The organism is Enterococcus gallinarum (genome assembly GCF_021496385.1).
Lineage (GTDB): Bacteria > Bacillota > Bacilli > Lactobacillales > Enterococcaceae > Enterococcus_D > Enterococcus_D gallinarum.
This window is the reverse complement of sequence record NZ_CP050816.1, coordinates 57672-115342: the sequence shown is the minus strand read 5'-3', so window position 1 is coordinate 115342 and position 57671 is coordinate 57672. Positions and strand designations below refer to the sequence as shown.

At 42.8% G+C, this 57671-nt stretch carries 49 protein-coding genes, 1 tRNA gene, 3 rRNA genes and 1 other RNA gene (2 of these 54 cut by a window edge); 42 read left to right on the top strand and 12 right to left on the bottom strand.

The window, feature by feature from the left end; translation table 11 throughout:
• The 8 genes from HED61_RS00530 to HED61_RS00495 all read left to right on the top strand — a co-directional run.
• Positions 1 to 663 carry the 3' portion of a carbohydrate ABC transporter permease gene (locus tag HED61_RS00530; protein ID WP_003128733.1) on the top strand. It extends 219 nt beyond the left edge of the window, so the window shows 663 of its 882 coding nt (coding positions 220–882); its start codon lies off the left edge, out of view; its stop codon occupies positions 661 to 663.
• 10 nt (positions 664 to 673) lie between these two features.
• Positions 674 to 1507: a carbohydrate ABC transporter permease gene (locus HED61_RS00525; protein ID WP_003128734.1), complete on the top strand. Its 834-nt coding sequence runs from the start codon at positions 674 to 676 to the stop codon at positions 1505 to 1507.
• A gap of 20 nt (positions 1508 to 1527) precedes the next feature.
• A complete protein-coding gene (locus HED61_RS00520; protein WP_219645439.1) occupies positions 1528 to 3318 on the top strand; it encodes a glycoside hydrolase family 2 protein in 1791 nt (596 codons plus the stop codon).
• Between the two features lie 32 nt (positions 3319 to 3350).
• A complete protein-coding gene (locus tag HED61_RS00515) occupies positions 3351 to 4745 on the top strand; it encodes a glycoside hydrolase family 43 protein (RefSeq protein ID WP_219645438.1) in 1395 nt (464 codons plus the stop codon).
• 319 nt (positions 4746 to 5064) lie between these two features.
• Positions 5065 to 5991: an alpha/beta fold hydrolase gene (locus HED61_RS00510; protein ID WP_219645437.1), complete on the top strand. Its 927-nt coding sequence runs from the start codon at positions 5065 to 5067 to the stop codon at positions 5989 to 5991.
• A gap of 125 nt (positions 5992 to 6116) precedes the next feature.
• A complete protein-coding gene (gene serC / locus HED61_RS00505; protein ID WP_195972096.1) occupies positions 6117 to 7190 on the top strand; it encodes a 3-phosphoserine/phosphohydroxythreonine transaminase in 1074 nt (357 codons plus the stop codon).
• A complete protein-coding gene (locus tag HED61_RS00500; protein WP_003128739.1) occupies positions 7191 to 8375 on the top strand; it encodes a phosphoglycerate dehydrogenase in 1185 nt (394 codons plus the stop codon).
• Positions 8375 to 9595, top strand: a complete 1221-nt coding sequence (locus HED61_RS00495; RefSeq protein WP_103300390.1) for a DUF1015 domain-containing protein — start codon at positions 8375 to 8377, stop codon at positions 9593 to 9595. The genes HED61_RS00500 and HED61_RS00495 overlap by 1 nt, the downstream gene beginning before the upstream one ends.
• Positions 9596 to 9663: 68 nt before the next feature.
• On the opposite strand, the gene HED61_RS00490 is transcribed toward HED61_RS00495, so the two are convergent.
• Both HED61_RS00490 and HED61_RS00485 read right to left on the bottom strand, forming a co-directional pair.
• Entirely contained in the window at positions 9664 to 11016 is a 1353-nt protein-coding gene (locus HED61_RS00490; RefSeq protein WP_103300391.1) for an Nramp family divalent metal transporter, read from the bottom strand.
• A 502-nt stretch (positions 11017 to 11518) separates the two neighbouring features.
• Positions 11519 to 13447: a BglG family transcription antiterminator gene (locus tag HED61_RS00485; protein WP_103300392.1), complete on the bottom strand. Its 1929-nt coding sequence runs from the start codon at positions 13445 to 13447 to the stop codon at positions 11519 to 11521.
• Between the two features lie 125 nt (positions 13448 to 13572).
• Here HED61_RS00485 and HED61_RS00480 point away from each other — a divergent pair, with 125 nt between their 5' ends.
• From HED61_RS00480 to HED61_RS00465, 4 genes are read left to right on the top strand one after another with little or no spacing between them, the layout of a single operon-like run.
• Positions 13573 to 13884 (top strand): PTS sugar transporter subunit IIB, encoded by a 312-nt coding sequence (locus tag HED61_RS00480; protein ID WP_103300393.1) that lies wholly within the window; start codon positions 13573 to 13575, stop codon positions 13882 to 13884.
• Between the two features lie 22 nt (positions 13885 to 13906).
• On the top strand, positions 13907 to 15139 hold the full coding sequence (locus HED61_RS00475) for a PTS sugar transporter subunit IIC (protein WP_003128746.1): 1233 nt from the start codon (positions 13907 to 13909) through the stop codon (positions 15137 to 15139).
• Positions 15140 to 15170: 31 nt separating this feature from the next.
• A complete protein-coding gene (locus tag HED61_RS00470) occupies positions 15171 to 15533 on the top strand; it encodes a PTS lactose/cellobiose transporter subunit IIA (protein WP_003128748.1) in 363 nt (120 codons plus the stop codon).
• A complete protein-coding gene (locus HED61_RS00465; protein ID WP_113850204.1) occupies positions 15526 to 16962 on the top strand; it encodes a glycoside hydrolase family 1 protein in 1437 nt (478 codons plus the stop codon). The genes HED61_RS00470 and HED61_RS00465 overlap by 8 nt, the downstream gene beginning before the upstream one ends.
• Positions 16963 to 17219: 257 nt before the next feature.
• Here the strand turns inward: HED61_RS00465 and HED61_RS00460 are convergent, their stop codons facing one another.
• Positions 17220 to 19562, bottom strand: a complete 2343-nt coding sequence (locus HED61_RS00460; protein WP_219645436.1) for an ABC transporter ATP-binding protein/permease — start codon at positions 19560 to 19562, stop codon at positions 17220 to 17222.
• Positions 19563 to 19701: 139 nt separating this feature from the next.
• Between HED61_RS00460 and HED61_RS00455 the strand changes: the two genes are divergently transcribed.
• The 8 genes from HED61_RS00455 (at position 19702) to HED61_RS00420 (ending at position 30356) form a co-directional block, all read left to right on the top strand.
• Positions 19702 to 20184 carry a MarR family winged helix-turn-helix transcriptional regulator gene (locus HED61_RS00455; RefSeq protein WP_103300396.1) on the top strand — a complete coding sequence of 161 codons (483 nt, stop codon included), beginning with the start codon at positions 19702 to 19704 and terminating at the stop codon, positions 20182 to 20184.
• A 178-nt stretch (positions 20185 to 20362) separates the two neighbouring features.
• On the top strand, positions 20363 to 22147 hold the full coding sequence (locus HED61_RS00450) for a glycoside hydrolase family 13 protein (protein ID WP_219645435.1): 1785 nt from the start codon (positions 20363 to 20365) through the stop codon (positions 22145 to 22147).
• Between the two features lie 305 nt (positions 22148 to 22452).
• Positions 22453 to 23505: an aspartate-semialdehyde dehydrogenase gene (locus HED61_RS00445; protein ID WP_005472640.1), complete on the top strand. Its 1053-nt coding sequence runs from the start codon at positions 22453 to 22455 to the stop codon at positions 23503 to 23505.
• Positions 23506 to 23625: 120 nt separating this feature from the next.
• Positions 23626 to 25308 (top strand): ribonuclease J, encoded by a 1683-nt coding sequence (locus tag HED61_RS00440; RefSeq protein ID WP_219645434.1) that lies wholly within the window; start codon positions 23626 to 23628, stop codon positions 25306 to 25308.
• A gap of 350 nt (positions 25309 to 25658) precedes the next feature.
• Entirely contained in the window at positions 25659 to 27101 is a 1443-nt protein-coding gene (locus HED61_RS00435; protein WP_219645433.1) for an MFS transporter, read from the top strand.
• 197 nt (positions 27102 to 27298) lie between these two features.
• Entirely contained in the window at positions 27299 to 27982 is a 684-nt protein-coding gene (locus tag HED61_RS00430) for a metal-dependent hydrolase (protein ID WP_219645432.1), read from the top strand.
• 38 nt (positions 27983 to 28020) lie between these two features.
• Positions 28021 to 29352 carry a DRTGG domain-containing protein gene (locus HED61_RS00425; RefSeq protein ID WP_003128761.1) on the top strand — a complete coding sequence of 444 codons (1332 nt, stop codon included), beginning with the start codon at positions 28021 to 28023 and terminating at the stop codon, positions 29350 to 29352.
• A gap of 47 nt (positions 29353 to 29399) precedes the next feature.
• Positions 29400 to 30356, top strand: a complete 957-nt coding sequence (locus tag HED61_RS00420) for a DHH family phosphoesterase (protein WP_003128762.1) — start codon at positions 29400 to 29402, stop codon at positions 30354 to 30356.
• A gap of 188 nt (positions 30357 to 30544) precedes the next feature.
• Here HED61_RS00420 and dapD read toward each other — a convergent pair whose 3' ends face one another.
• From dapD to dapA, 3 genes are read right to left on the bottom strand one after another with little or no spacing between them, the layout of a single operon-like run.
• Positions 30545 to 31258: a 2,3,4,5-tetrahydropyridine-2,6-dicarboxylate N-acetyltransferase gene (gene dapD / locus HED61_RS00415; protein ID WP_103300402.1), complete on the bottom strand. Its 714-nt coding sequence runs from the start codon at positions 31256 to 31258 to the stop codon at positions 30545 to 30547.
• Positions 31259 to 31270: 12 nt separating this feature from the next.
• Positions 31271 to 32026: a 4-hydroxy-tetrahydrodipicolinate reductase gene (gene dapB, locus HED61_RS00410; RefSeq protein WP_003128764.1), complete on the bottom strand. Its 756-nt coding sequence runs from the start codon at positions 32024 to 32026 to the stop codon at positions 31271 to 31273.
• Positions 32027 to 32038: 12 nt separating this feature from the next.
• On the bottom strand, positions 32039 to 32920 hold the full coding sequence (gene dapA, locus HED61_RS00405; protein WP_219645431.1) for a 4-hydroxy-tetrahydrodipicolinate synthase: 882 nt from the start codon (positions 32918 to 32920) through the stop codon (positions 32039 to 32041).
• Between the two features lie 187 nt (positions 32921 to 33107).
• Here dapA and HED61_RS00400 point away from each other — a divergent pair, with 187 nt between their 5' ends.
• The 10 genes from HED61_RS00400 (at position 33108) to ffs (ending at position 41539) form a co-directional block, all read left to right on the top strand.
• Positions 33108 to 34304, top strand: coding sequence for a M20 metallopeptidase family protein (locus HED61_RS00400; RefSeq protein WP_219645430.1), 1197 nt, complete (start codon positions 33108 to 33110; stop codon positions 34302 to 34304).
• Positions 34288 to 35592, top strand: a complete 1305-nt coding sequence (gene lysA, locus HED61_RS00395; protein ID WP_195957589.1) for a diaminopimelate decarboxylase — start codon at positions 34288 to 34290, stop codon at positions 35590 to 35592. The genes HED61_RS00400 and lysA overlap by 17 nt, the downstream gene beginning before the upstream one ends.
• 17 nt (positions 35593 to 35609) lie before the next feature.
• Entirely contained in the window at positions 35610 to 36440 is an 831-nt protein-coding gene (gene dapF / locus HED61_RS00390; protein ID WP_219645429.1) for a diaminopimelate epimerase, read from the top strand.
• Between the two features lie 271 nt (positions 36441 to 36711).
• Positions 36712 to 37038 carry a zinc ribbon domain-containing protein YjdM gene (locus HED61_RS00385; protein WP_041120438.1) on the top strand — a complete coding sequence of 109 codons (327 nt, stop codon included), beginning with the start codon at positions 36712 to 36714 and terminating at the stop codon, positions 37036 to 37038.
• Between the two features lie 85 nt (positions 37039 to 37123).
• The gene (locus HED61_RS00380) at positions 37124 to 37840 is read left to right on the top strand and encodes a zinc metallopeptidase (RefSeq protein WP_003128772.1); all 717 of its coding nucleotides are present in this window, start codon (positions 37124 to 37126) and stop codon (positions 37838 to 37840) included.
• Positions 37841 to 37923: 83 nt separating this feature from the next.
• The gene (locus HED61_RS00375) at positions 37924 to 38559 is read left to right on the top strand and encodes a YczE/YyaS/YitT family protein (protein WP_003128773.1); all 636 of its coding nucleotides are present in this window, start codon (positions 37924 to 37926) and stop codon (positions 38557 to 38559) included.
• Between the two features lie 309 nt (positions 38560 to 38868).
• Positions 38869 to 40233 carry an RsmB/NOP family class I SAM-dependent RNA methyltransferase gene (locus HED61_RS00370; protein WP_219645428.1) on the top strand — a complete coding sequence of 455 codons (1365 nt, stop codon included), beginning with the start codon at positions 38869 to 38871 and terminating at the stop codon, positions 40231 to 40233.
• Positions 40234 to 40301: 68 nt separating this feature from the next.
• A complete protein-coding gene (locus HED61_RS00365; RefSeq protein ID WP_003128776.1) occupies positions 40302 to 40637 on the top strand; it encodes a hypothetical protein in 336 nt (111 codons plus the stop codon).
• Between the two features lie 272 nt (positions 40638 to 40909).
• Positions 40910 to 41416 (top strand): tRNA adenosine(34) deaminase TadA, encoded by a 507-nt coding sequence (gene tadA, locus HED61_RS00360; protein ID WP_005472626.1) that lies wholly within the window; start codon positions 40910 to 40912, stop codon positions 41414 to 41416.
• 24 nt (positions 41417 to 41440) lie between these two features.
• Positions 41441 to 41539: signal recognition particle sRNA small type (gene ffs, locus HED61_RS00355), an RNA gene on the top strand.
• Between the two features lie 313 nt (positions 41540 to 41852).
• On the opposite strand, the gene HED61_RS00350 is transcribed toward ffs, so the two are convergent.
• Both HED61_RS00350 and HED61_RS00345 read right to left on the bottom strand, forming a co-directional pair.
• Positions 41853 to 42299: a GNAT family N-acetyltransferase gene (locus tag HED61_RS00350; protein WP_219645427.1), complete on the bottom strand. Its 447-nt coding sequence runs from the start codon at positions 42297 to 42299 to the stop codon at positions 41853 to 41855.
• Positions 42300 to 42474: 175 nt separating this feature from the next.
• Positions 42475 to 42726: a hypothetical protein gene (locus tag HED61_RS00345; RefSeq protein ID WP_103300407.1), complete on the bottom strand. Its 252-nt coding sequence runs from the start codon at positions 42724 to 42726 to the stop codon at positions 42475 to 42477.
• A gap of 190 nt (positions 42727 to 42916) precedes the next feature.
• Between HED61_RS00345 and HED61_RS00340 the strand changes: the two genes are divergently transcribed.
• The 4 genes from HED61_RS00340 (at position 42917) to HED61_RS00325 (ending at position 46405) form a co-directional block, all read left to right on the top strand.
• The gene (locus HED61_RS00340; RefSeq protein WP_003128780.1) at positions 42917 to 44296 is read left to right on the top strand and encodes a bifunctional metallophosphatase/5'-nucleotidase; all 1380 of its coding nucleotides are present in this window, start codon (positions 42917 to 42919) and stop codon (positions 44294 to 44296) included.
• Positions 44297 to 44381: 85 nt separating this feature from the next.
• Positions 44382 to 44993, top strand: a complete 612-nt coding sequence (locus HED61_RS00335; RefSeq protein ID WP_103300409.1) for a YutD family protein — start codon at positions 44382 to 44384, stop codon at positions 44991 to 44993.
• Positions 44994 to 44996: 3 nt separating this feature from the next.
• Positions 44997 to 45767 carry a TIGR01457 family HAD-type hydrolase gene (locus tag HED61_RS00330; protein ID WP_021149204.1) on the top strand — a complete coding sequence of 257 codons (771 nt, stop codon included), beginning with the start codon at positions 44997 to 44999 and terminating at the stop codon, positions 45765 to 45767.
• The gene (locus HED61_RS00325; RefSeq protein WP_219645426.1) at positions 45764 to 46405 is read left to right on the top strand and encodes a TIGR01906 family membrane protein; all 642 of its coding nucleotides are present in this window, start codon (positions 45764 to 45766) and stop codon (positions 46403 to 46405) included. The genes HED61_RS00330 and HED61_RS00325 overlap by 4 nt, the downstream gene beginning before the upstream one ends.
• 145 nt (positions 46406 to 46550) lie before the next feature.
• Here HED61_RS00325 and HED61_RS00320 read toward each other — a convergent pair whose 3' ends face one another.
• From HED61_RS00320 to HED61_RS00310, 3 genes are all read right to left on the bottom strand, one after another.
• Complete coding sequence (locus HED61_RS00320) at positions 46551 to 47060, bottom strand: phosphatidylglycerophosphatase A family protein (protein ID WP_003128785.1); 510 nt, start codon at positions 47058 to 47060, stop codon at positions 46551 to 46553.
• 240 nt (positions 47061 to 47300) lie between these two features.
• Positions 47301 to 47900, bottom strand: a complete 600-nt coding sequence (gene yqeK, locus HED61_RS00315) for a bis(5'-nucleosyl)-tetraphosphatase (symmetrical) YqeK (protein ID WP_219645425.1) — start codon at positions 47898 to 47900, stop codon at positions 47301 to 47303.
• A gap of 3 nt (positions 47901 to 47903) precedes the next feature.
• Positions 47904 to 48881 carry an NAD(P)/FAD-dependent oxidoreductase gene (locus tag HED61_RS00310; protein WP_003128789.1) on the bottom strand — a complete coding sequence of 326 codons (978 nt, stop codon included), beginning with the start codon at positions 48879 to 48881 and terminating at the stop codon, positions 47904 to 47906.
• A gap of 145 nt (positions 48882 to 49026) precedes the next feature.
• Between HED61_RS00310 and HED61_RS00305 the strand changes: the two genes are divergently transcribed.
• Positions 49027 to 49611 (top strand): peptidylprolyl isomerase, encoded by a 585-nt coding sequence (locus HED61_RS00305; RefSeq protein WP_003128790.1) that lies wholly within the window; start codon positions 49027 to 49029, stop codon positions 49609 to 49611.
• Between the two features lie 24 nt (positions 49612 to 49635).
• Here HED61_RS00305 and HED61_RS00300 read toward each other — a convergent pair whose 3' ends face one another.
• A complete protein-coding gene (locus tag HED61_RS00300) occupies positions 49636 to 50814 on the bottom strand; it encodes a MalY/PatB family protein (RefSeq protein WP_219645424.1) in 1179 nt (392 codons plus the stop codon).
• Between the two features lie 87 nt (positions 50815 to 50901).
• Between HED61_RS00300 and HED61_RS00295 the strand changes: the two genes are divergently transcribed.
• From HED61_RS00295 to HED61_RS00265, 7 genes are all read left to right on the top strand, one after another.
• Entirely contained in the window at positions 50902 to 51282 is a 381-nt protein-coding gene (locus HED61_RS00295; protein ID WP_003128793.1) for a CvfD/Ygs/GSP13 family RNA-binding post-transcriptional regulator, read from the top strand.
• A gap of 67 nt (positions 51283 to 51349) precedes the next feature.
• Positions 51350 to 51712 carry a hypothetical protein gene (locus HED61_RS00290; RefSeq protein WP_021149210.1) on the top strand — a complete coding sequence of 121 codons (363 nt, stop codon included), beginning with the start codon at positions 51350 to 51352 and terminating at the stop codon, positions 51710 to 51712.
• 573 nt (positions 51713 to 52285) lie between these two features.
• Positions 52286 to 53843: ribosomal RNA gene (locus HED61_RS00285) — 16S ribosomal RNA — on the top strand.
• A 223-nt stretch (positions 53844 to 54066) separates the two neighbouring features.
• A 23S ribosomal RNA gene (locus HED61_RS00280) occupies positions 54067 to 56963 on the top strand.
• A gap of 84 nt (positions 56964 to 57047) precedes the next feature.
• Positions 57048 to 57163, top strand: a 5S ribosomal RNA gene (gene rrf / locus HED61_RS00275).
• The 16S, 23S and 5S rRNA genes sit together here with 1 tRNA gene alongside, the layout of an rRNA operon.
• An 8-nt stretch (positions 57164 to 57171) precedes the next feature.
• A tRNA-Asn gene (locus HED61_RS00270) sits at positions 57172 to 57245 on the top strand.
• A gap of 201 nt (positions 57246 to 57446) precedes the next feature.
• On the top strand, positions 57447 to 57671 hold the 5' end (the start) of the coding sequence (locus tag HED61_RS00265) for an HAD-IA family hydrolase (RefSeq protein WP_219645626.1). Its footprint extends 426 nt past the window's final position; 225 of the gene's 651 nt are visible here — the first part of the coding sequence; its start codon is at positions 57447 to 57449; the stop codon falls past the right edge of the window.

Genomic DNA, 57671 nt, shown 5'->3' with positions numbered 1-57671 from the left:
ATGAAAAACACGCTATTCTTTGCAGTGATATCAGTACCTCTGTGTATCGCGATTCCATTGCTATTAGCTGTTGCATTGTCCGCAAAGCCAAAGATGATGCGCTTTTTTCAATCGGTTCTTTACTTGCCGACATTGTTTGCCATCTCTGCTGTAATGATCATCTGGGGGTTTCTGTTAAGTAAATCCTTTGGCCCCATCAAAGAAGTTTTTGGGATAGATATCAATTTTGTCGGGACACAACCATGGGCCTGGATCGCGATTTTGATCGTAACGATTTGGTGGACATTAGGAGGAAATTTGATCATTTATGTAGCTGCGTTGAACGGTGTGCCCAGGGAACAAATGGAGGCAGCCGAGCTTGACGGAGCCAGCAGTGTAGTGAAGTTTTTCCGGATTTCGTTGCCGAGTATTCGGAATCAGCTGATTTTTACAACAGTCATGACGACTATTGCTCAATTCAATATTTATGGACAGCCATTGATGCTGACCGGGGGTGGTCCGAACAATTCGACGAGAGTACTCATGATGTATATTCAAGAGAATGCTTTTGGCAGTAGTACGTCCGTTGCCGGTATGTCATCGGCGATGGCGATTTTACTAGGGATCGTTATCATGATCGTTTCGGTCTTTCAATTTATCATGATCAAAAAATTAGAGAGGTAAGGGGACAGCCATGCGAGAAAATAAAGTAGGAAAAAGAGTCGCATTTATCGTATTAGCTATTGTTTGTATTGTCTGGATTTTTCCTCTGATATGGGCTATTTTTACCTCTTTCAAATCAGATGCTGAGATCCAAAAAGTTGGCTTTAGCCTGATTCCTAAAGAGTGGACTTTCGCAAACTTTTTAGGGTTGTTGCAGGGGAATGATTCATCGCCAGTCTTTCGCTGGTTTTTGAATTCGATGATCATTTCAACAGCCCACACATTGTTGGTGATGGTGATCGTTTCTTTTGCGGCTTATGGTTATACACGGCTGACGTTTAAAGGTCGAGACTTGATTTTTGCATTATTGCTGGGAACGATGATGTTTCCTGGTGTCGTCAATTTGATCCCCAATTTCAAAATCGTGGATACATTAGGCTGGACCAACACGTTTCTAGCCGTGATCGTTCCTGGCGCAGCAGGTGTCTATAACATTTTTCTAGTTCGTCAGTTTATCTTAGGGATTCCTAAAGAATTGGATGAGTCGGCTGTAATCGATGGGGCAAATGAATTTCAGATTTTTTATCATATTATTCTGCCGCTGATCAAGCCGGTTTTAACCGTCGTTGCGTTATTTAGTTTTACTGGTTCGTGGAACGACTTCTTGTGGCCTTCTATCGTTATGAGCGATATTGATAAACTGCCTATCACGCCGGGACTTCAGTTGCTGCAAGGGCAATATATGACGTATCCGGGAGTAGGAGCTGCAGGAGCTCTTTTAGCATTGATCCCGACATTCCTTTTATATTTAGTGGCGCAAAAGAGTTTCATGGAATCAATGTCATTGCAAAGTGGTATAAAATAAATTGTTTTTTTGGAGGAACTATGAGCAGAAATGAATACCCTAGACCCCAGTTTCAACGAGAGAACTGGCTGAATTTAAATGGAGAATGGCGCTTCGCCTTTGATGATAAAAATGTAGGACTAAAAGAGAAATGGTATCAAGAGGAGGAAGCCTATCCGCATAGAATCAAGGTGCCCTTCGTCTATCAAAGCGAATTGAGCGGGATCAACCAACGAGAACCTCACGATATTGTCTGGTATTACCGGACATTCACAGTGCAGGCAATGGACAGTCAACGTGTAGTCTTGCATTTTGGTGCGGTGGATTACGAGGCGGATGTCTTTGTCAATGGTTGTCATGTAACGAATCATCAAGGCGGTCATACCTCTTTTGAAGTAGATATTACCGATTATTTGGTCGACGGTCAGCAAGCGATAAGTGTGCGTGCATTTGATCCTCATGCAGATGAAAGTATTCCTCGAGGAAAACAATTCTGGGAGACAGAATCTGCTGGTATCTGGTATACGAATTCTACCGGGATTTGGCAGCCAGTATGGCTGGAAGTCGTTTCAGAGACTTATTTGAAAGAAATCAATCTGACTCCAAATTTGGATGAAGGGACCGTGACTGTTGAAACGATCTTGAATCAGTTCCAGCCGCAGTGTGAACTGGACTATCGGATCTCTTTTAAAGAACAGCTAATCGCAGCGGGGAGACTGTCTGCAGATTCGGCAAAAATGAAGTTCAATGTCGATCTTTTTCAGGAACATATTTTCAGAAGCAATTTCCATCATGACGGTTGGTCTTGGACACCGGAAAATCCCCAGTTATTTGATATTAAACTTTCTTTAATCAACGATGGAGAAACAATTGACTACCTGAAAAGTTATTTCGGCATGCGTAAAATCCATACGGAAAACGGCATGGTCTATTTGAACAACAAACCTTACTATCAAAAGTTGATTTTGGATCAAGGGTACTGGCCTAGTGGCCTCTTAACTGCACCGTCAGATGAAGACTTTAAAAAAGACATCTTACTAGCAAAAGAAATGGGCTTCAATGGTTGCCGCAAACATCAAAAAACAGAAGATCCGCGCTTTTTGTACTGGGCGGATCAGTTAGGTTTTCTGGTTTGGGGAGAATGTGCGGCTCCGGCGATTTACAATGAAGATTCTGTTGAACGACTGATGCGGGAATGGACCGAGATCATTGCCAGAGACTTTAGCCATCCCTCCATTGTGACTTGGGTGCCGATCAATGAAAGCTGGGGCGTGCCAAAGATTTCCTTTGACCGAACACAGCAACATTTCTCTCAAGCAATGTATCATTTCTTGCACGCATTGGATAAAACACGATTAGTGATCTCAAATGATGGTTGGGCAATGACAGAAACAGATATTTGCGCCATTCACAACTATGCCCATGGCCAAAAAGAAGAAACTGAGAAATATGATTACTTTAAAGAAACCCTCCGAACTCGCGAAAATCTGATTAAGCGGCTTTCTACTCCGTGGCCGATTTTTGCCAACGGCTTTTCTTATCAGGAGCAACCAATCTTGTTAACGGAATTTGGTGGCATCGGCTTTGATGTATCGGGACAACCAGGTTGGGGGTATACGTCAGTCGACAATGAAGTTGAATTCTTAAAGGACTACCAACGGGTGCTGTCGGCTGTCTATGCTTCAGTAGGGCTCTGGGGATATTGCTATACGCAATTGACCGATGTTGAACAGGAGATCAATGGGTTATTGACTTATGACCGTCAGCCTAAAGTGGACTTGGCAGCAATCAAAGCTATCAATGATCAATTTCATGTTTCTCAAGTTGAATGATATTCAGACGGTAACATTGGAAAGGAGAGACAATGAGAAAAAAAGGTATTATTTGTGCATTGATTTTGGCGACTCCTTTCGTAGGAGGTTGCGGTACTTCTCATGAAACGCTGGTTGACGATTTCACAGCGATCATCGACAACGATGGTGCAGACCCGTGGATTTTTCAAGATGAGGAATATTATTATTATACGAAAACTACTGGTAACAATTTAACCCTTTGGCGTTCGGAAAATCTGACTGAAGTAGCAGCGGGGGAGAAAAAAGTCATCTGGGAAATGCCTGCGGAGTTCGAAAGTATCTGGGCACCGGAACTTCATCAGCTGGAAGGTACGTGGGTCGTTTATTTTGCGGCCAATCATCCCTCAGAAACCCACCGGATGTATGCACTAGTCAACGAAAACCAGGATCCTTACAGTGATGATTGGCAGTTGGAAGAAATCAAAGGACTGGATGACAAGTTTGCTATTGATGGAACTGTCCTCGAATTAGACGAACAACGGTATTTCCTTTGGTCAGGTTGGGAAGGATATGAAAATATTGCCCAAAATATTTATATTGCTGAAATGATCTCACCTACAGAAGTCATTGGTGAAAAGCAGCTGATTTCGACTCCGGAATACGAATGGGAAATGCGGCAAACGCCGTTGATTAACGAAGCACCTCAAGTGATCATCAAAGAAGATACGGTGAATGTGGTCTATTCGGCTAGTGGAAGTTGGGACAATGATTATGCACTGGGACTTTTGACAATGGATCGCCAAGATGATCCATTAGATACCCGAAGTTGGACGAAAGAATCCGAACCGATTTTTCAGCAGACAGAAACTGTTTTTGGTCCCGGGCACAATGGGTTTGCCAAGTCGAAAGACGGCACCGAAGACTGGTTGATATTTCACGCTGCTCGTTGGGATCATTCTGGCTGGCAACGCTCGATTCGTTTGCAGCCGATCAAATGGGAAGAAAACAAGCTGAAATTAGAAGTTCCTTTAGCGGATAATGAAACACAGAAGCTTCCCAGTGGTGAAGCAAAAAGGATCCGAATGACCGCCAGTGATGCGCTTCTTGAAGGTAATTTAGTAACAGTGACAGACGAGGAAGCATTGATGAAAAAAGTGGTTCAAGGGTTTGAATCGATCGAAGATCGTTTGGTTTTTCAACCAACAATGGGACAGGCTAGTGAAGCGACGGTCATCGTTTATCTTAAAACTCAAGATTATTTGTCATTGAATGAGCCCGTGTATGTTCAACTGAAAACAGATGATGACAGCCAACGTTTGGCGGTCTATCCGTCACAATACTATCAGCCTATCCAAACTACTATGAATTTGAAAGCAGGCACTATCAAAATCGAAGTGTCTTCAGAAATTGGGGTCGACACACTGAGTGTCGATCGGATGGAGATCATACCAAAAGAGGGAGAATAGTTTCTAGAGCTGCTTTCAGTGGTTTAGATATCATAACACTGAAAGCAATGGCGTGGCTCAAATGGCCATGCTGTGATCTGTCTTGTTCAATTTAGGGCTGTTCTTCGATCCGAATGAAGCCAACTAACATCCTAAAGCAGTGTCATGGACAGACGTGCCATGATACTGTTTTTTTTTTTGAGTAATTAGGATGAGCCGCTGATATAGCTCTAGGCCAAGATAGGCAGTTTTCCTTCTTCCATGTATAATAAAGACAAATGGAACGGAGCAAATCGTTTTACAAAGTAGACGTAAAAGTAAATGCAAATGAGGTGAATGGATGAAAACCAGGCAAGAAATGATTCGATCTTCAAACGGCAAAGATCAACTTTATGTGAAAGTTTGGCAGCCGGAGGGACAGTCCAAAGGAATGCTTCAGCTGATCCATGGCATGATTGAACATATTGAACGGTACGATCTGTTTGCTCAATATCTCGTTTCAAAAGGATTCACAGTGATCGGTCATGATCACTTGGGACACGGAAAAACAGTAGCTGAGCAAAACGAGTATGGGACATTTGGAGAAACAAAAGGTGTGGATTATCTTGTAGCAGATGTGGGATTGGTTCAGCGTTTTGCGTTGGAGCAGTTTCCAGCTCAGCCTTATTATCTTTTAGGTCATAGTATGGGCTCTTTGGTTTTGCGCATTTTTTTGTATCAGAAAAATACAAAATTGGCAGGTGCAATCATTATGGGGACGACACTGGAAGCGCCGGCCAAAATGACCAGTGCCGCTTTATTGACGAAGTCGTTGATGCCTTTTCGACAGCAAGCATGGCCCTATCGCGTGATGGAAAATCTGGTTTTTGGTCAACATAATCGGCGGTTTCAGCCCAACCGAACGGCGAAAGATTGGTTGTCCAGTGATCCCCAACAAGTAGATGCTTATTTAGCAGATCCGCATACGCAATTTCATTTTTCATTAAGTGCCTATCGAGATTTGTTTTTATTGACAAAAAAAGCGAGTGCCCCCCGCCTGTTGCAGAAAATCGATCGCGAATTGCCGTTACTGCTGATTTCAGGAAAAGAAGATCCTGTGGGCCATTATGGCAAGAGTGTCCGTAAGCTAGCAAACTATTTGAACCAGCAAGGGCAGCGGCATCTGACAGTTTATTTGCTGGAAGGCGGTCGTCACGAGATCTTAAATGAAACCAATAAACAAGTCGTATTTCATGAAATCTGGCAATGGTTAGAAAGCAATGGATGAACGTCATCAATTGCTTTCATCTTTTTTTCAGAAAATTGAGAATTTTAATTATTTTTAACCTTTTTTCATATTCCTCCTTCTGCTATAATGGGTGTCACATCTAACAACAAAGGAGAGATTTTTGTATGACTGTTTATAACTTTTCAGCTGGTCCCGCCGTCTTGCCCCGCCCCGTATTGGAAAGAGCTCAATCCGAGCTTTTGGATTATCGTGGCAGTGGGATGTCCGTTATGGAGCTGAGTCATCGGTCCTCCTTGTTTGAAGAGATCGTTCAAGACGCAGAAGCCCTCTTGCGGGAATTGATGGCGATCCCGGATAACTATCGGGTGCTGTTTTTGCAAGGTGGAGCAAGTCTGCAATTTAGCATGGTGCCATTAAATTTAGCGAAAAACAAAAAGGCCCTTTATATCAACACGGGCTCTTGGTCAAAAAAAGCGATTCAAGCGGCTGAAGCAGTTGCTACGGTTGAGGTGATCGCATCAAGTGAAGATAAGCATTTTACTTATATTCCAGAAATCACAGTAGATAACATCGACCAAACAGCGGCTTATCTGCATATTACTACGAATAATACGATTGAAGGAACAGCTTTTCAGACGATTCCGGATGCTGGCAAAGTCCCGATCATTGCTGACATGTCATCAAATATCTTGGCCAATGAGTATCGTGTAGAAGATTTCGGTATGATCTATGCAGGTGCCCAAAAGAACATTGGACCAGCAGGATTGACGGTGGTTATTATTCGAGAAGATTTATTAAATGAAGAAGCGGTCTTTGCTCCAATGTTGGACTATCGTCTTCAATCTGACAACGGTTCCCTTTACAATACGCCGCCTACTTACAGCATTTATATCGCAAAACTGGTTTTTGAGTGGTTGAAAGAATTAGGCGGTGTAGCAGCGATTACTGCGCAAGACCGTCAAAAAGCTGCACTGCTCTATCAAGCGATCGAAGCATCGAACTTGTTTAGCAGTCCCGTAGACAAAAATAGCCGCTCCCTAACGAACATTCCTTTTATCACTGGCGATAAGGAGCTGGATCGACAATTTAATGAAGCTGCAGAAGCAGCCGGCTTTAAAAACTTAAAAGGACACCGTTCGGTAGGCGGTATGCGAGCAAGTTTGTACAATGCGTTCCCTATCGAAGGCGTTCAGGCACTTGTCGATTTCATGAAATCATTCGAAGCGGAGGTCAAATAAATGTATCAGATCAAGACATTCAATGCGATTGCACCAGAAGGGCTTCAAAGGCTAAACAAAGAAAAATATGCCATCAATGAAAGTGATGAGCCAGAAGGAATCTTGCTGCGAAGCCAAAAGCTGCATGACTATCCTTTTCCAAAAAGTGTATTAGGGATTGCGCGAGCTGGAGCTGGTACGAACAATATTCCGGTCAAAGAATGTACAGAACAAGGCATCGTCGTCTTCAATACCCCAGGAGCTAATGCAAATGCAGTCAAAGAGTTGGTTATTGCAAGCTTGTTATTAAGTGTTCGCCCGATTCTCCAAGGTGCTCAATGGGTCCAAACACTGAACGGATCAGATGTAGAGGAACAGGCAGAAGCCAACAAAAAGCAATTCGCCGGTACGGAACTAGAAGGCAAAAAGCTTGGTGTGGTTGGGTTAGGCTCGATTGGTGCCATGGTCGCTAACGATGCCTACCGCTTAGGGATGGAAGTTGTGGGCTATGATCCTTATGTTTCGGTGGACACAGCGTGGACCATCTCCCGCAGAGTCAAACGGGCTAATGATTTAGCAGAAATTTTCACAACCTGTGATTTCATTACTCTTCACGTGCCATTGATGGAAAACACCCGCCATTTAGTGGGCAAGAATGAATTGGCCAAAATGAAGCCAACGGCTAAACTGTTTAACTTTTCTCGTAGTGAGATCGTTGATACAGCTGCAGCTCTTGCTGCGTTAGATAATAATGAGATTGCTGGTTATACAACTGATTTTGCAGATGAACGCTTACTGGGCCATGACAACGTGCTAGTTCTACCGCATTTAGGAGCATCGACAGAAGAGGCTGAGATCAATTGTGCCAAAATGGCTGCCCGCACATTGAAGAAATTTTTGGAGTTTGGGACGATCAAACGCTCAGTGAATTTTCCAACCGTAGAAATGGCGTTCCATTCGCCGTATCGTTTAACAGTGATTAACCGCAACGTGCCAAATATGCTAGGACAAATTTCCTCGATCATCGCTGAATCTGGAATCAACATCGATAATATGTTGAATCGCGGACGTGACGACTATGCCTACACATTGGTGGATGTCGGAGCAACAGATGCTGCATTGCTTGAAGCGGTGGCAGATAAATTACGAGCTAAAGAAGATATTATTCGCGTGCGAGTGATCAAGAATCAGGAGGTAGGCTATTAATGGTTCAAGTTTTTCCTTTTAAAGCAATCCGCCCACAAACTGACTTAGCAGAGAAAATTGCGGAGTTGCCCTATGATGTAGTCAACACGCAAGAAGCAGCGGCATATGCTGCCGGCAACCCGTACAGCTATTTTCATATCGATCGCTCAGAAATCGATCTGCCAAATATTGCTCCTTATGATCCGCAAGTGTATGCGAAAGCAGCAGAAAATTTGGCTGCTTTTCGAGAAAAAAACTGGCTGATCCAAGACAATGCACCGTCCTATTATTTATATGAGCTGACAATGGCGGGGCGGAGTCAAACTGGGCTTGTTGTTTGCACATCGATTGAGGATTATGTAGCTGGTAAAATCAAAAAACATGAGTTTACTCGACCAGAAAAAGAAGTTGACCGCATCAATCACATCCAAGCTTGTGATGCAAACACGAGTCCAATCTTTCTAAGTTACCGTCAGCCTGAGTCCTTAAAAAAAACGATCCAGGATTGGCAGAGTCATCATCAACCGATCTATGATTTCACGAGTTACCACGAGGTCCATCATCGGGTTTGGCTGATCGATGATTCTGCGGCGATTGCTGCTTTATCACAAGAATTCTCAGCGATTGATGCGTTGTATATCGCTGACGGCCATCATCGTACTGAGTCGGCAGTGAAAGTCGGCTTGCAAAAGCGCAAGGAAAAAAACAATAGTGAGGAAAGCGAGCGCTTCTTAGCGATTTTGTTTCCGGAAAATGAATTGGCGATCTGGGAATACAACCGTGTGGTCAATGTACCGATTCCAGATCATTTCTTCGATCATCTAGCAGAGAAATTTCACATTGAGAAGCCAACTAGCAGCAAGCCTTCTCAAAAGGGAACCTTCTATTTGTATTTGGGCCACGAATGGTTCTCTTTAACCATCAAAGAAGCAGGGAATGACGCAGTCGAAAGTCTGGATGTTTCTCTTTTGCAAAAAAATATCTTAGCGCCATTACTCGGTATTGAAGATGTCCGCACAGATAAGCGCATCGATTTTGTAGGAGGAATTCGTGGTCCAGAAGAATTGGAACGGATGGTGGATTCCGGAGAATGGACAATGGCCTTTTTGATGTATCCAACGCAGATGAAAGATTTATTGGCTGTTGCCGATGCGAATGAGATCATGCCGCCTAAATCTACATGGTTTGAACCCAAATTGTTAAGTGGTCTGTTTTTACATGATTTAGAAACCAAAAGCTAGAAAGCTAAAAAGAAAAAAAGCCGCACGATCTGCAGAGAAAACTGCGATCGTGCGGCTTTTTTCTTTTTTTAAAAAATACCAGACATTGTTTCGATGATCAAGCGAATGTTGAGGACTGTTAATGCGATGGCGCAAATCCAGCCCAGAGAAGTGACCCACAGAGGGTTCTTGAACTTTTCGCCCATGATTTTTTTGGAACTAGTAAAGTAAACCAATGGAATCATTGAGACTGGTAATGCAATACTCAAAAAGACCTGTGAATAGATCAAAAGATTATCTAGTGCCTGTTCATTACCGCCAAAGTAGAGGGTACATAGTAAAACAGGTACGACAGAAAGGCCACGAGTGATCAATCGTCTTGCCCATGTTGGAATCTTCATATGGATGAAGCCTTCCATGACGACTTGTCCTGTCAGTGTTCCAGTGATAGTTGAGTTTTGTCCGGAAGCCAGTAATGCTACGGCAAAAAGAACACTAAGGGCTGGACTAGCCACCGCTCCCGCGATCGCTGAATTTTGTAAGGCATCATACAGCGCTGAAAAAGTGCCGACTTCTTCGCTGTGACCGAAGAACAATGCGCTCCCTAAAATCAGCAGCAGACAATTAACGACAAAAGCAGCCGAAAGCTGAATATTTGAATCCCATGTGGCAAAGCGAACAGCTGTAGCGACTTCTTGCGGATTCGTCCGATCAATCTTTCTTGATTGTGAAATCGACGAATGCAAATACAAATTATGGGGCATGACGGTCGCGCCAACGATCCCTAATGCCATGGTCAGCTGTCCAGGGTTCAATACTTGTTTTTGGGGAATGAAGCCTTGAACAAGTGCCGGAAGATCAGGCTGAGCAATAATCACTTCGTAAGCAAAAACAAGCAGAATCACCAATATTAAGGTCATCACGATGGCTTCGATTTTTCGAAAGCCTAATTTCATCAAGAAAAGCAGTAAAAAGACATCGAAAATCGTCAAAAAGACCCCTACAACTAATGGTAGACCGAATAATAGATTCAAAGCAATTGCTCCACCGATTACTTCGGCGATATCTGTTGCCATGATCGCCAACTCGGTAATAATCCAAAGGAAAAAGCCCAGCTTTTTACTGGTGTGTTTACGGGTTGCTTGTGCGAGGTCCATATGGGTGACAATCCCTAGTTTAGCTGCCATGTATTGGAGCAACATCGCAATCAGACTTGAAATCAAGATGACGGATAGCAGGAGATAACCATATTCGGCACCACCCCCGATTGAAGTGATCCAGTTACCAGGATCCATATACCCAACCGCGACTAACGCTCCGGGGCCAGAAAAAGCTAAAAGATTACGCCAAAAATTCCCATCCTTGGGAATAGCTACGGTATTGTTTATTTCTTCCAAGCTAGGTCCATTTGCTGCCTGGATCAATTTTTTTTCTTCATTCATTCTGTCACATCCTATCTTTTTAGGTGTACCTAAAAACAATCTTATTGTATTCCTTGTTTATGAATTTTTCAAGAGAAAAACTTCTGAAAGTTTGCATTAACTAAAAAAACAGATATTAGAAAAGGACAGATTTCGTTTGCCAAGGTGATTGGTGATTGTTGGATTGATCAATCCTAATCTAAAATAGGGAATGTTGCTCTACATAGAATTGATGAATGAGGGAAATCTATTTGATCCCACTTGTTTAGAAAGACCGAAAATTTTCTTAAGAAACATAAAAAACAAGAAGCACTCAAAATTGATGATTTTGAGCGCTTCTTGACGCTGGATTGTATGTGGAGGATGAATGAACTTTTATCAGGATCTTTTTTATATTCTTATTATGTCAAAAGAACAAGACGAGCAGCCTTTAGAATGTTAATAACCAAGTTTATTAATCAAAGAACAACCAAGAGGCTGCCCACTATTGTACGATGTGTATGGCTATCAATAATAAAAAGTATCATTGTTTTGTGTTGTTGCTGATAAAACACTGTGTCAGCGTGTCTACAAATTCATCGAAGGTGGTTATGGCACTTAATTTATGAATGTTTTGTTCATCTGTACAAATCATGGCCAGATCATCAAAAATTTCCCGAAACACATGACGGTTATGGTAATTGATGGAAATCAAAAAAACCAATGTGACACGATTATTTCCCCACTGGATCCCCTTTGGATTGACGGCAATCGCAACCCCCGTACGATTGGCATTCATTGTCAGTGAATGTGGAATAGCCACTGAACCAAAGGCAGTAGAAGAAAGTTGCTCCCTCTCAATTACTTGTGGATAAAAGGTCTCGTCCACGATTCCTTCTTCTTTCATTTGACCACATAATTGTTTGAGCAATTCTGCGGAGTTTTGATTTTCAGTTGTATATGAGAATCGCTTTTTATCAACAAGCGATAGAAAGGTTTTCACAAATTGTTCTTTTCGTTTTTTTTCTTTGATATCAAAGATCTTGGCGGTAATTTGTTGCCGATCTTCAAGGGTAAAAAAAGGATTAATGATCACGTATGGGGTAGCGATCACTTGCTTCAGTTTAACAGCAGACACAATCAGTTCTGTATCTACATACTGCAACTCTTTTTCACTAGTAAGAATATTCTGGATCTCAAGGTCATCAGAGAAATTTTTCTGAAGCTTTTCCATCACCTGAATATTCATGTTGTAGTAATGAGGCACTAGAATCGTGCAGTTTATTTTATTCGTACGCTGTTTTTGAATTTCTAACGCATAGCCTAAATGAAAAGCTATGTAGGCAATTTCGTCTTCACTAATCGTATAACCGATTTCTTTTTGAATGACATGAGAAACCTGGACGGCACAATCATAGATGAGCGGACATTCTTTTTTTAGTGTTTCTGTCATTGGGTTTCTACAAGAGTAGCCGTTATTGATCCGATACAGTAAATTCTTTATATGGAGGGCAAATCGAATGAAGAACTCAGGTTCATTGCCATCAATAAAGTATAATTCATCCACTTTTGCTAGAATTTTTCTTACTAAGTCAAGGCAGTTTTTGTCCGTGACCTTCTCTAACTCATCAGGTGAAATTTGAGTGAAATTCACGCTAGTTCCATTCGCTGAAATTAGGATAGCTAAATCACGAATTTCTTCTTTGGGAAAACGAATACCGTACCGTTCCGCTACTTTTTCCGCGATTTTTTCGGAAATTTTTAGTACTGTCGGATGGATTGAGTGAGGCGCTTGAGCTTCTGCTTCAGGAGACTGAAAATTTCCTTTCATACGGTCTACGGCAATTGCTAGATGAATAACTATATTTGTTAACGCATAATCATTCGTGAAAAAATCATAGTCTGAAAAAAGTTCGGCAATAATTTCCTTGATATAATCAAGGTCAAAATCTATAAAACTTTCTTGTAGCTTAGTCATATCAACGAAATGATTATCCAATTCGGATAGCAATGTCTGATGGATTAATTGTCTTTTCGCTTTTTCTGTCCCAATCAACTGTAGTGTATCTTTGGTCAGTCTGACTTCGATAGCCAGTTCAGAACATTTTTTTTTAAGTTTTTTTGCATCACTCAATAATGTGGACTCGCTGATAAATAGTTCTTCTGCTAGATCATAAACAGACAGAGCTTCCTCGGTTGAAATCAGTCGCAAAAGGAGATAAGCAGTTCGTTCAGTAGGTGTTTCAGGGACACTTGTTTCTGTGTTATTGAAAAAAGTGACCAGATTACTTGCTACCACTCGATAGCCTTTGTTTGAAGAAAGGATCAAATCAGATTCATTGTCTTGAATATCTGCGATATACGATTTTATCGTCCGTTTGGATAACCCAAATTTTTCCGCTAATTGAGTGGAGGAAACCCAATTGTCTTGCTCATTTAGATAGTGAAGAAGTTTTATATACTTTGCTTTCATTAGCTGACACCCTCTCTTTCACCACTGCAGTGCAAAAGAATATTTGTTTCACCGCTGTAGATTGACTATAGTATAACTGTAATTGATAGCGCTATCAATGAAAATTGAATTGGGGGAGAAAAATCATGAAAAAATTGAATGTTTTACTTGTGTGTGGATCTGGAGCCAGCTCAGGTTTTATGGCTGCTAATATTCGCAAAGCTGCTGCTGAAAAAGGATTGGAGATAAAAATTACTGCTCGCGGTGAAAGTGAGATTGAAAACTACATTGACGACATTGATGCGTTAATGGTTGGTCCCCATCTAGCGTATATTTTGGATGAAGTAGAAGAATTTGTTGGTGATGCACCAGTGAAAGTGATTTTGATGAAGCCTGAATACTATGCCACATTAAACGGAAAACAAGCTTTGGATCACTTGTTGGAAGAGGTACAGTAGCTTTCAGAATGGAGGGAATAAAATGCAATCCTTAATTAACTGGCTGGAAAACAGCTTTACGCCCAAAATGAATAAAATCAATCATAACGTTTGGATCGTGACTCTTAAAGACTCAATCATGCAGGCTTTGCCATTAATTTTCTTAGGATCGGTCTTTTGTATGCTGGCAATTTTAAATGATTATTTTCCAAGTTTACCCAATTTCTGGACGCCATACGGATGGACGATGGGGATGATCTCACTTGTCATATCTTTTCTGATTCCTTTCAACTTGATGGAGAAAAAAAGACTGCGTAAGCAAAGAATCAATGCTGGAATGTCTGGAATCATCTTATTTTTGATTATTATTTCTCCACAAGTCATTGCTGACGGAGAACCTGGTTTTAGTCATAGTGCGCTTGGTGCAGGGGGAATGTTTATTGCAATTGTTGCAGGACTATTCGCTGGTATGGTGTTGAATTTATTTGGAAAGTTTTCTTTTTTCAGTGAGGAATCGGTGATTCCCGATTTTGTCCGCTCTTGGTTTGATGCTATGCTGCCAATCGGTATTGTTGTCCTTACCGGATGGATCTTCGTTGATCTTCTTGGCTTTGATGTCTACAATGCTGTTCTAGCCATCTTTATGCCATTACAAAGTGTGATTGAGACGCCATGGGGCTTTTCATTGATGATGTTGATTGTTTGTTTCCTCTATTCGTTGGGAATTTCAACATGGGTATTAACGCCTGTTTTAAATCCAGTTTTATTGACTGCTATTCAAGCAAATATTGACGGAAAGGCAATGAATTTAGTAACTGATCCAACTATTTATTCTGCTTATCTATGGATTGGCGGTATCGGCTGTACAATGCCTCTTGTTTTTATGTTGATGCGCTCCAAATCAAAAAAATTAAAAGCCTTGGGTACGGCTTCGGTTGCTCCGACGATTTTTAATATCAATGAACCGATTGTTTTTGGCTGTATTGCTTGGAACCCACTATTGATGGTTCCGATGTGGTTACAAGGGTTGATATTGCCATTAATTGTCTGGTTATTTACGAAAGTCATTGCTTTTGCACCTATTCCAACAGTCATGTTTCAAATGTGGTACTGTCCATTTCCGATTGCCACTTGGCTAACTACCGGAACAATTTCAGGCATTCTGCTAATGCTGATTGTTTTTGTCGTGGCGGCAGCGATTTGGTATCCATTTTTTAAAGCCTATGAAAAACAAGAATGCGAAAGAGAAGCTGCTGAAGCAACTGAAAGAGTATAGAAAGATAATTGTGAAAGAAGGTCTTAGAATGGTGAAAGAACAAATCGTTCAACATGCCATGCAGATAATTCTACATGCTGGAGATGCCAGAAAGCATTGTATGGATGCCTTGAAAGCGATTGAATCATATGATTTTGCACTGGCTGAAGTTGAAATAAAGCAAGCAAATGAGGAGATTGTACAGGCACACCGCATACAGACAGATGCAATTACGGCTGAAACATCTGGTGAAGATGGAGAGTATTCTGTGTTGTTCGCACATGCACAGGATACATTGATGACTATTTACAGTGAGATAAATATTGCTAAACGCATGCTGGCAATTTTTAAAGCCTATGATCGGCGCATTGAGCAATTGGAGAGTAGACTGGAAAGAGAGGAAGAAAATGACTAAAATACCTGAAGGTTTTCCAAAAGATTTTTTATGGGGCGGTGCTATTGCAGCCAATCAAGCTGAAGGTGCGTGGGATGTAGACGGAAAAGGCTGGTGTGTGGCAGATATTAATGAGTTTCTTCCAGATGTTGACTTAGAAAAGAAATCTAATATGGAAATAACGACAGCTTATATCAAAGAAGCAATGAACAGTACAGAGCGAATTTTTCCAAAACGGTGGGGAATTGATTTCTATCACACGTATAAAGATGACTTGAAATTGCTTGCTGAATTAGGGCTAAAAACATTTCGGACTTCTATCAACTGGGCAAGAATTTTTCCAAACGGAGATGAGTTGGAGCCGAATGAAGCGGGTTTGCAGTTTTATGACGATTTATTTGATGAAATAATAAAAAATGGTATGGAACCAATGATCACAATGTCTCACTATGAAATGCCACTTCATTTGACAACTTCGTATAAAGGCTGGTATTCAAGAGAAGTTATTGATTTCTTTGTCCGTTATGGTCAAGTTCTGCTAGATCGCTATCATGACAAAGTAAAGAAGTGGATAGTGGTTAATCAAATCAATTTAATTGTCCATGAATCGTTCAATCATCTTGGAATTCCTGAGGATGCAGTAGAGGATTTGCTTTCTGCTAAATATCAAGGAGTACACAATGAAATGGTTGCTAGTGCATTGATTACAAAATATGCGCATGCACATTATCCAGATAATGAGATCGGCATGATGCTTTGTGGCGGTCCATCTTATGCGGCATCTAGCAAGGCGGAAGATGTTCTAGCTGCATTAAAATTAAATCAAATGGAGTATTTCTTTGCAGACGTCTTACTTCGCGGCCGCTATCCTGGTTATGCTTTCCGTTACTTTGATGATAAAGGCATTCATGTAACTTTTGGAGAAGATGACGAAGAAGCACTGAAGCATACGGCAGACTTTATGTCTTTTTCTTACTACTATACACAAATATGCGATCAAGACTCTTACGATAAGGATTTAGGACCACACAGAAATAAGGAACTACCAGCAAATCCTTGGGGGTGGACAATTGATCCAATTGGCTTGAGAATTCTTTTAAATGAGTTTTATGATCGCTATCAGTGTCCAATTTATATCACTGAAAATGGGATTGGCTATTTTGATAAATTGGAAAATGGGAGCATTCATGATTCCTATCGTATAGAGTATTATCGAGATCATATTCGAGCCATGAAAGAAGCAATCAAAGACGGTGTGGATCTGCGCGGTTACTATGCTTGGGGACCCATTGATATAGTCAGCTGTTCGTCTAGTGAAATGAGCAAACGCTATGGATTTATTTATGTAGATAGTGATGATTATGGAAAAGGCAGTGGCGAAAGAATCAAAAAAGATAGCTTTGCTTGGTATCAAAAAGTTATCCGCAGTAATGGAGAAATCATTGACTAAGATTAAAGAGAGTTAAAGAGAATAGAAGATAAGTGCTGGCTGCTCTAGCTGAATGCTTTCTTTTAGTGGAAGCAGACCATCCACAAACTCAAAGGAGCAGTCCTCTATAACCCGGATTTTCAGGTTACAAAAGAGCTTATCGCAGGCATAAAACAAAAAGTACTCGAAAAGTCATTTTCGAGTACTTTTTGTTTTGTTGAGAGCACCATTAACTGACAGCTGCAATGCTCTCTTTAGCTGTGACTAGTTAGAAAGAATTAATCTGCCCGCAAAGCGATCGCAGCATCTTTTTTCGCTGCCATCCGTGCTGGGATATGGCCGCCGATCATGGTTAGGATCGTGCTGACCAGAATTAAGATCAATCCATGGACTGGATTCAGTTGTGCAACATTTTCCAGATCAGTCATATTGTATAAGACCGCGTTGATTGGGAAAGTAGCTAACCAAGCAATCAAGACACCTAATGCACCAGAAGCAATCCCAAGGATACATGTTTCAGCATCGAAGACACGAGTGATATCTTTTTTACGCGCACCTAAAGCTTTTAGGACGCCGATTTCTTTCGTACGTTCCAAAACTGAAGTATAGGTGATGATACCGATCATAATCATGCTCGTCACTAATGAGATAGCGGCAAAAGCAATCAGAACATAAGTGATGGCATCCATCAAGCCGCCGGTCAATTGCGTCATGGTTCCAGCTAAATCAGAATAAACGATTTGATCTTTACGATCTTTGCCTTTGTTGTAAGCATCAAGATAGTCCAAGATTTTTTCTTTGGAACTAAAATCATTTGGATAGATCATAATACTGTTTGGCAAGTCGCTGCCACCTAAGTAATCGATTAGAGAATCGCGCGTGCTAGCATCGATTTTTTCGTTGGTCATAACATTGATATCACTGTCTTTTTGGGCTTTGACGATTGCCGAGTTTTTGTTTTCTTTGATAACTTCTTGGGCTAATGCATCGCTATAAGCGATCCCGGTAGAAAGCAAATTCATCGTAGATTTTTCTTTGATACGTAAAATCCCGCTGATTTTTAATTCTTTATTTGCACTGTTGTCATAAACAGCTGTTAAATCTTGATTTGGGATAAAGTTCCCAGTTGGCAATTCAGTATAAAAGGCATCGTTAAGTGCCAACTTGACTGTTGTTCCTACGATATCATCGAAAGACACTTTATCGCCGTCTTTGATATCAAATCCTAAGTTGATCAATGCGTTGACGTTCGTCACGTTGTTCTCGTCAACGATCAGTACAACGTCATTTGCTGCTGCAGGATATTCTCCCTGCAGCAAATCATAGTTGTCTTTCAGGAAGTTGCCGTTTTCCTCAGATAGTTGTTCTGGGAAGGTTGAAACGCCGATTCCCGTCGAAGCACTCATTGCGGACATCATGGCATTTGTCTGCTCGTTATCAGCTGAAGCATTTGAAAAGCTGACTTGTTCTACTTTATCATCGACCTTACGCAGTAAGTTCAACGAAGTCGAACGAGTGTAGCCAATGTTGTTGCTTAACTCAGGATCAATTTTATTGAGATAGTCAAGAAAGTCCTGATCAATATTATTGATATGGGTTGCCCGGTCAGCGTCACTCAGTTTTGCGGTCACTTCTTTAGTGGACGGGAAATCCTCTTCTTTAGTACGAGTACTGATTGCAGAAGGGTCTTGTTCCGTCGTTACTTTAGAGATCGTAATCGGGAAACGGGCCAATGTTTCAGACTGTGTATTATCGATTTGCTTTTGGAATCCGGTCGATAAAGACAAGACGATGGCGATTCCGATGATTCCAATACTTGAGGCAAACGCTGTTAAGAAAGTTCTGCCTTTTTTGGTACGAATATTATTAAAAGAAAGGCGCAATGCAGTGAGAAAACTCATTTTTGTGTGCTTTAATTCAAATTGATCTTTCTTTTGACCTTCGATATGCGGGTTAGAATCTTTTAAGATCCGACCATCTTTGAACTCGATGATACGATCTGCATACTGATTGGCTAGTTCCGGGTTATGAGTAACCATAATTACTAGCTTTTCATTGGAAAGCTCTTGGATCAACTTCATGATTTGGACGCTAGTCTCTGAATCCAACGCGCCAGTTGGTTCATCACAAAGAAGAATATCTGGGTCGTTGGCTAATGCTCGAGCAATCGCTACCCGCTGCATTTGTCCACCAGAAAGTTGATTTGGTTTTTTGTGTATATGATCCGCAAGGCCAACCCGTGTCAGAGCATCTTCTGCTTTCGCCCGTTTGACTTCTTTTGATACACCACTTAAGGTCATCCCTAATTCGACGTTATCAATGATCCCTAAATGACTGATCAAATTGTAGCTTTGGAATACAAAACCGATCGAATTGTTCCGATAGGCATCCCAATCACGATCCTTGAATGATTTGGTCGATTTCCCGTTGATGACCATGTCTCCAGAGTCGTAGTTGTCTAATCCACCGATTACGTTTAGCATGGTGGTTTTTCCGGAGCCGCTTGGTCCCAAGATGGCTACAAATTCTTGTTTTCGGAAAGCTACCGAAACACCATCTAATGCTTTGGTGGTACTTGATCCAACCGTATAATACTTCTTGATATCCTTTAATTCTAGCATGCTGTCACTCTTTTCCTGCCATTTTCATGTTTTTTTCATCCTGTTTAAAAGCTATCATAACAGTTAACAAAAATCAACAATCGTTATTGTTTTGCAGAAGTTCTTATACTAAACTATAGAGAAAGAAAAGAGGGAGAAAATGCCAAAAGCAGTAGAAAAGTTTGATATTTCAGTATTTGCAGAAGTTTTCTCGCTATTAGGGAACCTTTTGTTTGAAGAAGTTGGGTTAGAAGATTTAAAATTGACAAAAATGGAGATTCTGGAACTTGTGTTGATTTCAACGAATGAAGGAATTACGATGTCTGAATTAGCAAGACAAATCGGCACATCGAAGGTACAGATTAGTCGATCAATTGCTGGATTGGAAAAAGCTGGGTTTGTCATGCGTAAAACCAATGAAACCAATCGCCGCAGAGTCAATGTCTTCATGTGTGATGCGGGGAGAGAATTATTCAGTCGCAAAAAACAACAAATTGAGGATCGCTTGAATGAGAAGGTTTCAGCGATGCGCCCATCAGATTTTACAGAGCTTTATCAAGCCTTGACTTTGGTGATTGGCTTGTTGCGAAAGTATGACATTTTAAAAGAACATAACTGCTCGAACCATCCTGCGATCAAGTAACGGATTCGCTATCTCTACTAATGCAAACGATTGCTGTGTTTTTGTTATTTGATGTTGAGTTTATTTTTTTTAACCTTTTATAAAAAGAATACAAGAAAGCAATCGATTGCATATTTCTCTTGTATTCTCTTCTTGTGTGTGGGAAAATAGAGACAACAAATAATTAAAGGAGTCTGCTATGAATACTACTGCTATCTATCATCGTCCAGAAAGTGAATTTGCTTATTTATTTGAAAAAGACAAAATGCACATTCGGCTGCGCACAGCTCGTCAAGATGTGCGTCACGTGCAATTATTATGCGGGGATCCGTATACGTTATACAAAGAAGCTTGGTATCAACGAAGAATCGAAATGGATAAAATTCTCTCTACTGACTTGCACGATTATTGGCAAGTGACCGTGAGTGCAGAATTTCGCCGATTGTCTTACGGCTTCTCTATTGAAAGTTTTGACGGTCTCCATGTTTTCTATGGTGATCATGGGGTCTATCCGTTTGAAGAGCAAAATTTAGAAATGAACAACAATTATTTTCGGATGCCTTACTTTCAAGAGGCGGATCGGTTCAAAGTACCGGAATGGGTCAAAGAAACAGTCTGGTATCAAATTTTTCCGGAGCGCTTTGCGAATGGTGATCCATCCAATGATCCCGAAGGCACATTGCCTTGGGGGTCCAAAAATCCCGATCGGCAAGATTTTTTTGGTGGAGATTTACAAGGCGTGATCGATCATCTGGATTATCTCGTTTCGCTAGGGATCAATGGGATTTATTTCTGTCCGATTTTTGAAGCCTACTCCAACCACAAATATGATACGATCGACTACTTAGCGATTGATCCAGCTTTTGGGGATAATGAGACCTTCAAACGTTTGGTGGAAGAATGCCACAAACGAGGAATCAAGGTCATGCTTGACGCAGTTTTCAATCATATGGGGGATACTTCCCACCAATGGCTCGATGTCATTAAGAATGGTGCAGATTCCCCCTTTGCCGATTGGTTCCATATCAATGAATTCCCTGTCAATTATAAAGAAGGCGAAGATTTTGAAGATGCTTATGATATCACGTATGATGTGTTTGCATTTACCCCGCATATGCCGAAGCTGAATACAGAGAATCCGGATGTTCAAGACTATCTCCTGAAAATTGCTCGTTACTGGATCGAAGAATTTGATATCGATGCTTGGCGCTTGGATGTAGCCAATGAGGTGAGCCATAATTTCTGGAAGAAATTTCGTCAAGTCTGTGATGAAGCCAAAGACGATTTTTATATTTTAGGAGAGATCTGGCATTCTTCTCAAAGATGGCTCCAAGGGGACGAATTCCATGCAGTCATGAACTATGCTTTTACAGATGCAATCATTGAATACTTCGTCAAAGACGAAATATCAATGACAAAGATGGTCTCGGAACTAAATAATCAATTGATGCTTTATCGGGACCAGACAAATCAAGTCCAATTCAATATTTTGGATTCTCACGATACGCCGCGTCTATTGACATTGGCACGGGGCGATAAGGACCTGATGCGGCAGGTGATGGCTTTTACCTACTTGCAGCAAGGGGTTCCCTGCCTGTATTATGGCGATGAAATCGGCTTGACCGGGGATATGGATCCGGATTGCCGGAAATGTATGGTTTGGGAAGAAGAAAAACAAGACCGCGATTTGTTGCGCTTCACAACTGATTTGATTCATTTGCGCAAGAGTCATCAAAAAATCCTTTCAGAGGGCTCTTTGAATTGGAACGTGATTTCTGAAGAAGAAGGATTGATCATTTTTGAGCGGGAATTAGGTGCGCAACGAATCATTGGAATCTTTAATACCGGGGAAGATCAACTCACATTGTCTTGCCCAGAGGAAATTTTATTAGATCAGTTTATGCAGATCGAAGATGAGACAATGATCATTGATAATAAAGGATTTGTCATTGCAAAAATCAACAATGAAATCAGCAATAATTAAAAAATAAAATGAGGCAAGATCTGTTAAAACAGGTCTTGCCTCATTTAGGCTGATTGGGTTTTATTTCCCCATGCACGTTGGAAAGAATCTTCCCCAAAATTCTTTCTACTAATATTATAGCCTATAACCCGTAGATGTGACAAATAATAACAGTCGAAAAACAACCCTTTTTTGAAAAAAAGCGAAAGAAGAGGGAATTTTCAGATTTTTTCTTTTTCTTTCTGAGAATGCTTATGTAAGGTCTTTTCTTTTTGCTTAAATATGATAAACTAGTAAAAATGTATTTTTATTCGAGGAGTGATCAAATGGATAGAGGGTACCGGGTAGCTGTTGTTGGTGCGACTGGCGCAGTTGGAACAAAAATGATTGAGATGTTAGAAAAGACTACATTGCCGATCAAGGAATTGATTCTATTGGCTTCAAAGCGATCAGCTGGGAAAACCTGTGTCTTCAAAGGAGCCACTTTGGTCATTCAAGAATTAACTACGACCTCATTTATTGGAGTAGATTTGGCTTTATTTAGTGCTGGCGGCAGTATCTCCAAGCAATTTGCCCCAGAAGCGGTTAAAAGCGGTGCGGTCGTAATCGACAATACGAGCTACTTCCGAATGGATCCGAATGTCCCTTTAGTGGTTCCCGAAGTAAATGCTCATGCTTTAGCAAAACACCAAGGGATTATCGCAAACCCAAATTGTTCAACGATTCAGATGATGGTGGCATTAGAACCGATTCGGCAACACGCAGGTTTATCGCGGATCATTGTTTCGACGTATCAAGCTGTTTCAGGTGCCGGTGCTAAGGCAATGGCAGAATTGACACGGGAATCTCAAGCTTACTTGTCAGGAACACCAGCTGATCAGTTGGCACCAGAGATCATGCCAGCGGGCGGTGACAAGAAACACTATCCCATCGCATTCAATGCCTTGCCGCAGATCGATGTTTTTGCGGAAGATGATTACACCTATGAAGAGTGGAAAATGATCAATGAAACCAAAAAGATCATGGAAGACTCAGCGATCCAAGTAGCGGCTACTTGTGTTCGGATCCCAGTCTTTAGCGGGCACTCAGAATCTATTTATATCGAAACAAAACAACCTGCGGAATTGACTGCAGTCAAAGAGTGGATCAAAGCAGCTCCCGGAGCAGTTCTGCAAGACGATCCAAGTCAGCAGATTTATCCACAAGCACTGACGAGTGTCGGTAAGACAGAGACCTTCGTCGGTCGGATTCGAAAAGATTTAGATGTAGCGAATGGTCTGCATCTTTGGGTGGTAGCGGACAATTTGCTGAAAGGTGCTGCCTGGAACTCTATCCAAATCGCAGAATCGCTGCATGAACAGTCTCTAGTTCGAGTGTAAATCATAAGTTTTTCAGAAAAGTGTAGCGAATGCCACGCTTTTCTTTTTTTTGTTGTATAATGAAAGAGACGGCTTAGGCTAGGGAAATAAATAGTGTAAAAAAATCAAGAGGTGAATAGATTGGAAACTATCAAAATCATTCCTCTCGGTGGTGTACGTGAAAACGGAAAAAATATGTACATTGCTGAAGTTGGAGAGGATATATTTGTTCTGGATTGCGGTGTCCGTTATCCAGAAAACGAGTTATTGGGAATCGATACGGTCATTCCTGATTTCACGTATCTAGAAGAAAACGCAGATCGCGTAGCGGGGGTCTTTTTGACTCATGGACATGCCGACGCCATTGGGGCGTTGCCCTATTTCTTGGAGAATGTCCCAGTTCCGGTGTTTGGAACAGAGCTAACGATCGAATTGGCAAAATTGACCGTAGCAAAAAACGAAGCAACAAAGAAATTCAAAGATTTCCATATCATTGATGAACATTCAGAAATCGATTTTGGTCATGCAACCATCAGCTTTTTCCGGACAACGCATTCGATTCCTGATTCTGTCGGAATCAGCGTCAAAACCAGCGCTGGAAATATCGTCTATACAGGGGATTTCAAATTTGATCAAACAGCTATCCCAATGTATCAAACGGATTTCGGACGTTTGGCAGAGATCGGTAAAGAAGGCGTTCTGGCATTGCTGAGCACCTCAACAAATGCAGAAAACCCAGCACCGATTGCTTCTGAATTGACGATTCAAGATGAAGTGTTTGACAACATTCGCTATTGGGAAGGTCGGATCATTGTCGCAAGTGTAGCCAGCAATCTGCAGAGGGTTCAACAAGTGCTGGATGCAGCATATCGTTCCGGACGAAAAGTAGTTTTGACTGGTCAGGACTTTGGACGGATCATCCGCACTGCGATGAAGTTAGGTAAACTAAAATTACCAGCAGAGGATTTGCTGATCACCCAAAAAGAAATGAAAAAGTATGCCAAGGAGCAATTGCTTATTCTAGAGACTGGCCGTATGGGTGAACCGATCAAAGCATTGCAGAAAATGGCGAACGGAACACATCGTACATTACGGATTCAAGAAGGGGATCTCGTTTATATTACGACGACGCCTACGGCAGCTATGGAAACGGTCGTTGCCAAAACGGAAGATATCATTTACCGAGCGGGTGGAACCGTGAAGCAAATTTCAGATAATTTTCGTGTTTCCGGTCATGCGAATCCGAATGATCTGCAATTGATGCTGAATTTAATGAAGCCAACGTATTTCCTACCAATCCAAGGAGAATATCGTCAGTTGGCAGCACATGTGGACTTGGCTCATGAAGTGGGCATTCCGTTAAAGAATATTTTCATTACCGCACGCGGGGATGTTTTAGAATACAAAAAAGGCGAAATGCATTCAGCTGGTGCTGTACCAGCTGAGAATGTCATGATCGATGGGATCGGTGTCGGTGATATCGGCAATATTGTTTTACGCGATCGTAAAGTCTTATCTGAAGACGGTATTTTCGTCGCAGTCGTAACGATCAACCGTCGCGAAAAGAAAATCATTGCAGCACCGCAAATCACTTCCCGCGGCTTTGTTTATGTCAAAGCAAGTCGTGATTTGATTCGGGAAAGTGGTGAGATCGTTGCAGAGATCGTTGAAAAACATTTGCATGATGAAGAGTTTGAATGGAGCAAATTGAAACAAGACATTCGAGATCGCTTAAGTCGCTTCTTGTTTGAACAGACAAAACGCCGACCAGTGATCTTGCCTGTGATCATGGAATCCAGTCAAAGAAATCGATCACGCAAATAAAACATCCAGAAAACTAGGACGCCAGCTACAAACGTCCTAGTTTTTGCTTTGATTTTTTGTGGTGTCTCTTTAGATACATAGCGCAGAAATACGAGAACATTGTCCGATCGATAATATCCAGGTCTTCATTGACAGGGTGTTGTCTAAAGCAAGTGTTCCAATAAACAAACATTGAAATTGCTCCTGTTTTCCGGTGCGGATTGGCGGGGTCTCTCGAGGCGTGTCAGTTATTTTTGTCAGTCTGGCTAATTTGACTTGTCCGGATGCTGGAGTGATGTCTGGATAAAAAACAATTCCACGAAGAAACTCGTGTTAAAAGAAAATTGATTGGATCGAAAGGATGGTTTTGAGTGAAAAGTTATCAAGAAGATACGCTTGTCCAGCAGAGAAAATGGTGGATCTTGATTGCTGTTGCGATGTTCACGTTTATGTCTACATTAGACGGCAGCATCGTGAATATTGCGTTGCCGACGATATCGGCAAATATGTCCGTACCCATGAACCAAGCGGAATGGGTCGTGTCGGTTTATTTGATGGTGGTTTGTGCTTGTTTGTTGCTATTTGGTAAGATTGGCGATAGTTTGGGGAAAATCAAGGTCTTTCGTCTCGGCATGTTGATTTTTACCATCGGTTCTTTATTGTGCGGGTTCAACCATTCGTTGGCTTTTTTGCTCTTTGCACGAGTCGTCCAAGCGATCGGTGCAAGTATGACGATGGCAACAAATACTGGAATCATTACGGAAGTATTTCCTATTAGTGAGCGAGGACGGGCACTGGGGATGATCGGCGCTTTCGTGTCGCTAGGATCAATTGCTGGTCCAGGACTAGGCGGGATCATATTGTCTCATTTTTCATGGCCTTATATTTTTTGGATCAATGTTCCTGTCGGAATTCTGACTATGATTGCCGGGGAGAAAATTTTACCCAAAGATATCACCATGAGCCGCAACTCCATCGATAAAAGTGGATTTGGTCTATTCTCTGTGGCGATCTTGACCTTTTTCGGTGGAATTTTCATCGGTCAGGAGCAAGGCTTCTTGACATGGTTGCCATTAGTATTGATTTTCGTTGCAATCATTGCTTTTATTGCTTTTATTCAAGTAGAAAAACGGGTGGCGATGCCGCTGATTACTTTCAGCATTTTCCGAAATAAAATTTTTACGTTAAGTTTGTTTACGGCACTTCTGATCTTTTCTGCTAATTTTTTTGTTAATGTCGTGATTCCATTTTATCTGCAAAATGCCCGTGGGTTGACTCCAAGTGTAGCCGGGATGTTGATGATGGTCTTTCCTTTGATGATGGTCATCGGATCGCCTATCAGCGGTTATTTGACAGACCAAGTCGGTCCAGAAATCTTGGTGTTGATTGGCTTGGCCTTACTATCGATTACCCAACTGATGTACATGTTTATGAACCAGCATACACCTATTTGGTATTATGTGGTGGCTACAGCAATCATGGGATTAGGAAATTCCTTGTTCCAATCGCCGAATAATACCATGGTCATGAGCAGCGTGACCAAAGAAAATTTGGGAGTGGCCGGTAGCTTGAACTCTTTTGCTCGTAATCTAGGCATGGTGCTAGGGATTGCAATGTCCACAACGATTCTATATTCTGCGATGAGCAGTGCCTATGGTCAGCATGTGACGACGTATATCAATGGACGACCAGATATCTTCAATTATGGAATGAAAGTTACCTTCTTCGGTGCGTTTCTTTTATGTGCTGTGGCCCTATTGATGACTATGTGGCGTATCAAAAAACAAGGTGGCTTCCAGAAACACTCTCTGTAAGCTGCGAACCTAAAAAAACTGTTCTAGTTCTTTTTTCTGAAGACTAGAACAGTTTTTTTGTGATTTCTTGACTAAGAGAAGAATAACGTCATGAATGAAATGGATACACCGAATTGATTGTTTGGAATTTTGTATTAGTCTGTTATAATAGAAAATATTAGTCTGTATTACTTATGAATAGGAAAGGGGTAATTGTTGTGAAGATTACTTTTCATGGACACGCGGTTCTTTCGATCGAGTTGGAAGATGGACAAAAGTTGTTGTTTGACCCTTTTATAAATGGAAACGCTATGACTGATCTGGATGCAGAAACAGTTGATCCAGACTGGCTGCTGATCACTCATGGGCACAGAGACCATGTAGGAGATATGGTGGCGATTGCCAAACGTACAGAAGCACCTATTATCAGTGTAGTGGAAGTTTGTCAGTATGCAACAAGTAAGGGAGTAACGAAGACCCACGGTATGAATATCGGCGGCTCATATACTTTTCCCTTTGGCAAGGTACGGTTCGTTCAAGCTCAGCACAGTTCCGGTCTGGAAGAAGACGGCAAGATGATCTATATGGGAAACCCAGCGGGAATCATTTTAGAAGCGGAAGGCAAAACAATATATCACGCGGGGGATACAGCCCTCTTTGGTGATATGGCACTGATTGGCGAACAATTTGCGATCGATGTGGCTTTCTTGCCGATTGGTGATAACTTCACTATGGGACCTAAAGATGCAGCCGCAGCTGCCCACTTATTGAAAGCAAAAAAAGTTGTACCAGTTCACTACAACACATTCCCACTGATCAAACAAGATCCCGCCGCTTTTATCGACTTGCTGCCTGAGGGAGTAGGCACCGTTTTGGCTGTGGGAGAATCGATTGATTGTTGACCGTCTGATTGACGGATTTTATTAACTAGGAGAAAATTATGGCGACGAAACATGACTTGATTTTAGCGCATATCGAAAGTTTGCCGGTAGGAGACCGTATTTCAGTACGGGGAATCGCAAAGGATTTAGGTGTCAGTGAAGGAACCGCCTATCGGGCAATCAAAGATGCAGAAAATATCGGTCTGGTCTCTACCATTCAACGGGTAGGAACCATTAGAATCGAGCGTAAGTTAAAAAAACATATTGAAAAATTGACCTTTGGAGAAGTCGTACAAATCATTGAAGGAGAGGTTCTAGGAGGCGCAGCCGGTCTAGATAAGGACTTGAATAAGTTTGTTATCGGTGCGATGAAAGAATCAGCAATGGAACGATATATCACCCCGGGATCGCTCGTGATCGTAGGGAATCGAAATGAAGTTCACCAATTAGCATTAGAAGATGGTGCTGCTGTCTTGATCACTGGTGGGTTTGAAACATCAGAAGAAAACTGTCGTTTGGCCGATAAGCTGGAACTGCCAATATTGCAGACGACTTATGATACGTTTACCGTTGCAACGATGATCAACCGGGCATTGAGTGACCAGCTGATCAAAAAAGATATTATGCTCGTTAGCGATATCTATATGCCGCTGGAAAAAACAAAGTATCTGCATACGTTTGACACTGTCAAAGACTATAAACGTCTTTCAGAAGAAACCAATCATTCTCGCTATCCGGTAGTTAACAAGAACATGCGCGTGGTTGGGATCATTACGGCAAAAGATGTTTTGGAAAAACCCGATACGCAAATCATTGAACGAATCATGACTCGTGAACCGCGAGTCGTGAAAAAAGAGATGAGTGTTGCTTCTGCCAGTCATCAAATGATTTGGGATGGCTTGGAAGTGATGCCAGTAGTAGCAGATGACTTATCTTTGATCGGGATCGTGACTCGGCAAGACATTATGAAGGCGATGCAACTAGTCCAAAGACAGACCCAGATTTCCGATACGATCTCTGATCAGATTTCTGGTCAGATCCAAATCATTGAACAAGATTTTGAAGGCAATAAATTGGCACAGCCAAACTTTCGTTTCGCTGTGACTCCACAAATGGTCAATGAAGTAGGAACGATTTCTTTTGGTGTGCTCAGTGAAGTGATCGCCAATGCTGCCAAACGAACGATGCAAGTCAATCAGCGGCGAAACAGCTGGATCGAACAAGTGAATCTACACTATTTCCGCTTGATCCAATTAGAAAGTGAGATCATTATTCAGCCCAAAATTTTGGAGCTGGGGCGCCGATCTGCTAAGATCGATATTGAAGTCTATATCGAAAATTCCATGGTAGCTAAAGCAATTGTCGTCTGCCAAGTAATGGAGCGCCCTTAATTCGAACAGCAGTCATCAGATAAATGCTTAGAAAATGGAGATATGCAATGAACGTACAAGAGGAAATATTGACAGCAATTAAGGAATATCAGACAATTATTATTCACCGCCATCAGCGACCTGATCCGGATGCACTAGGGTCACAAGTTGGATTGGCAGAAATTTTACGAGCTAGTTTTCCTGAAAAAGCGATCTATCAAGTGGGAGGGCCTGTTGAAGGGCTAGACTACTTAGCAGAAATGCAGGAGATTTCGGATGAAGTCTACAAAAATGCCTTAGTGATCGTGACCGATACCGCCAATTCACCAAGAGTCAGTGATCAGCGCTATGCCAATGGTGCAAAATTGATCAAAATCGATCACCATCCTAATGACGAACCTTATGGAGATTTGGTCTGGGTGGATACTACTGCTAGCAGCTGCAGTGAAATGATTACGGCATTCTGGAAAATGTTCGCTGAAGAACTTACTATGTCGCAAGAAGCTGCGCGCCTGCTTTATGCCGGAATCGTAGGGGATACGGGTCGTTTCCTGTACCCAGCAACGACCTCCGCGACATTGCGTTACGCAGCTGATTTGTTGGATTATGGTTTTGATGCACCAAAAATCAATCGTGAGATTGATCAGGTTTCCAGAGCAGTGGCTCGTCTTTCCGGCTATGTCTTTGAAAATTTAGAAGTTGATTCACTAGGAGCTGGCAAAGTGATTCTGACAAATGAGATTCAGCAGCGTTTTGGCGTTGTTGATTCAGAAACATCTGCTATCGTGTCCTTACCAGGGAAGATTGAAGATGTCTTAGCATGGGCAATTTTTGTTGAGCAGCCAGAAGGCTATTATCGGGTCCGGATGCGTTCGAAAGGACCTGTGATCAATGAGATCGCCAAACGTCATCATGGTGGCGGACATCCGCTTGCCAGCGGAGCGAATGCAGCGGATCTGGAAGAAGTGGCAGCCATCTATCAAGAAATCCAGACCGCAGTTTCAGCTTTTCGAGAACAAGCATAGACTTTATTCGTCGTGATCAGTGTTCTTTTGCAGAAGAAAAAACCAACAGCGAGGAATCTTAGGACTTGCTATGGGAATGATCGGTGAGTTTTTGATTGTAGTAAATAACTGTAGTAAAAAATTACGCAAATAAAAAAAGCGTATGACTCGCGGGTCATACGCTTTTTTGCAAGTTGCAACAGGCGAGATCAGCCCCGTAAATCGTCAAGAAACTCGGTTTTACTAGCCGTCTTTTCATCTTTCATCTTGATGACTTTAGCCGGGGAACCAGCAACTACAGCCCCTGCCGGTACATCTTCTGTGACTACAGATCCAGCAGCAACCACAGCACCTTCACCGACACGAACACCTTCAAGGACTACGGCATTGGCGCCGATCAACACATGATCTTCGATAATCACTGGGCTAGCTGAAGGTGGCTCTAAGACACCAGCTAAAACAGCCCCAGCTCCGATATGGGCTTTTTTACCGACAGTAGCCCGGGCGCCTAAAATCGCCCCCATATCGATCATTGTTTCTTCGCCGACAACGGCACCAATATTGATGACCGCTCCCATCATGATGACCGCATTCTTCTCAATGATTGCTTGATCACGAATGAAAGCCCCTGGTTCGATCCGAGCATCGACTGTTGTTAAGTCCAACAGAGGGATCGCAGAATTCCGACGGTCATTTTCTAAATAGAAATCAGTGATTTTCTCTTGATTGGCCGTTAGAAAATCAGCTACTTCTTGACTGTCTCCAACAATAAAGTAAAAGGAGCCAGCCCCAAAAATTTTCAGTGTCTCGGAAGAACAGGCAGATAGATCTCCATTCAAATAGACTTTGACTGGGGTCTGCTTATTGGCTTCTTTGATGTATTTGGCTAATTGATAAGGATCAGAAAATTGTAATTCAGTCATACGTTACCACCTTTACTTGTCAAGTAGATTTTCCATGTCATATAGTCCAGCAGGTTGTTGTGCAAGATATTCGGCAGCCTTCAACGCACCATTGGCAAAAATATCCCGTGATAATGCGGTATGTTTCAGCTCAATGATCTCGTCTGCACCTGCATAGATCACCGTGTGTTCGCCCGGGATCGTGCCACCGCGAACCGCGTGAATACCTAATTGTTTTCGATCATTGGTCAGATCGTTGCCAGAACGGCCATAAAGATATTCTTTTGGTTCTTGACAACTTTCATTGATGCTGTCTGCCAGTAACAATGCAGTTCCGCTTGGCGCATCGATTTTTTGATTGTGATGTTTTTCAATGATTTCAATATCGAAATCTGCTTCCAAAGGTGGGGTGATCGCTTTTAGGGCTTTGATCAATACATTGATCCCCACGGACATATTCGCAGAATAAAAAACAGGAATCTTTTGAGCAGCGGCGACCATTTTTTCTTGGGTTGCTTGACTTAAACCAGTCGTAGCCACAACGATGGGCAGTTGGTTGGCAACACAGAAGTCAAGGAGGCCTGCTACATTGCTATGATGTGAAAAATCGATCACCAAATCAACAGGTTCTTTGACTGCTTCTGGTGCAGAATAGATTGGAAAGTCGCCAGTTGCTTCCGTGTGACGGTCTAATCCAGCACTGATCACAAATTCAGCATGTCCAGCAATCATGTGCTGCAAAACTTTTCCCATTCGACCATTGGCACCGCTCAATAAAATATGTCTCACTTGATTGCCTCCTTATAAAAGCCCATAAGCGGACATTTCTTTTTTTAGACGGTTGATTGTTTCTTTCTCAGGCGGTCCTAATGGCAACCGATAGTGCAAGTCAGACTTTCCTAATAAGGAAACCGCCGCTTTGATGGGCACTGGATTGACTTCACTAAAAATCGCATCGATCAAAGGTTTTTGTCGTAACTGCTCCTGAATCGCTGCTTGAATATTTCCAGAAAGAAAATCTGCCACCAAAGTCGCTGTTTGTTTAGGGGCAATATTACCGATCGTCGAAATCACACCAGAACCGCCTAATGCTAAGATTGGTGTGACTTGATCATCATTGCCGGAATAGAGAGTAAATTCATCATCCACTAGTTGCGCGATAGACGCAATTTGTGAGATATCTCCACTGGCCTCTTTGATTCCTTTGACATTCGGAATCTCTTTTAATTCAGCAACCATGTCGTAAGTCAAGTTCATTCCTGTTCTTGATGCGACCGAATATAAGATGACAGGCAGTTCAACGCTTTGACAAATTGCCTTGTAATGAGTAACCAAACTCTTTTTTGTTGCTTTGTTGTAATAAGGGGTTACAACCAATAATGCGTCGGCACCGACACGCTCTGCTTCTTGGGAAAGATGGATCCCATGTTGCGTATTGTTTGAACCAGTGCCACCGATCACAGGAATGCGGCCCGCAGCCTGCTTGACAACCGCCTCGATAACAGCAATGTGTTCTTCATCGTTCAATGTTGAGGCTTCACCGGTCGTTCCACAAGCGATCAATGCATCGCTGCCTTGCTGGATATGCCACTCAACCAGTGACTTCAACTTGTCGAAATCCACCGAACCATCATGAAACATCGGGGTGATCAATGCAACGCCAGAACCTTTAAAAATCGTCAAACTACTCCACATCCTTTCAACCTTTTTACTCTTTCTCTAATTGTACTAAAAATCAAAAAATTTTGATTATTTATACTATAGATTATTCGAATTATATACTATAATATTATCCAATATCAATGGAAATGTGGATATCCATACATTTTCAGCCGATATTGCTGATCAAATGAAAGAAAGGTGCCCACGAATGCAATTATCTCAAGCAGTAATGAAATTAATCGAAGACGTGGTTCGTTTTCGACGGGAACTACATAAGATTCCCGAGTTAGGATTAGAAGAATTCAAAACGAAGGAATATTTGCTTAAACAGTTGCAGTCTTTCGGGATCAAAGAAATTTATCCGGTTCTGGATACCGGATTGATTGCTGTTTTTCGCAGTGAAAAACCAGGGAAGACGTTAGCATTCCGCACGGATATCGATGCATTGCCTATCAAGGAAGAAACGAATGCTCCTTTTGCCTCGCAACATCTCGGCAAAATGCATGCTTGTGGACATGATGGACATATGGCGACGCTTTTAGGTTTTGCAAAGTACTTATCCGATTACCCGGAAGCTGTTCGCGGGACCATTGTGTTGATTTTTCAGCCAGCAGAAGAAGGCCCTGGTGGTGCGCAGCTAATGATTGATGAAGGAATCTTAACCGATTTTGCGATTGATCAGATTATCGGTCTGCATGTTTTTCCAGACTATCCTGAAGGTGTGATTGCTTGCCGCAAGGGACCAATGATGGCTCGAAATGGCGAGATCACGATTCGAGTCCTGGGAGAAAGTGCTCACGGGGCCCAACCTCATCAAGGCAGCGATGCGATCTTAGCGGCAGCTGCGGTCATTCAAGGTCTCCATGCAATCGTTTCTCGCAACATTAGTCCATTGTCTTCGGCCGTCATTACATTCGGCAAGATTCGCGGAGGAGATGCAGAAAATATTATTCCCGGAGAAGTCGTGTTGAACGGAACGATGCGGGCTTTTGAAGATGGGGTCTATGAAACATTGACGCAACGAGTAAAATTGGCGGCTGAAGAGATTGCTAAAGGGTATGGCTGTTCAGCAGAAGTTTCTTTCGAACACTTGTATCGGGTGGTAGACAATGATCCAGACATGGTAGATGCTGTTCGGGATGTTGCTGGCGACAGTTATATCGAGACACCGCCGTACATGTTAGCGGAAGATTTCTCCATGTACCAAAAAGAGATCCCTGGTGTCTTTTTCTTTGTCGGGACTCGGGATGAAGAAAAAGGGTATACCTATCCGCTGCACAGCAGCAAGATGAATTTTGATGAGAAAGTCTTATTAGGAGGCATTGAGTGCTACCTGCGATTGATTGAAAGATTGAATCAGAGTCAGGTGCTAAGAGAGGAGCGCAGTAATGATCAAAGAGATTAAAGACAATCACCTGTTTTGGGATGGATGCGATACAGTGGCATTAGCAAAAGAATTTGGCACACCCTTGTACGTTTTTTCGGTGACCGAGATTCGCACTCAATGTCGTGCTATTCGCGAGGAATTTCTGTCTCGCTATGAAAACACCCGAGCTGCCTATGCTTCGAAAGCCTTCAATACACTAGCCATGCTGCGGTTGATCGATGAGGAAGGCCTGTCTTTGGATGTTGTTAGTGGCGGTGAACTATACACAGCCATCCAAGCAGGATTTCCAGCGGAACAAATCGAATTCAATGGCAACAATAAATCTATTGATGAATTGGCATTAGCGATCGATTATGGTGTAGGTCGGATCATTGTCGATGGCAGTCAGGAGATCGGTTTGATTCGAGCGCTATGTCAAGAGAAACAGCGGAAAGCAAAAGTGATGTTCCGAATCACACCAGAAGTGAATGTCCAGACCCATGCGTTTATTTCAACTGGACAGAAAGATTCAAAATTTGGGATCCCATTGGATGAAGAGATTTTATTTCCTTTGATTGAAGAAGTGATTGACGCACCGGAAATCGATTTTTATGGGTTGCATTTCCACATCGGAAGTCAATTGTCTGACAATCATTCCCATATTGCTGCGACAGAGGCTGCGCTAGCATTAGTTCTAGAAATCCATCATCGATTTGACTATACTGTTAAAGAGTTGAATGTTGGCGGCGGATTTGGTGTCCGCTATACGGAAAAGGATATTCGTCAACCCTATTCTTACTTTTTGGACCCGGTGATGGCGACGATTGAAACGTTCTGCCAAGCGCATCAGCTCCAACGTCCGACTGTGGTGATCGAGCCTGGGCGTAGTATTGTAGCGGAAGCAGGTATCAGTCTGCATACTATTGGTACGATCAAGACATTGCCACAGATTCGAACCTATGCCAGTATTGATGGCGGCATGACAGATAACATTCGTCCCGGTCTTTATCAAGCTGAATATACGGGGATTCTAGCCAATCGGGCAGCAGAAGCTGCCACAGAGACAGTTACGATTTCTGGCAAGGCTTGTGAAAGCACGGATATCTTAGTCAAAGATCTGCAATTACCCAGAGTAGAGACGGGAGATCTTTTTGCGACTTTTGCGACGGGAGCGTATGGTTATTCAATGGCTAGCAATTACAATAAACTTGCGATTCCAGCGGTAGTTTTTGTTGAAAAGGGACACGCGGAATTGGTGGTTGAACGTCAGACTTTCCAGCAGTTGATTCAAAATGAACGTATCCCTTCGTTTTTGATGAAAGAATAAAAAAAGCAGGTGAAATCATGGAAATCGTTTATACCAAGATGCAAGGTGCTGGTAATGATTTTATTGTGATCGACAATCGTCGCTATAATTTTTCTTCGAAACAGTTGGCTAAGTTAGCAGCCCAAGTTTGTCAGCGGAAATTTTCAATCGGCGCAGACGCGTTGATGGCTGTCGATCATCCCGAAGGAACGGGAGATTTCCGCATGCGTTTTTATAATGCGGATGGCACGGAAGCGGAAATGTGTGGCAATGGTGCACGCTGTATCGCTCGCTATGCTTATGAAAATAAGGTTGCTTCAGAAGCAATGGTGATCGAGACCGTTGCAGGACCTGTTCCTGCTTGGCGATTGGATCGGCAGCAGTACAAAGTGACGTTAAATCCCCCCACCGTTGCGAAGTTTGACCAACCTTTCGCTGACAGAGAGGTTCCTGTCGTTGATTATATCGAGTTAGGTGATCCAGGAATCCCTCATGCGGTGGTGAAGTATCCCGGTCTGCAAGAAACATCCCTCGATGCATTGACAGATTTAGCACAACGGATTCGCTATTGGTCAGCATTTCCTAAAGGCGCCAATGTGAATTTCTACGATGCCGATTCAGCAGGGGAACTTGTTGTCCGAACCTACGAACGGGGAGTCGAAGGCTTTACGTATGCTTGTGGGACCGGATCTGGGGCAACTGTTTATGCGGTGGCGCGACGCCGGGAACAAACGCAAGCCAATCTTGTGCTGCATGTTTTAGGCGGAGAGCTGCGAGTCGAAGTTGCATCAGAGGAGCTCCAACTGATTGGGGATGCGATTTTTGTTTCTGAAGGGCGTATTTTAGACGAAAATCTATTTTTAGACTGAGGGTTGTCTTGCGACGGAATTATCCTGTTCATAGAATCATTTAGGCGACAGTTCTTATGGAAGCCTTATTCTTAGAAGCCATCTTTAGCTAGAACTGAGAAGATCATCAAATGCAATCGATAGAACTTAGTTTGTTCTATCGATTGCATTTTTTTGTGCAGGATATTGCAGGATAGTCAGAAATTTTGTATGCTACAGTTATGTTTATTTTTTCACGATCGTGCTCGATCGTTGAATAAACACAGAATACATCACTACGAGGAGTAAGAATATGTCTCAAATTCCAAATTGTCCAGTTTGTCAATCCGCCTATGCCTATGAGGATCGCGGCTTGTTTGTCTGCCCTGAATGTGGCAATGAATGGCAGGAAACAGAAGAAACTGCTGCTGTCGTCAAAGATGCCAACGGAAATGTTCTTCAGGATGGCGATGCCGTGACGGTCATCAAAGATTTGAAAGTCAAAGGTGCTTCTGGTGCCATCAAACAAGGAACCAAAGTCAAAAACATTCGTCTGGTAGAAGGGGATCACAATATCGATTGTAAAGTCGATGGTTTCGGTGCCATGAAATTGAAGTCAGAATTTGTAAAAAAACTTTAAAAACAGAATCTTCCATACCTCTTCATAATATTTTCATCCATTTAATGGTAAAATAAGGTCAAAGACGAAAGGGAGGGATTTCATCGTGTATGGAATCGGTGGATACGGTTTTGGTTGGTTTTATGATCCAACATTCATTTTAGTCATTATCGGGATGGTGATCTCGATGGCGGCTTCAGCATACGTTAAAAGCACGTTTAGCAAATACGATAAAATAAGCAGTAGAAACAATATCACCGGGACCAAGGCGGCTCAGTATATTTTGGAAAGCCAAGGCATCAACAATGTCGGCGTCCAAGCTATCGCAGGAGATTTGACTGATAATTATAATTCCGGCAACAAGATGCTAAGTCTATCTCAAGCAACTGCACAATCAACTTCTGTGGCAGCAATCGGAGTGGCAGCCCATGAATGCGGGCATGCTGTGCAAGATGCTAAAGGGTATCTCCCATTGCGTATCCGGCATGCGATCGTCCCAGTAGCTAATATTGGTTCCGCGGTGTCGATCCCGTTGATTTTGATCGGGGTTCTTTTGAGAGGGTCCTTCCTAATCAATCTGGGGATATTAGCATTCTCGTTAGCATTTATTTTCCAATTGGTGACGTTGCCAGTCGAATTTGATGCTTCAAGACGAGCGTTACGGATTTTAGCCGATGGCGGTCTCTTAACGGAAGAAGAAGTACCGCAGGCCCGTAAAGTATTGTTTGCTGCAGCCTTGACTTATGTGGCAGCTGCAGTTGCGACATTGCTGCAATTACTACGTTTGATTATTTTATTCGGCAATAACAATCGCCGCGACTAATGAAAAGAAGGAGACTTGAGAATGCTCAAGTTTCCTTTTTTTTGAAATTGTCGTTATAATAAAAAGAAAAAGGTGGGGAATAAATGAAAAAAGAAACATGGCTGCGGTCGCTTTTTGCGTTGATCGGGGTAGCTATCATCGGTTTTGGCGCCTCCTTGCTTCGCGTAGGTGGCGTCGGGCTGGATCCGTATACAGCTGCCAATATTGGAACAGGTGAACGGTTAGGTCTTTCATTAGGCGTCTATCAATTGATGATCAATCTCGTTTTGTTGATCTTGATTTTCTTTTTTGGTCGTCGGCATATTGGGATCGGCACAGTGATCAATATGGTCTTGACGGGCTTTTTTATTGATTTTTATACGAAAATCTTTGAACTTTTCGCAGTTTCTCCGGAAGGTTGGCTGCAAAAAGGGCTCTTTTTAGTGATCGGTATTCTGTTCTTTACCTTTGGTGCTTCCTTCTATATGTCAGCAAAAGTGGGAAGTGCGCCTTATGATGCGATCGCACCGACGATCGTTGATCGAACGAAAGCGAATTATCGGGTCGTCAGAGTGATCCAAGATGTGGCTTTTGCGACACTCGGCTGGATCACAGGTGGACCGATCGGGATTGGGACATTTATCAGTGCCTTTCTAGTTGGTCCGCTGATCAAGTTCTGGGATGATTACGCCTCAGTGCCGTTCATCGAAAAGACCATCAAGAAATCTTTATTTAAATGAGCGCGGACCTATCGAAACAACAATGATAAGTAGCAGATGATAGATGCCAGCAGTACAAAAAAAACACTGTAGATATGCTATTGATCGATTTCAACGATACCTACAGCAATAACGAAAGACTGTGACAAAATCAGCAGTGAATGGGCAATGGATAGCGTAAATCGTTTTCGAACGAACGATCCTTTGCTGACCTATTTTAGGTTTGATTTCCTTCTGTTGATTTTTGTCACATTTTTTTCAAAATTGCCTAACGCTACTTGCGCAATCGCTGAGCACTCGCTATGATAAGAGAGCTTAGGAGGGATCATCTTGAAATTACCAGCAGCATTCATTACCAAATATCAGCAGTTACTAGGAGCCGAAGCGGCGGCCTTTTTTACTGCTTTAGAAACAGGGCATCCAGTAAAAGGATTTCGCTTGAATCCGTTGAAGCCACAAGCCATCTCGATGCTGGAAATGTTTGGACCGGATAAAAGTCCAGCACCATACGCAATGAACGCCTATATTGGAGAAGTCAAAGGGAAATCACTGCTTCATCAAGCGGGGTATGTCTACAGTCAGGAACCAAGCGCGATGATCGTTGCGACGATCGCAGATGCACAACCAGGAGAAAAAGTGCTCGATCTTTGTGCAGCGCCTGGAGGGAAAACCACGCAATTAGCAAGTCAGATGCAAGGCAAAGGTTTATTGGTTTCCAATGAGATTTTTACTAAACGCGCAAAAATCTTATCGGAAAACGTTGAACGATGGGGGATCAGTAATGTGGTGGTGACGAACCATGCGCCGCAAGAACTGACGCCGCATTTTCCACAATTTTTTGACAAAATCGTGGTGGATGCTCCTTGCTCAGGAGAAGGAATGTTCCGCAAAGATCCTGTGGCCATCGCGGAATGGCAAGCTGATTCGCCACTGCAGTGCGCTCAGCGCCAGAAGGAGATTTTGGCTGAAGCGGTTGCGATGTTAAAGCCTGGCGGACAGTTGATCTACTCTACTTGCACGTTTGCACCTGAAGAAAATGAAGCCATCATTGAATGGCTGGTCTCAGCATATCCTTTTTCCATTGAACCGATTGAATTGGAAAATGTGTCTCATGGACGCCACGATTGGGCACCGATGAACGGCATTGAAAAGACGATTCGGTTATGGCCTCACAAAAATCAAGGGGAAGGTCATTTTGCCGCAAAGCTGACCTATCTTGGATCGGAGAACATAGCCAAACCAAAGAAAACCAAAAAAGCCAAAAAAGCTTCTGGGATTGATTCTGTCACGCGATCACTTTGGCAATCTTTCCAAGAAAACTATCCATTTTTAAAAGAGACTACTGCCGATATCCAGCTTTTTGGGGATCATCTGTGGTTAGTACCTAGTGAATTACCATCACTAAAAGGGGTTCGCGTATTGCGTCCAGGGCTTCACGTAGGGACTGTGAAAAAGAATCGTATCGAACCGAGTTTTGCATTGGCAATGGCGATCAAAGAAAATGATGAAGCACCTTTCTTGTCAATTGAGTTAGCTCAGTGGCAGAAGTACGTGGCTGGTGAAACGATTACGGTACCTGGAAATGAAGGCTGGGTCGTCTTGAAGGTGGCTGAGGTCCCGATTGGCTTCGGCAAACAAGTGCAAGGTGTGGTGAAAAACTTCTTCCCGAAAGGATTGCGGTTCACTCTGGAATAAACGAAATAGTATTTTTATTTGATCGGTCGTGCTATCATAGAAGTAGCAAATAAAGGGAGCTGATCGATATGAAAACATCAACAAAAGTAACGATTGGATTAAGTATTGCGGCAATTGCTGGCATCTCAACAGCAGTCGTTGTCTCAGACAAAGTCGTGAACAAAGTACGCTTCGCTTGCAACCGTCACAAAGTGAAAAAGTTTGTTGACGACAAATTTAATGGCAACGAAAAATTATTAGGTGTCGTCGATGATTTGACAGATAAAGATTTAGATGCATTGCTCGGCGTCATGAAGAAAGTCAAAGACAGCCGTCATAAAGTCTCGGTTTATGGAGATAACGTCAAAGATGCAACAGAGAATGTCAAAGACAAGTTGACTAGCTTTATTGATGCAGTCTTTTAAGCTAATATCTCCTTGGAGAAAATGCTGTTAGAAGCGGCCAGAAGATCGTTGAAAGAACCTGCCAGTGGTTGTCCTGCCATAGCAGTTGTTTGACTAGGCTTCATTTGGCGCTTCTTTTTTGTTCAGAGAAAAGGAAAATAGGAATTGGGAGCCATAGCAACTGGAACAGGTACGGCTACTGAATGACTGCGTTAAGAAATTGCCAGAGCTTTTCTATAGAGTCAGTGTCAGCTTTCCATGTTTATCCCAATTGAGAATTGAAAGGAATCATTTTGAAGAAAGAAAGTACCCTCACACAAAGTGAAAAAGAATATTTTATGCGTGAAGCACTGAAAGAAGCGCAAAAAGCGGAAGCAATCGCCGAAGTCCCCATCGGGGCAGTTGTCGTCTTAGAGGGGCAAATTATTGGCCGAGGACACAACTTGCGGGAAAAACAGCAAGAGGCAACAGCTCATGCCGAAATGTTTGCCATCCAACAAGCCTGCCAAGCCATCGAAAGCTGGCGCTTAGAACAAGCGCAGCTATTTGTTACATTGGAGCCTTGTCCTATGTGTAGTGGTGCAATGATGCTGGCTCGTGTCGAAGAAGTTTACTTTGGCGCCTACGATCCAAAAGGCGGTGCTGCCGGTTCTTTGCTGAATCTGTTGGAAGATGAGCGTTTCAACCATTGGTCCTACGTAGAAGGCGGGATCTTGGAAGAAGCGTGCGGGCAAGTGCTAAAAGATTTTTTTCGGGCATTGCGCCAAAAGAAAAAACAAAAAAAGTCTGGTAATCTATAGAAAAATACGTTATACTAAATTTTGCCGAAAGGCTAGGACAATGGAGGTCTTGTGAAGCGTGTCAGATCCGGAAGGAAGCAGCACTAAGCAGGAGTCTCCATGTGTCTGATTTTTTTTTAATTAACTATTAGCTGATGAAAATCAGCTTTTTTTGTTGCCAAAAAGCGAAACTGCGACTTCTCTAAGTGAGTTCTTCTGAGGGGGTAGACAAACGCCCTTTTTTTATATCCTTCATTCAATAATAAATAAAAAAAGGGGCTGTGCCATAAGTCTCCTACAAGTGAAATCCGAACATGATATAGTATTGCTCTTGCGGTGCAGGGGTTCCTCGTCGCAAAAGTCAGAGGAATCTATCGCAATAGAATATGATTTGGTTTCACTTGTTGGATGATGACTTATGGCATAACCTCTTGCTAAAAAGTAACTACTGGAATAGTTATCTGTCTAATCTCATATAAATTAGTGGATATGGATTGCCTTGTTCATCAAACGCTGTTTTTTTATAAACTTTAAATCCCATGTGTTCATAAAAATCTTTTGCAAGCGGGTTTTGTTCATTCACTGCTAAATCATTAACCAAATATTTTTCTATGCCGTATGTAAGCAATTCTTTGCCTAACCCTTTTCCTCTTTCTTCGTTAGCAATAAAGAGCATTTCAAGATGTTGCTCCACGATCCCCATAAAGCCAACAGGTACTTGATTTTCGTTTTCTATGAGAATTAAATAGGGGATTTCTTTTAATGCTTGTGGTACATACGTCTTGATTTCTTCTATTTCATGATCTGATAGAAAGAGATGCGTTGCTCTTACAGCACTTTCCCAAATGGTTAATAGCTGTTCTATCAATGGTGCCGTTCTTTCTTTTACCTCTATAATTTTCAAGTTCTTGACCTCCGAAACCTCCGATTTTTTAATTATATCAAAGAAAAAAGATAAAAACGAAGTGCTGTATATCCACAGATATACAGCACTTCATGACACGAATGAAGTTAGTTGCAGTCTGAGAACCACTACACCTATAAGCGAGGGGTTCTATTATTGTTTGTAGCAGATCGAATTAGATATAGTCTTCATGCCGAGGGCCATTCCTGCGGATCTCTTCTTGTTCTTCAGCGGATAATTCAGTGAAGATATCATTACCGTCTAAAAACGTGTTCCAATCTGTCCCCATCATCTCATGAAGTGTCTCTGGATCCTCGTCGGATAAACGATGGGAGGTCTCTCCATCCACCGTTTGTTGTTTCTCAGAGGAAGAAGTGTACTTATGGCCAAAAAGTTTTTCCCACTCTGCTCGTAACTGTTCTAACATCGAAATCCCTCCTTTTTTTTATTGTAGCACAAGGTCTTTAGAAAGGCGGTCCAAACGCTGGAAACAAAACCTGAATCGAAAAGCATCCCTCTGGTACCTCGCAAAAATTGTGCTATTCTAGTAGTAGTTGGAACATTAAGCTGAAGAATTATCAAATAGCCGACAGCAAATGGGTGAGAAGAGGGATAAGATGGAAAAAATCACGCTAGTACACACGAATGATTTGCATTCACATCTGGAGCATTGGCCTAAGATCCGCCGTTATCTTAATCAACGGAAGCAAGAAGCAGATTCGAGTCAAGAAACAGTGATTTCTTTGGATCTAGGAGATTTTGTGGATCGGTGGCATCCATTGACTGAAGCAACGAACGGACAAGCCAATATTGAGCTGATGAACCAAGGACACTATGATGCAGTGACTATTGGCAACAATGAAGGTGTGGGAAATTCCAAAGAAGAGCTTCAGCATCTTTATGATCAAGCGGAGTTTCCTATCTTATTGGCGAACCTTTTCGATAAGAATGATTTGAAACCACCAAAATGGCGGCAGGATTACCAGATCATCGAAACGAATCAAGGGACGAAAGTCGGGCTGATTGCTTTTACGGCACCCTTTCCTTTGACCTATTCACCAAACGGCTGGGATATTCGTGAACCCTTGGAATTGCTGCCTTTATTGATCAACCATTTGCAGCCCCAAGTCGATATTTTAGTCTTGATGAGTCATTTAGGAATCAATGCAGATCGAGCGATCGCGGCTGAGTTTCCTCAGTTGGATGTGATTTTAGGCTCTCATACGCATCACTTATTCGAGACCGGCGAAATCGTCAATGGCGTACAATTGGCAGCAGCGGGGAAATTTGGCTTTTATATTGGTGAAGTAACGATTACGTTAGATGATCAGGGGCAAACTATCGAGCGTTCTGCCCGAGTGATCCCTACAGAGCAGCTTTTAGCTTTTCCGCAAGATGAAGAAGAGATTGCTGGTTATCTTTCTATTGGTCATCGTTTGTTGAAAACGAAACAAGTCGCACAACTTCCGTGGGCGCTTCGTTGTGAAGGGAACGAAGATTCGATTATCCAAGAAGCATTGGCGGCGCTTTGTGTTAGAGGACAAACGGAAGCTGCTGTGTTGAATAGCGGTTTGTTTTTAGGTGATTTACCGGCAGGGCGCATCGACCAGGATCAACTGCATACCATCTTGCCTCATCCGATGCACTTGATTCGAGTGACATTGAAGGGAGCAGATGTGATCCGTTTTGTTTTAGAAATGGAAAAAAATCGGCGCTTTTTACGGAACTATCCAATTGTTGGGATGGGATTTCGTGGGAAAATATTTGGTGAACTGGTTTATAAGGGGATCTCTTATGATGCCATCAATCACCAAGTATTGTGGCAAAACAAAGTAATCAATCCGGTGGAAGAATACCAGATCACATTAGTGGATCATTATTTGTTTATTCCTTTTTTTCCCACGATCGAGATAGCCGGACGCTGTGAATTTTTATTTCCAGAATTTATTCGTACGGTCTTTGGCAGCTACTTAGCACATAAATATCCGATCCAGTAATGAAAAAGTCGGAGGGGAATCTGATACAAGCACGACTATCATTACGTATTAAAACAAGGTATAATAGACAACAGGTGGTGAAAAGATGACCGAAAAACAAACAATTACAGACGAGATCACTTCGGTACTCGAGGAGATCATCGAAGAACCAGAGAAACAGCCGCAAAAAGGCGAACTGGTTACGCTTGTTAATGATGATGAATTATTGATCGGTACACGCCAATACAAATTGGTGGTAGATTATCGCGAAGGATTTGATCCCCAAAAATTGGGCGAACGGTACAGTGAAGTATTGGCTCGCTACGATTACATCGTGGGGGATTGGGGTTATGAACAGTTGCGTCTAAAAGGTTTTTTTGACAAAGACAATCGCAAAGCATTACCGGATCAGCGGATCGACATGCTAGAGGATTATTTATATGAATACTGTAATTTCGGTTGCGCTTATTTTGTGATTCAACGAGTTGGCGGCAAGAAAGAAAAGAGTACGACCCGACGCCGTAAAAAGAAACCAGCAGCTCAAAGCAATCAAACACGTCCGGCACACATCGATGAGAAACAAGAAGTTGTTTCTCAAAAACAGGTGAAGCCAACGATTAAAAATCGAAAACCAAAAGAAAAAAAGGCGCGATCGACAGAAACGACAGTGAAAAAAACAAATAAAAAAGAATTCACGATCCGTCAACGGGAAGAGTAATTTATGAAATATAAGGGATATTTGATTGATTTAGATGGCACGATCTATTTAGGGAAAGAGCCGATACCAGCAGGCAAACGCTTCGTTGAAGCTTTGCAGAAAAAGGAATTGCCTTTCCTTTTTGTCACAAATAATACGACCCGCAGTCCAGAAACAGTCGCACAACGATTAGCGGATGAATTCGCCATTCATGTGGCGCCTGCAACAATTTATACGGCAAGTTTGGCGACGATCGACTTTATGAAAGACCACGGTCGCGGCAATAAAGTCTTTGTGATCGGCGAAGCAGGGTTGATCGACTTGATTTTAGCGGCCGGTTTTGAATGGGATGACCAAAATCCGGATTATGTCGTCGTTGGTTTAGACAATGATGTCACCTACGAAAAGTTTGTCTTAGCCACATTAGCGATTCAAAAAGGGGCTACCTTTATCGGCACCAATCCAGATAAAAATATCCCTACCGAACGGGGATTGTTACCTGGAGCCGGTTCTTTGATCGCAATGGTGGAGACTGCGACACAGACACCGCCGATTTTCATCGGTAAACCGGAAGCAATTATTATGGACAAAGCCGTGGCACACCTTGGTTTACCAAAAGAGGAAGTCATTATGGTGGGAGATAACTATGAGACGGATATTTGCTCGGGGATTCGGAATGGCATTGATTCCCTATTGGTACTATCCGGTTTTACACCGAAATCTGCTGTGCCTCATTTACCGGAACCCCCAACTTATGTCATTGATTCCTTAGATGAATGGGATTTTGACCAATGAGAAAACAAGTATGGATCGAGCGGCTAGGGATGCTGTGTTTGTTTTTATTTCTGATCAGCTTAGCAATTACGGTAACGATCAATTTTCGCTGGCTATATCATTTTGATATTCAACAGTTGAATATTTTAGATTATACCGACATTTCAAAAGAAGAATTGATAAAAAATTATGGGTTGTTGCTGGATTTCTTGAACAATCCATTGAATACGACATTAGCTTTGCCAGATTTTCCGATGTCAGCGGCAGGAGCTGGACATTTCTATGATGTGAAGAAACTATTTTTATTAAACTATGGTGTACTGCTCGTAACGTTGATCCCCAGTTTCATGCTTCTTAGATCTTTTTGGATAAATGACCAGCGCTGGCGGTTGTTGCGACCATTGCAGTGGGGGATGCTGCTGCCGATTTTCTTTGGTTTCTTGATGGCAATCGGGTTTGATCGATTTTTTGTGACGTTTCATGAGATTTTCTTCAATAATGACGATTGGCTTTTTGATCCAGTAACGGATCCCATCATCAATGTTCTGCCGGAGACGTTCTTCATGCACTGTTTTATTTTATTTTTTGTACTGATTGAACTGTTTTTCTTTGTGATTTACTGGTGGGCAAAACAAAGTCAAAAAAAGACTATTTCATAAGTGAGAAAAGACCTAGAGGATAGCGGGAACGTCAGTCATACTGGCGTTCCTTGCTAGTATCGCGTAACGATTTACACGGTAGTCCCTTCAGGTGTTTCAGACTTGTGGGATAGTCTTTTTTCGATAGTAGCTGATTTTTACAAGTTTATTGAGTGATGTAATGAGACTTGCTTGGATGCTGGTGCGCCAAACGACTAGCTGCCGAAGCTGCGATTGCACCTACAATATCATCTAAGAATGTATGGACCCGGGGGCCTTCATGACTGTTTAATTCTTTTAAAATACCTGGCTTCACTTTATCGATGTAGCCATAGTTGGTGAAACCGATCGAACCGTAGACATTGACAATGGAAAGTGCCAAAATCTCATCGATACCATACAACCCTTCATCATCTTTGACGATTTCCTGCAATGGATGCAAAAGGCTGTTTTCTTCTGCCAATATATCTAACTGGATACCAGTCAAAATCGTGTTGTGAACCTCACGTTTACTGAGGACTGCGTTCACACTTTCAATGCACATATCTAATGTAATACCTTCGATATAATCTTTTTGTAAAAATAAAACAAGTTCGCCGATATCCTGAAGTGATACGCCGCGCTCTGAAAGTAGTTCTCTTGCCTTATCTTCAAGTGTTTTATTCTCTAATACCATGTGATTCCCTCCAATTCTTTTTTCTTACTTCTATCCTATCTTATCTTGCCCGTGGAATCAAAAAATACCGACGAACAGCAACGTAGTCGTTTCTGAACTGTATGAAAAAAAGTCGCAGAGAAATCCTGCGACCGGTTCTTTTTATAGCTTTTTTCCTTTTTTATACTAGCTCTTTTTTAAGCTGTTTTTTAATATAGTAGTTTTTGCTTTTTTGGTAAGTAGCTTTTTTAAAAAGCTTTTTTAAAGTAGCTTTTTTTGCAATTGTTGTTTTGCGGCAACTGCCCAAGGGTGGGCCACTAGCAAATCACCAGTAAACAGCCAGTCAAGATAACATAATGCTGCCGCTCCTAAAGAGTTATCAAGTGCAGCCACTAGCTCATCTAAAAAAGGTGCCGCATCTGCGCGATCCCATTCGATTTTATCTGCTAGGAAAACAATGAGATCCAGCTTTGAAAAATTTTCCTTAAGTGTAGTGTGGCAGGTAATGGCAGACAAAATCTCAGGGTCAGTGATCCCAAAGAGCTCTTTTGCCAAAGTAGCCGATTGTTTTTGATGCAGCAATAATGGTACTTTTCTTTCTTCCGGCACTATCTCCAAACCGTAATATTCTTGAAATGCGAGACGTTCATCATTGGGAATGACCACGCTGATATCATGAAACAATCCAGCAATCGTTGCTTTCTGGCAGTCGCCACCGAAACGTTTGGCAAGTTGCTCAGCGGCATTGGCTACTTCGAGATGATGTTGGACAGTCGATACTTGGTCAAAGGCTTCTAAGTAGACACGCATTTGGTTTGCAAGGGACGCATCAGGTAAATCAATTTTATACCGACTCAGCATGGTCTACTCCTTGAACAAACTAGTGCTGTGGGCAGGTTGTGTCCGGTTTTTAGGATCAATGTAATGAAGCGCATTGTTGACGGCAGTGGGGGCTTCCCCGAAACCAGTAGCAATCAAATCTACTTTGCCATCATATAAGACCACATCCCCGCAAGCGTAGATTCCTGGAATGGATGTCCGCATATCTGATGTAACGAATACGCCTTGTCGAGTGCTTTTTAGTCCCCACTCTTTAATGTTCAAAGTCGAAGAAAAACCGTAATTAACGATCAAAGAGTCCACTTGCAAGGAAACAGATTCATCTCCTTTGACTTGCTGCAAAGCAATTTCAGTTAGACGTTTTTCTCCACTGATATCCTGGATAACATAGGGAGTTAGAATGTTGACAGAAGAAGCGCGTAGTTTGTTGACACTATGTTCATGCGCTCGAAATTCTGGGCGACGATGGATCAAATAAACTTCACTAGCGATTGGTTCAAGCATGAGCGCCCAGTCAATCGCTGAATCGCCACCCCCAGCGATAGCAACTTTGCGGCCCGCATACTTCATCAAGTCAGTTACGAAATAGTCGAGTCCATTGCCTTCAAAACGTTCACTGTCGGGTATAGACAGTTTTCTTGGCTGGAAGGAACCATTGCCTAAGGCTAAAATCACTGCTTTGGAATAGTGATTGCCTTTATCTGTGATCAGTTCTAGGTAGTCTTCGTGCTTTTCGATCTGTAAGACGGTTTCCTCCAAACAGTATTGATGATTGAAGGTAGTCAGTTGCTTTTCAAGATTTTGAACCAATTCACCGGCTTTGATCTTTGGATAACCCGGAATATCATATATATATTTCTCAGGATAGAGCGTGGCCAATTGGCCGCCTAGCTGAGGCAGACTGTCGATCAGTTTGGTTTTTGCGTTGCGCATACCGGCGTAGAAGGCAGAGAACATACCGCTCGGCCCAGCACCAACGATGGTAATATCATATATCTCCATAGTGCATCTCCCTCTGTTGATTGATTATTCTACAGTATCACCTGGACGAATAGCTTCATTATAGCAAAAATTGTCTTAACTAGCATTTTTTCATTTTTCTGCTATCATTGTTTTAGTATTTAGTATAAACAAGGAGGCGTTAAGTGTGTCTGAATTTCCACAGCTACATTTAAAAGAAACAGGTCATAAAGCAGTTATCAAAACGAATCGGGGAGATATCACAGTAGTGCTCTTTCCAGAATTGGCCCCAAAAACCGTGAAAAACTTCGTCGAACTTGCCCAAAAAGGATATTACGACGGTATCATTTTCCACCGTGTTATTCCTGATTTTATGATTCAAGGCGGCGATCCTACCGGTACTGGTATGGGTGGCGAAAGTATTTACGGGGGCAGCTTTGAAGATGAGTTTTCAAAAGAGCTCTTCAATCTTCGCGGAGCATTATCAATGGCTAATGCTGGCCCAAATACAAACGGCAGCCAATTCTTTATTGTCAACAATCAAAACGTACCAGCGAATATGCTTGGTCAATTAGAGGGAGCAGGTTATCCTTCCGAAGTGATCGAAGCATATCAACAAGGTGGAACGCCATGGTTAGACTTCCGTCACACTGTTTTTGGTCATGTTGTAGATGGCATGGATGTAGTGGACGAAATCGCAAATGTTCAACGAGGACCGCAAGACCGTCCTGTTCATGATGTTGTGATCGAAACAATTGAAATCAGTGCATAAAAAAGAACCCCGCGGGGTTCTTTTTTATTGTTTCAGTTCTGTGAATGCAGCAGCAATTTGCAGGAGACCTTTTTGCAGCGTTTCTCGAGGACAAGCCAAGTTGATCCGCATATGTTGCGTTCCGGATGGGCCAAAGTTGATACCTGGATTCAAGACCACTTTTGCTTCTTTGATCAATTTGCGTTGTAACTCTCGGTCAGAAAGACCGTAGGCAGAGAAGTCTAGCCACATAAGATAGGTGCCTTCTGGCTTTTGAAACTTGATTTCAGGTAATTTTTCTACCAAAAACTCACAGGTCCATTCGATATTGGCTGAAAGATAGCTAAGCAATTCATCCAGCCATGCTTCTGACTCTCGATAGGCTGCTTCTGTTGCTACAATACCGAATGTATTGATTTCACTTTGAACATTTTTTTCTTGAACAGTTATGAATTGTTTTTTCAAATCCGGATTTTTGATAAAGATCATTGAATTTTTGATGCCAGCCAAGTTGAATGTTTTGGTTGCTGAAGTTAAAACAATGGAGAAATCAGCAAAAGCAGGATCAACTGTCTGAAATGAAACAAATGTATTCGGAGCAAAAACGATGTCTTGATGAATTTCATCGCTGACCACGAGAACATGATGTTTTTGACAGATCGACCCAATTGTTTGCAGCTCCTCTTTTGTCCACACACGACCACCAGGATTGTGTGGATTACACAAAATCATCAGTTTGACATGGTTATCTACAATAGCAGATTCCATTGCAACGGAATCAATTTCGAAATGCCCGTTTTTTTCGATCAACGGGTTGCGCACAAGTTGACGCTGATTTTTTTCAACAACGTCAGCAAATGGTGGGTACACTGGATCATGAATCATTACACTGTCGCCTTCATTGGTATAGCTCTGCACAGCTAATGCGAGACTAGGGACAACACCACTGTTGAACAAAATCTCCTCTTTTTGTAGCGAGTAGTTGTGTTTTCGTTCTTGCCAAGAAATGATTGCTTCGTACAAACTTTCAGGGAAAACAGTATAGCCGTAAATTCCTTGATCAATCACTTGCTGCAAGGCATTCTTGACCGGCTTAGGTGCCAAAAAATCCATGTCGGCTACCCATAACGGCAGTAAACCTTCTTCCTTATAGGTCGTAGCAATACTGTCCCACTTTACACTATTGGTATTTAACCGTGAATGGACATTGTCAAAATTCGTCATATGTACCCCTCCTAGATCGTTTTTTTCTACTACTTCAAATCTAACACTAGTTCAAGTATAATAAAAGATGAAAAGAGAGGAAATCATATGGACTATCAAATCGGAACTATTATTGACGGAACGGTCACAGGTATACAACCATACGGCGCCTTTGTGTCGCTCGATAAAGAAACACAAGGCTTGATCCATGTTTCTGAGATCCAGTCTGGATACACGAAGAATATTCATGATGTTTTGCAAGTGGGCCAGGAGGTGCGCGTACAGATTATCGATATCGATGAATATAGCCAAAAAATCAGTCTGTCCCGCAGAACATTAGAACAAAAATTTGTTCAGCTTCCTTATAAGCGCAAAAGGTATTTTACGAATAAAAACAAACGAATCGGTTTTCGCACGATTGCTGAAGCATTACCGAAATGGACAGCGGAAGCCAAAGAGATGCTGGAAAAAGAAAACGGAAAGAGATAATCGTGCATATTTTCTGAAAATGTGCTAAAATTGATTTACAATCAGTTGAATAACCGAGGTGGGTATTTTGGGATCCAAAAAAGTGGCAGGAACAGTTATGATGCACTTGGCAAATGGCTCGAAAAAGTTTTTGATGCAGACGCACGAAGGTACCGCAGAACTGGCATCTACAGACTTCTCTGAAGATAAGACCGGTCTAGCAAATATTTTACAATTGTTTAAAGACAGTATTCATTTAGACGTGACAGCGATCGATCTTGTTGAATTAACCAATGGTTCGATTGATGCTGAGAATATTCCACTTTTTGTTTTTGAAACCCAAGAATCAGGACAAGACAAACAACTACCTGATGGTTATGCGTGGGAAGAACCGAATGTTTTCAGACAAATTATTGAAGATTACAAAATAGAAGGTATGCCATTCTTCTAATCAAATGGATAGAAGACAACTACATAAAAAAGCCGTTGATACGGCTTTTTTTCTTTTCAGAAAATTTATTGGAGAAAAACAGAAAATATGCTTGACCCTCAGATAGAATAATGGTAAATTTATCAACGTTGGCAAAACACGCCGACAGTCAAAACCTTTCAAAAAAACTTTTTGAAAAAAGGGCTTGACCAAAACGGAAACAGATGATATTATAACGAAGTCGCAAATTTAAGAAATCGATTTGATGCTGATGCAGCAACAAAAAAGATTGAAAAAAGTTGTTGACAAATAACAATTCATTTGTTATTCTAATGGAGTCGCTGATGACGCACAGGAAGTTGTTGAATAAACACTTTCGAAAAAAACTTTTAAAAAAGAGTTGACATTCGCTTGTCGATCTGATATGATTTAAAAGTTGCTAACGCAGCGCAGTAGACCTTTGAAAACTGAACAAAGCAAGCAAACGAACCAATGTGTAGGGCGCTTCATTTATGAAGCAAAATACATGCAAGCAATAGCTAGCAAAGTTAATTTTATTTGAGCTTAACGATCCTATGGATCGTTCAAACAAATCATTATGAGAGTTTGATCCTGGCTCAGGACGAACGCTGGCGGCGTGCCTAATACATGCAAGTCGAACGCTTTTTCTTTCACCGGAGCTTGCTCCATCGAAAGAAAAAGAGTGGCGAACGGGTGAGTAACACGTGGGTAACCTGCCCATCAGAAGGGGATAACACTTGGAAACAGGTGCTAATACCGTATAACACTATTTTCCGCATGGAAGAAAGTTGAAAGGCGCTTTTGCGTCACTGATGGATGGACCCGCGGTGCATTAGCTAGTTGGTGAGGTAACGGCTCACCAAGGCCACGATGCATAGCCGACCTGAGAGGGTGATCGGCCACACTGGGACTGAGACACGGCCCAGACTCCTACGGGAGGCAGCAGTAGGGAATCTTCGGCAATGGACGAAAGTCTGACCGAGCAACGCCGCGTGAGTGAAGAAGGTTTTCGGATCGTAAAACTCTGTTGTTAGAGAAGAACAAGGATGAGAGTAAAACGTTCATCCCTTGACGGTATCTAACCAGAAAGCCACGGCTAACTACGTGCCAGCAGCCGCGGTAATACGTAGGTGGCAAGCGTTGTCCGGATTTATTGGGCGTAAAGCGAGCGCAGGCGGTTTCTTAAGTCTGATGTGAAAGCCCCCGGCTCAACCGGGGAGGGTCATTGGAAACTGGGAGACTTGAGTGCAGAAGAGGAGAGTGGAATTCCATGTGTAGCGGTGAAATGCGTAGATATATGGAGGAACACCAGTGGCGAAGGCGGCTCTCTGGTCTGTAACTGACGCTGAGGCTCGAAAGCGTGGGGAGCGAACAGGATTAGATACCCTGGTAGTCCACGCCGTAAACGATGAGTGCTAAGTGTTGGAGGGTTTCCGCCCTTCAGTGCTGCAGCAAACGCATTAAGCACTCCGCCTGGGGAGTACGACCGCAAGGTTGAAACTCAAAGGAATTGACGGGGGCCCGCACAAGCGGTGGAGCATGTGGTTTAATTCGAAGCAACGCGAAGAACCTTACCAGGTCTTGACATCCTTTGACCACTCTAGAGATAGAGCTTCCCCTTCGGGGGCAAAGTGACAGGTGGTGCATGGTTGTCGTCAGCTCGTGTCGTGAGATGTTGGGTTAAGTCCCGCAACGAGCGCAACCCTTATTGTTAGTTGCCATCATTTAGTTGGGCACTCTAGCGAGACTGCCGGTGACAAACCGGAGGAAGGTGGGGATGACGTCAAATCATCATGCCCCTTATGACCTGGGCTACACACGTGCTACAATGGGAAGTACAACGAGTTGCGAAGTCGCGAGGCTAAGCTAATCTCTTAAAGCTTCTCTCAGTTCGGATTGTAGGCTGCAACTCGCCTACATGAAGCCGGAATCGCTAGTAATCGCGGATCAGCACGCCGCGGTGAATACGTTCCCGGGCCTTGTACACACCGCCCGTCACACCACGAGTTTGTAACACCCGAAGTCGGTGAGGTAACCTTTTTGGAGCCAGCCGCCTAAGGTGGGATAGATGATTGGGGTGAAGTCGTAACAAGGTAGCCGTATCGGAAGGTGCGGCTGGATCACCTCCTTTCTAAGGAAATAGTACGGAAGACTACACATCGTTTGCCTTTGTTCAGTTTTGAGAGGTTTACTCTCAAAATAGTTTGTTCATTGAAAACTGGATATCGAAGAAAATCAAAACAAGTAACACACACCGAGTTGACAAGTTAAAGAGTTTTTTTATAAGTTCAACGCTTATTTTCTTGAGCAACCTTCTATCGCTAGAAGAAGTACTCACCGACCGTAAGGTCAAAGGTTAAGTGAATAAGGGCGCACGGTGGATGCCTTGGCACTAGGAGCCGATGAAGGACGGGACTAACACCGATATGCTTTGGGGAGCTGTAAGTAAGCTATGATCCAGAGATTTCCGAATGGGGGAACCCAGCATCTTTTATAGGATGTTACACAGTTGTGAATACATAGCAGCTGTGAGGTAGACGCAGAGAACTGAAACATCTAAGTACCTGCAGGAAGAGAAAGAAAATTCGATTCCCTGAGTAGCGGCGAGCGAAACGGGAAAAGCCCAAACCAACAAGCTTGCTTGTTGGGGTTGTAGGACTCCAATATGGTAGTTGAAACAGATAGTCGAAATACTTGGAAAAGTATGTCAAAGAGGGTAAAAACCCCGTAGATGAAATCTGGCTCACACCTAGGAGGATCCTGAGTACGGCGGAACACGAGGAATTCCGTCGGAATCCGGGAGGACCATCTCCCAAGGCTAAATACTCCCTAGTGACCGATAGTGAACCAGTACCGTGAGGGAAAGGTGAAAAGCACCCCGGAAGGGGAGTGAAATAGATCCTGAAACCGTGTGCCTACAACAAGTTAGAGCCCGTTAATGGGTGATAGCGTGCCTTTGTAGAATGAACCGGCGAGTTACGATAGCATGCGAGGTTAAGTTGAAGAGACGGAGCCGCAGCGAAAGCGAGTCTGAATAGGGCGAATGAGTATGTTGTCGTAGACCCGAAACCATGTGATCTACCCATGTCCAGGTTGAAGGTGCGGTAAAACGCACTGGAGGACCGAACCCACGTACGTTGAAAAGTGCGGGGATGAGGTGTGGGTAGCGGAGAAATTCCAAACGAACTTGGAGATAGCTGGTTTCTCCGAAATAGCTTTAGGCTAGCCTCGGAATTGAGAATGATGGAGGTAGAGCACTGTTTGGACTAGGGGCCCATCTCGGGTTACCGAATTCAGATAAACTGAATGCCATTCATTCATATCCGGGAGTCAGACTGTGAGTGATAAGATCCATAGTCGAAAGGAAACAGCCCAGACCACCAGCTAAGGTCCCCAAATAACTATTAAGTGGAAAAGGATGGGGTTGCACAGACAACTAGGATGTTGGCTTAGAAGCAGCCACCATTTAAAGAGTGCGTAATAGCTCACTAGTCGAGTGACCCTGCGCCGAAAATGTACCGGGGCTAAATAGTTTACCGAAGCTGTGGAGTGCACCATAAGGTGCATTGGTAGGAGAGCGTTCTAAGGGCGTTGAAGGTAGATCGTGAGGACTACTGGAGCGCTTAGAAGTGAGAATGCCGGTATGAGTAGCGAAAGACAGGTGAGAATCCTGTCCACCGTATGACTAAGGTTTCCTGGGGAAGGCTCGTCCGCCCAGGGTTAGTCGGGACCTAAGCCGAGGCCGACAGGCGTAGGCGATGGACAACAGGTTGATATTCCTGTACCCGTTGTTTTTGTTTGAGCAATGGAGGGACGCAGGAGGCTAAGAAGTGCAGACTGATGGATATGTCTGTTCAAGCAGTGAGTCTTAGTGGGAGTCAAATGCTTCTACTTTCAAGGACAAGCTGTGATGAGGAGGGAATAATAGTACCGAAGCTTCTGATGTCACACTGCCAAGAAAAGCTTCTAGTGAGAAAACAATGGCCCGTACCGCAAACCGACACAGGTAGTCGAGGAGAGCATCCTAAGGTGAGCGAGAGAACTCTCGTTAAGGAACTCGGCAAAATGACCCCGTAACTTCGGGAGGGGTGCTGCTCTAACGAGCAGCCGCAGTGAATAGGCCCAAGCGACTGTTTATCAAAACACAGGTCTCTGCAAAATCGAAAGATGACGTATAGGGGCTGACGCCTGCCCGGTGCTGGAAGGTTAAGAGGAGTGCTTAGCGTAAGCGAAGGTACGAATTGAAGCCCCAGTAAACGGCGGCCGTAACTATAACGGTCCTAAGGTAGCGAAATTCCTTGTCGGGTAAGTTCCGACCCGCACGAAAGGCGTAACGATTTGGGCACTGTCTCAACGAGAGACTCGGTGAAATTTTAGTACCTGTGAAGATGCAGGTTACCCGCGACAGGACGGAAAGACCCCATGGAGCTTTACTGTAGTTTGATATTGAGTGTCTGTACCGCATGTACAGGATAGGTAGGAGCCGTAGAGATCGGGACGCCAGTTTCGATGGAGGCAATGGTGGGATACTACCCTTGCGTTATGGCCACTTAACCCGCAGCCCTTATCGGGCTGGGAGACAGTGTCAGATGGGCAGTTTGACTGGGGCGGTCGCCTCCAAAAGGTAACGGAGGCGCCCAAAGGTTCCCTCAGAATGGTTGGAAATCATTCGAAGAGTGTAAAGGCAGAAGGGAGCTTGACTGCGAGAGCTACAACTCGAGCAGGGACGAAAGTCGGGCTTAGTGATCCGGTGGTTCCGCATGGAAGGGCCATCGCTCAACGGATAAAAGCTACCCTGGGGATAACAGGCTTATCTCCCCCAAGAGTCCACATCGACGGGGAGGTTTGGCACCTCGATGTCGGCTCGTCGCATCCTGGGGCTGTAGTCGGTCCAAGGGTTGGGCTGTTCGCCCATTAAAGCGGCACGCGAGCTGGGTTCAGAACGTCGTGAGACAGTTCGGTCCCTATCCGTCGCGGGCGTTGGAAATTTGAGAGGAGCTGTCCTTAGTACGAGGACCGGGATGGACTTACCGCTGGTGTACCAGTTGTCTCGCCAGAGGCATCGCTGGGTAGCTATGTAGGGAAGGGATAAACGCTGAAAGCATCTAAGTGTGAAGCCCACCTCAAGATGAGATTTCCCATTTCTTTAAGAAAGTAAGATCCCTGAGAGATGATCAGGTAGATAGGTCAGAAGTGGAAGGCCAGTGATGGTTGGAGCGGACTGATACTAATCGATCGAGGACTTAACCACGATTGTGAAAAAAGCAAGGAAACTCGGAAGAGTTTTGATTCTTCGATCCAGTTTTGAGTGAGCAATACTTACTCAATTGAATAGTGTGGTGGCGATAGCGAGAAGGATACACCTGTAACCATGCCGAACACAGAAGTTAAGCTTCTTAGCGCCGATTGTAGTGAAGGGTTTCCCTTTGTGAGAGTAGGACGTCGCCACGCTGTTTCATTCCGGCATAGCTCAGTTGGTAGTAGCGCATGACTGTTAATCATGATGTCGTAGGTTCGAGTCCTACTGCCGGAGTTATCGATAGCTGTGAAGCTATCTTTTTTTTGCCATTTTGGAGCGGTCTTTCTACTAGCGGAAAGATCGCTCTTTTTTTGCAGATAAAAGTTAAAACTATTTTGAGGAATCCAAAGATCAGTCGATTTGTCGAATGTTTCAAAAAAGAAGCGTTTGCGGGAGAGTCCTTTTTTTCCTATAATAAGGAAAAGGGGAGATGACATGAAACAACAATTATTTTTTGATTTAGATGGTACGATCATTGATTCTAGCGAAGGGATCTATTCTTCGATTCGCTATGCACTGGAAAAATTGGGACATGAACCTCTCTCAACCGATGGATTGAGAGCCTTTGTTGGTCCACCACTGATTAATTCTTTTCGTGAGCTGGGCTTTACAGAAGTGACTGCGCAGCGTGCTGTGAATTATTATCGGGAGAATTATCGA

What these genes read in the sequence shown, in the direction of transcription:
- HED61_RS00525 (WP_003128734.1), top strand. Translation starts at nt 674, where the DNA reads ATGCGAGAAAATAAAGTAGGAAAAAGAGTCGCATTTATCGTATTAGCT.
- HED61_RS00520 (WP_219645439.1), top strand. Translation starts at nt 1,528, where the DNA reads ATGAGCAGAAATGAATACCCTAGACCCCAGTTTCAACGAGAGAACTGG.
- HED61_RS00515 (WP_219645438.1), top strand. Translation starts at nt 3,351, where the DNA reads ATGAGAAAAAAAGGTATTATTTGTGCATTGATTTTGGCGACTCCTTTC.
- HED61_RS00510 (WP_219645437.1), top strand. Translation starts at nt 5,065, where the DNA reads ATGAAAACCAGGCAAGAAATGATTCGATCTTCAAACGGCAAAGATCAA.
- serC (WP_195972096.1), top strand. Translation starts at nt 6,117, where the DNA reads ATGACTGTTTATAACTTTTCAGCTGGTCCCGCCGTCTTGCCCCGCCCC.
- HED61_RS00500 (WP_003128739.1), top strand. Translation starts at nt 7,191, where the DNA reads ATGTATCAGATCAAGACATTCAATGCGATTGCACCAGAAGGGCTTCAA.
- HED61_RS00495 (WP_103300390.1), top strand. Translation starts at nt 8,375, where the DNA reads ATGGTTCAAGTTTTTCCTTTTAAAGCAATCCGCCCACAAACTGACTTA.
- HED61_RS00490 (WP_103300391.1), bottom strand. Translation starts at nt 11,016, where the DNA reads ATGAATGAAGAAAAAAAATTGATCCAGGCAGCAAATGGACCTAGCTTG.
- HED61_RS00485 (WP_103300392.1), bottom strand. Translation starts at nt 13,447, where the DNA reads ATGAAAGCAAAGTATATAAAACTTCTTCACTATCTAAATGAGCAAGAC.
- HED61_RS00480 (WP_103300393.1), top strand. Translation starts at nt 13,573, where the DNA reads ATGAAAAAATTGAATGTTTTACTTGTGTGTGGATCTGGAGCCAGCTCA.
- HED61_RS00475 (WP_003128746.1), top strand. Translation starts at nt 13,907, where the DNA reads ATGCAATCCTTAATTAACTGGCTGGAAAACAGCTTTACGCCCAAAATG.
- HED61_RS00465 (WP_113850204.1), top strand. Translation starts at nt 15,526, where the DNA reads ATGACTAAAATACCTGAAGGTTTTCCAAAAGATTTTTTATGGGGCGGT.
- HED61_RS00460 (WP_219645436.1), bottom strand. Translation starts at nt 19,562, where the DNA reads ATGCTAGAATTAAAGGATATCAAGAAGTATTATACGGTTGGATCAAGT.
- HED61_RS00455 (WP_103300396.1), top strand. Translation starts at nt 19,702, where the DNA reads ATGCCAAAAGCAGTAGAAAAGTTTGATATTTCAGTATTTGCAGAAGTT.
- HED61_RS00450 (WP_219645435.1), top strand. Translation starts at nt 20,363, where the DNA reads ATGAATACTACTGCTATCTATCATCGTCCAGAAAGTGAATTTGCTTAT.
- HED61_RS00445 (WP_005472640.1), top strand. Translation starts at nt 22,453, where the DNA reads ATGGATAGAGGGTACCGGGTAGCTGTTGTTGGTGCGACTGGCGCAGTT.
- HED61_RS00425 (WP_003128761.1), top strand. Translation starts at nt 28,021, where the DNA reads ATGGCGACGAAACATGACTTGATTTTAGCGCATATCGAAAGTTTGCCG.
- HED61_RS00420 (WP_003128762.1), top strand. Translation starts at nt 29,400, where the DNA reads ATGAACGTACAAGAGGAAATATTGACAGCAATTAAGGAATATCAGACA.
- dapD (WP_103300402.1), bottom strand. Translation starts at nt 31,258, where the DNA reads ATGACTGAATTACAATTTTCTGATCCTTATCAATTAGCCAAATACATC.
- HED61_RS00400 (WP_219645430.1), top strand. Translation starts at nt 33,108, where the DNA reads ATGCAATTATCTCAAGCAGTAATGAAATTAATCGAAGACGTGGTTCGT.
- lysA (WP_195957589.1), top strand. Translation starts at nt 34,288, where the DNA reads ATGATCAAAGAGATTAAAGACAATCACCTGTTTTGGGATGGATGCGAT.
- dapF (WP_219645429.1), top strand. Translation starts at nt 35,610, where the DNA reads ATGGAAATCGTTTATACCAAGATGCAAGGTGCTGGTAATGATTTTATT.
- HED61_RS00385 (WP_041120438.1), top strand. Translation starts at nt 36,712, where the DNA reads ATGTCTCAAATTCCAAATTGTCCAGTTTGTCAATCCGCCTATGCCTAT.
- HED61_RS00375 (WP_003128773.1), top strand. Translation starts at nt 37,924, where the DNA reads ATGAAAAAAGAAACATGGCTGCGGTCGCTTTTTGCGTTGATCGGGGTA.
- HED61_RS00365 (WP_003128776.1), top strand. Translation starts at nt 40,302, where the DNA reads ATGAAAACATCAACAAAAGTAACGATTGGATTAAGTATTGCGGCAATT.
- HED61_RS00345 (WP_103300407.1), bottom strand. Translation starts at nt 42,726, where the DNA reads ATGTTAGAACAGTTACGAGCAGAGTGGGAAAAACTTTTTGGCCATAAG.
- HED61_RS00340 (WP_003128780.1), top strand. Translation starts at nt 42,917, where the DNA reads ATGGAAAAAATCACGCTAGTACACACGAATGATTTGCATTCACATCTG.
- HED61_RS00335 (WP_103300409.1), top strand. Translation starts at nt 44,382, where the DNA reads ATGACCGAAAAACAAACAATTACAGACGAGATCACTTCGGTACTCGAG.
- HED61_RS00330 (WP_021149204.1), top strand. Translation starts at nt 44,997, where the DNA reads ATGAAATATAAGGGATATTTGATTGATTTAGATGGCACGATCTATTTA.
- HED61_RS00325 (WP_219645426.1), top strand. Translation starts at nt 45,764, where the DNA reads ATGAGAAAACAAGTATGGATCGAGCGGCTAGGGATGCTGTGTTTGTTT.
- HED61_RS00320 (WP_003128785.1), bottom strand. Translation starts at nt 47,060, where the DNA reads ATGGTATTAGAGAATAAAACACTTGAAGATAAGGCAAGAGAACTACTT.
- yqeK (WP_219645425.1), bottom strand. Translation starts at nt 47,900, where the DNA reads ATGCTGAGTCGGTATAAAATTGATTTACCTGATGCGTCCCTTGCAAAC.
- HED61_RS00310 (WP_003128789.1), bottom strand. Translation starts at nt 48,881, where the DNA reads ATGGAGATATATGATATTACCATCGTTGGTGCTGGGCCGAGCGGTATG.
- HED61_RS00300 (WP_219645424.1), bottom strand. Translation starts at nt 50,814, where the DNA reads ATGACGAATTTTGACAATGTCCATTCACGGTTAAATACCAATAGTGTA.
- HED61_RS00295 (WP_003128793.1), top strand. Translation starts at nt 50,902, where the DNA reads ATGGACTATCAAATCGGAACTATTATTGACGGAACGGTCACAGGTATA.